Origin of the sequence: Bradyrhizobium sp. UBA2491, assembly GCF_002341725.1 — a bacterium.
GTDB lineage: Bacteria > Pseudomonadota > Alphaproteobacteria > Rhizobiales > Xanthobacteraceae > Bradyrhizobium.
In genome coordinates this window covers 56,662-112,227 of record NZ_DDOP01000041.1, presented here as the reverse complement: position 1 = coordinate 112,227, position 55,566 = coordinate 56,662, and the positions used below count along the sequence as shown (strand labels likewise).

The 55,566-nt window shown below is 63.9% G+C and carries 56 protein-coding genes and 1 pseudogene; 27 read left to right on the top strand and 30 right to left on the bottom strand.

Annotation, left to right across the window (positions count from 1 at the left end):
* Positions 1–113: 113 nt before the first annotated feature.
* Both murI and B2W55_RS13330 read left to right on the top strand, forming a co-directional pair.
* Positions 114–911, top strand: a complete 798-nt coding sequence (gene murI / locus B2W55_RS13335; RefSeq protein ID WP_024582588.1) for a glutamate racemase — start codon at positions 114–116, stop codon at positions 909–911.
* A 59-nt stretch (positions 912–970) separates the two neighbouring features.
* Positions 971–1,747 carry an HpcH/HpaI aldolase family protein gene (locus B2W55_RS13330; RefSeq protein WP_024582589.1) on the top strand — a complete coding sequence of 259 codons (777 nt, stop codon included), beginning with the start codon at positions 971–973 and terminating at the stop codon, positions 1,745–1,747.
* Positions 1,748–1,938: 191 nt separating this feature from the next.
* Here B2W55_RS13330 and B2W55_RS13325 read toward each other — a convergent pair whose 3' ends face one another.
* Positions 1,939–2,394, bottom strand: a complete 456-nt coding sequence (locus B2W55_RS13325) for a very short patch repair endonuclease (RefSeq protein ID WP_080890985.1) — start codon at positions 2,392–2,394, stop codon at positions 1,939–1,941.
* 35 nt (positions 2,395–2,429) lie between these two features.
* On the opposite strand from B2W55_RS13325, the gene B2W55_RS13320 reads away from it, so the two are divergent.
* Both B2W55_RS13320 and B2W55_RS13315 read left to right on the top strand, forming a co-directional pair.
* The gene (locus B2W55_RS13320) at positions 2,430–4,739 is read left to right on the top strand and encodes an ATP-binding protein (RefSeq protein WP_024582590.1); all 2,310 of its coding nucleotides are present in this window, start codon (positions 2,430–2,432) and stop codon (positions 4,737–4,739) included.
* On the top strand, positions 4,736–5,659 hold the full coding sequence (locus B2W55_RS13315; protein WP_024582591.1) for a hypothetical protein: 924 nt from the start codon (positions 4,736–4,738) through the stop codon (positions 5,657–5,659). The genes B2W55_RS13320 and B2W55_RS13315 overlap by 4 nt, the downstream gene beginning before the upstream one ends.
* On the opposite strand, the gene B2W55_RS34245 is transcribed toward B2W55_RS13315, so the two are convergent.
* A complete protein-coding gene (locus B2W55_RS34245; protein ID WP_080890986.1) occupies positions 5,585–6,841 on the bottom strand; it encodes a DNA cytosine methyltransferase in 1,257 nt (418 codons plus the stop codon). The genes B2W55_RS13315 and B2W55_RS34245 overlap by 75 nt on opposite strands.
* Positions 6,842–6,920: 79 nt before the next feature.
* Between B2W55_RS34245 and B2W55_RS13305 the strand changes: the two are divergent.
* The 8 genes and pseudogenes from B2W55_RS13305 to B2W55_RS13270 form a co-directional block, all read left to right on the top strand.
* Positions 6,921–7,355 (top strand): annotated as a pseudogene (locus tag B2W55_RS13305) (aldolase/citrate lyase family protein); the annotation flags it as partial.
* 121 nt (positions 7,356–7,476) lie between these two features.
* Positions 7,477–8,436 (top strand): quinoprotein relay system zinc metallohydrolase 2, encoded by a 960-nt coding sequence (locus B2W55_RS13300; protein ID WP_029879448.1) that lies wholly within the window; start codon positions 7,477–7,479, stop codon positions 8,434–8,436.
* On the top strand, positions 8,433–8,999 hold the full coding sequence (locus B2W55_RS13295; RefSeq protein WP_051404309.1) for a rhodanese-like domain-containing protein: 567 nt from the start codon (positions 8,433–8,435) through the stop codon (positions 8,997–8,999). Before B2W55_RS13300 ends, B2W55_RS13295 begins: the two co-directional genes overlap by 4 nt.
* A 22-nt stretch (positions 9,000–9,021) precedes the next feature.
* Entirely contained in the window at positions 9,022–9,798 is a 777-nt protein-coding gene (locus B2W55_RS13290) for a quinoprotein dehydrogenase-associated SoxYZ-like carrier (RefSeq protein ID WP_160306689.1), read from the top strand.
* A gap of 266 nt (positions 9,799–10,064) precedes the next feature.
* Entirely contained in the window at positions 10,065–10,448 is a 384-nt protein-coding gene (locus B2W55_RS13285; RefSeq protein ID WP_024582595.1) for a cupin domain-containing protein, read from the top strand.
* Between the two features lie 118 nt (positions 10,449–10,566).
* Positions 10,567–11,352 (top strand): hypothetical protein, encoded by a 786-nt coding sequence (locus B2W55_RS13280; RefSeq protein ID WP_024582596.1) that lies wholly within the window; start codon positions 10,567–10,569, stop codon positions 11,350–11,352.
* Between the two features lie 272 nt (positions 11,353–11,624).
* Complete coding sequence (rpsD, locus tag B2W55_RS13275; protein ID WP_024582597.1) at positions 11,625–12,242, top strand: 30S ribosomal protein S4; 618 nt, start codon at positions 11,625–11,627, stop codon at positions 12,240–12,242.
* 92 nt (positions 12,243–12,334) lie between these two features.
* Positions 12,335–13,402 (top strand): threonine aldolase family protein, encoded by a 1,068-nt coding sequence (locus tag B2W55_RS13270; protein ID WP_024582598.1) that lies wholly within the window; start codon positions 12,335–12,337, stop codon positions 13,400–13,402.
* Between the two features lie 113 nt (positions 13,403–13,515).
* Here B2W55_RS13270 and B2W55_RS13265 read toward each other — a convergent pair whose 3' ends face one another.
* From B2W55_RS13265 to grxD, 4 genes are all read right to left on the bottom strand, one after another.
* Positions 13,516–14,769 (bottom strand): serine hydrolase domain-containing protein, encoded by a 1,254-nt coding sequence (locus B2W55_RS13265; RefSeq protein WP_024582599.1) that lies wholly within the window; start codon positions 14,767–14,769, stop codon positions 13,516–13,518.
* A 103-nt stretch (positions 14,770–14,872) separates the two neighbouring features.
* A complete protein-coding gene (locus B2W55_RS13260; protein ID WP_024582600.1) occupies positions 14,873–16,153 on the bottom strand; it encodes a serine hydrolase domain-containing protein in 1,281 nt (426 codons plus the stop codon).
* A 49-nt stretch (positions 16,154–16,202) separates the two neighbouring features.
* Entirely contained in the window at positions 16,203–16,754 is a 552-nt protein-coding gene (locus B2W55_RS13255; protein ID WP_024582601.1) for an O-acetyl-ADP-ribose deacetylase, read from the bottom strand.
* Positions 16,751–17,083: a Grx4 family monothiol glutaredoxin gene (gene grxD / locus B2W55_RS13250; RefSeq protein WP_016843475.1), complete on the bottom strand. Its 333-nt coding sequence runs from the start codon at positions 17,081–17,083 to the stop codon at positions 16,751–16,753. Before grxD ends, B2W55_RS13255 begins: the two co-directional genes overlap by 4 nt.
* Positions 17,084–17,377: 294 nt before the next feature.
* Here grxD and egtB point away from each other — a divergent pair, with 294 nt between their 5' ends.
* Genes egtB through B2W55_RS13235 form a run of 3 tightly spaced genes read left to right on the top strand, consistent with a single transcriptional unit; the run spans position 17,378 to position 20,081 of the window.
* Positions 17,378–18,631: an ergothioneine biosynthesis protein EgtB gene (gene egtB / locus B2W55_RS13245; RefSeq protein ID WP_024582602.1), complete on the top strand. Its 1,254-nt coding sequence runs from the start codon at positions 17,378–17,380 to the stop codon at positions 18,629–18,631.
* 53 nt (positions 18,632–18,684) lie between these two features.
* A complete protein-coding gene (egtD, locus tag B2W55_RS13240) occupies positions 18,685–19,653 on the top strand; it encodes an L-histidine N(alpha)-methyltransferase (protein WP_024582603.1) in 969 nt (322 codons plus the stop codon).
* 32 nt (positions 19,654–19,685) lie between these two features.
* Positions 19,686–20,081: a DUF4345 domain-containing protein gene (locus tag B2W55_RS13235; RefSeq protein WP_024582604.1), complete on the top strand. Its 396-nt coding sequence runs from the start codon at positions 19,686–19,688 to the stop codon at positions 20,079–20,081.
* A 9-nt stretch (positions 20,082–20,090) separates the two neighbouring features.
* Here B2W55_RS13235 and B2W55_RS13230 read toward each other — a convergent pair whose 3' ends face one another.
* Positions 20,091–21,272 carry a low temperature requirement protein A gene (locus B2W55_RS13230; RefSeq protein WP_029879453.1) on the bottom strand — a complete coding sequence of 394 codons (1,182 nt, stop codon included), beginning with the start codon at positions 21,270–21,272 and terminating at the stop codon, positions 20,091–20,093.
* A gap of 31 nt (positions 21,273–21,303) precedes the next feature.
* The gene (locus B2W55_RS13225) at positions 21,304–21,540 is read right to left on the bottom strand and encodes a BolA family protein (protein WP_021077843.1); all 237 of its coding nucleotides are present in this window, start codon (positions 21,538–21,540) and stop codon (positions 21,304–21,306) included.
* Positions 21,541–21,716: 176 nt separating this feature from the next.
* Here B2W55_RS13225 and B2W55_RS13220 point away from each other — a divergent pair, with 176 nt between their 5' ends.
* Positions 21,717–22,076 carry a DUF427 domain-containing protein gene (locus tag B2W55_RS13220; RefSeq protein ID WP_024582606.1) on the top strand — a complete coding sequence of 120 codons (360 nt, stop codon included), beginning with the start codon at positions 21,717–21,719 and terminating at the stop codon, positions 22,074–22,076.
* 120 nt (positions 22,077–22,196) lie between these two features.
* On the opposite strand, the gene B2W55_RS13215 is transcribed toward B2W55_RS13220, so the two are convergent.
* Positions 22,197–22,370, bottom strand: coding sequence for a DUF1328 domain-containing protein (locus tag B2W55_RS13215; protein WP_024582607.1), 174 nt, complete (start codon positions 22,368–22,370; stop codon positions 22,197–22,199).
* 192 nt (positions 22,371–22,562) lie between these two features.
* On the opposite strand from B2W55_RS13215, the gene B2W55_RS13210 reads away from it, so the two are divergent.
* Complete coding sequence (locus B2W55_RS13210; RefSeq protein ID WP_024582608.1) at positions 22,563–23,747, top strand: acyltransferase family protein; 1,185 nt, start codon at positions 22,563–22,565, stop codon at positions 23,745–23,747.
* A gap of 3 nt (positions 23,748–23,750) precedes the next feature.
* Here the strand turns inward: B2W55_RS13210 and B2W55_RS13205 are convergent, their stop codons facing one another.
* A complete protein-coding gene (locus tag B2W55_RS13205; protein WP_024582609.1) occupies positions 23,751–26,831 on the bottom strand; it encodes an efflux RND transporter permease subunit in 3,081 nt (1,026 codons plus the stop codon).
* A gap of 31 nt (positions 26,832–26,862) precedes the next feature.
* Positions 26,863–27,972 (bottom strand): efflux RND transporter periplasmic adaptor subunit, encoded by a 1,110-nt coding sequence (locus B2W55_RS13200; RefSeq protein WP_024582610.1) that lies wholly within the window; start codon positions 27,970–27,972, stop codon positions 26,863–26,865.
* Positions 27,973–28,107: 135 nt separating this feature from the next.
* Between B2W55_RS13200 and soxR the strand changes: the two genes are divergently transcribed.
* Both soxR and B2W55_RS13190 read left to right on the top strand, forming a co-directional pair.
* Positions 28,108–28,575, top strand: coding sequence for a redox-sensitive transcriptional activator SoxR (gene soxR, locus B2W55_RS13195; protein ID WP_024582611.1), 468 nt, complete (start codon positions 28,108–28,110; stop codon positions 28,573–28,575).
* A 109-nt stretch (positions 28,576–28,684) separates the two neighbouring features.
* The gene (locus B2W55_RS13190; protein WP_024582612.1) at positions 28,685–28,945 is read left to right on the top strand and encodes a GlsB/YeaQ/YmgE family stress response membrane protein; all 261 of its coding nucleotides are present in this window, start codon (positions 28,685–28,687) and stop codon (positions 28,943–28,945) included.
* Positions 28,946–29,058: 113 nt separating this feature from the next.
* Here the strand turns inward: B2W55_RS13190 and purL are convergent, their stop codons facing one another.
* Positions 29,059–31,269: a phosphoribosylformylglycinamidine synthase subunit PurL gene (gene purL, locus B2W55_RS13185; protein WP_024582613.1), complete on the bottom strand. Its 2,211-nt coding sequence runs from the start codon at positions 31,267–31,269 to the stop codon at positions 29,059–29,061.
* Between the two features lie 192 nt (positions 31,270–31,461).
* Here purL and B2W55_RS13180 point away from each other — a divergent pair, with 192 nt between their 5' ends.
* On the top strand, positions 31,462–31,953 hold the full coding sequence (locus tag B2W55_RS13180; RefSeq protein WP_024582614.1) for a PaaI family thioesterase: 492 nt from the start codon (positions 31,462–31,464) through the stop codon (positions 31,951–31,953).
* Between the two features lie 324 nt (positions 31,954–32,277).
* Positions 32,278–34,512 carry an alkaline phosphatase family protein gene (locus B2W55_RS13175; RefSeq protein ID WP_024582615.1) on the top strand — a complete coding sequence of 745 codons (2,235 nt, stop codon included), beginning with the start codon at positions 32,278–32,280 and terminating at the stop codon, positions 34,510–34,512.
* A 71-nt stretch (positions 34,513–34,583) separates the two neighbouring features.
* Here B2W55_RS13175 and B2W55_RS13170 read toward each other — a convergent pair whose 3' ends face one another.
* Positions 34,584–35,297: a glutathione S-transferase family protein gene (locus B2W55_RS13170; protein WP_024582616.1), complete on the bottom strand. Its 714-nt coding sequence runs from the start codon at positions 35,295–35,297 to the stop codon at positions 34,584–34,586.
* Positions 35,298–35,405: 108 nt separating this feature from the next.
* On the opposite strand from B2W55_RS13170, the gene B2W55_RS13165 reads away from it, so the two are divergent.
* Together B2W55_RS13165 and B2W55_RS13160 are read left to right on the top strand one after the other, a co-directional pair.
* Positions 35,406–35,780 carry a winged helix-turn-helix transcriptional regulator gene (locus B2W55_RS13165; RefSeq protein WP_024582617.1) on the top strand — a complete coding sequence of 125 codons (375 nt, stop codon included), beginning with the start codon at positions 35,406–35,408 and terminating at the stop codon, positions 35,778–35,780.
* A 126-nt stretch (positions 35,781–35,906) separates the two neighbouring features.
* Positions 35,907–36,878, top strand: coding sequence for a DMT family transporter (locus tag B2W55_RS13160; RefSeq protein ID WP_024582618.1), 972 nt, complete (start codon positions 35,907–35,909; stop codon positions 36,876–36,878).
* Positions 36,879–36,885: 7 nt separating this feature from the next.
* Here B2W55_RS13160 and B2W55_RS13155 read toward each other — a convergent pair whose 3' ends face one another.
* From B2W55_RS13155 to purC, 6 genes are all read right to left on the bottom strand, one after another.
* Positions 36,886–37,623, bottom strand: a complete 738-nt coding sequence (locus tag B2W55_RS13155) for a tetratricopeptide repeat protein (protein ID WP_024582619.1) — start codon at positions 37,621–37,623, stop codon at positions 36,886–36,888.
* A 189-nt stretch (positions 37,624–37,812) separates the two neighbouring features.
* The gene (locus B2W55_RS13150; protein ID WP_024582620.1) at positions 37,813–38,796 is read right to left on the bottom strand and encodes a tripartite tricarboxylate transporter substrate-binding protein; all 984 of its coding nucleotides are present in this window, start codon (positions 38,794–38,796) and stop codon (positions 37,813–37,815) included.
* A gap of 39 nt (positions 38,797–38,835) precedes the next feature.
* Positions 38,836–39,537, bottom strand: coding sequence for a phosphoribosylformylglycinamidine synthase subunit PurQ (gene purQ, locus B2W55_RS13145; protein ID WP_024582621.1), 702 nt, complete (start codon positions 39,535–39,537; stop codon positions 38,836–38,838).
* A 4-nt stretch (positions 39,538–39,541) separates the two neighbouring features.
* Positions 39,542–40,120, bottom strand: a complete 579-nt coding sequence (locus tag B2W55_RS13140) for a hypothetical protein (protein WP_024582622.1) — start codon at positions 40,118–40,120, stop codon at positions 39,542–39,544.
* 14 nt (positions 40,121–40,134) lie between these two features.
* Positions 40,135–40,377: a phosphoribosylformylglycinamidine synthase subunit PurS gene (gene purS, locus B2W55_RS13135; RefSeq protein ID WP_024582623.1), complete on the bottom strand. Its 243-nt coding sequence runs from the start codon at positions 40,375–40,377 to the stop codon at positions 40,135–40,137.
* 15 nt (positions 40,378–40,392) lie between these two features.
* On the bottom strand, positions 40,393–41,160 hold the full coding sequence (gene purC, locus B2W55_RS13130) for a phosphoribosylaminoimidazolesuccinocarboxamide synthase (protein WP_016843454.1): 768 nt from the start codon (positions 41,158–41,160) through the stop codon (positions 40,393–40,395).
* A 348-nt stretch (positions 41,161–41,508) separates the two neighbouring features.
* Between purC and B2W55_RS13125 the strand changes: the two genes are divergently transcribed.
* Positions 41,509–41,832 (top strand): DUF1476 domain-containing protein, encoded by a 324-nt coding sequence (locus B2W55_RS13125; RefSeq protein WP_024582624.1) that lies wholly within the window; start codon positions 41,509–41,511, stop codon positions 41,830–41,832.
* A 14-nt stretch (positions 41,833–41,846) separates the two neighbouring features.
* Here the strand turns inward: B2W55_RS13125 and B2W55_RS13120 are convergent, their stop codons facing one another.
* Positions 41,847–42,278 (bottom strand): hypothetical protein, encoded by a 432-nt coding sequence (locus tag B2W55_RS13120; RefSeq protein WP_244442246.1) that lies wholly within the window; start codon positions 42,276–42,278, stop codon positions 41,847–41,849.
* A gap of 94 nt (positions 42,279–42,372) precedes the next feature.
* Positions 42,373–43,293: a LysR family transcriptional regulator gene (locus tag B2W55_RS13115; protein ID WP_024582626.1), complete on the bottom strand. Its 921-nt coding sequence runs from the start codon at positions 43,291–43,293 to the stop codon at positions 42,373–42,375.
* Between the two features lie 114 nt (positions 43,294–43,407).
* Here B2W55_RS13115 and B2W55_RS13110 point away from each other — a divergent pair, with 114 nt between their 5' ends.
* Together B2W55_RS13110 and purB are read left to right on the top strand one after the other, a co-directional pair.
* Complete coding sequence (locus B2W55_RS13110) at positions 43,408–44,235, top strand: isocitrate lyase/PEP mutase family protein (RefSeq protein WP_024582627.1); 828 nt, start codon at positions 43,408–43,410, stop codon at positions 44,233–44,235.
* A 198-nt stretch (positions 44,236–44,433) separates the two neighbouring features.
* On the top strand, positions 44,434–45,867 hold the full coding sequence (gene purB / locus B2W55_RS13105) for an adenylosuccinate lyase (RefSeq protein WP_371412481.1): 1,434 nt from the start codon (positions 44,434–44,436) through the stop codon (positions 45,865–45,867).
* A gap of 97 nt (positions 45,868–45,964) precedes the next feature.
* Here purB and cynS read toward each other — a convergent pair whose 3' ends face one another.
* From cynS to B2W55_RS13070, 7 genes are all read right to left on the bottom strand, one after another.
* On the bottom strand, positions 45,965–46,453 hold the full coding sequence (cynS, locus tag B2W55_RS13100; RefSeq protein ID WP_024582629.1) for a cyanase: 489 nt from the start codon (positions 46,451–46,453) through the stop codon (positions 45,965–45,967).
* A 19-nt stretch (positions 46,454–46,472) separates the two neighbouring features.
* Positions 46,473–47,384: an ABC transporter ATP-binding protein gene (locus B2W55_RS13095; protein WP_024582630.1), complete on the bottom strand. Its 912-nt coding sequence runs from the start codon at positions 47,382–47,384 to the stop codon at positions 46,473–46,475.
* Between the two features lie 2 nt (positions 47,385–47,386).
* Positions 47,387–48,226, bottom strand: a complete 840-nt coding sequence (gene ntrB, locus B2W55_RS13090; protein WP_024582631.1) for a nitrate ABC transporter permease — start codon at positions 48,224–48,226, stop codon at positions 47,387–47,389.
* A gap of 159 nt (positions 48,227–48,385) precedes the next feature.
* A complete protein-coding gene (locus tag B2W55_RS13085; protein WP_024582632.1) occupies positions 48,386–49,771 on the bottom strand; it encodes a CmpA/NrtA family ABC transporter substrate-binding protein in 1,386 nt (461 codons plus the stop codon).
* Positions 49,772–49,877: 106 nt separating this feature from the next.
* On the bottom strand, positions 49,878–50,756 hold the full coding sequence (locus B2W55_RS13080) for a sulfurtransferase (RefSeq protein WP_024582633.1): 879 nt from the start codon (positions 50,754–50,756) through the stop codon (positions 49,878–49,880).
* A 95-nt stretch (positions 50,757–50,851) separates the two neighbouring features.
* Positions 50,852–51,979, bottom strand: coding sequence for an acyl-CoA dehydrogenase family protein (locus B2W55_RS13075; RefSeq protein ID WP_024582634.1), 1,128 nt, complete (start codon positions 51,977–51,979; stop codon positions 50,852–50,854).
* A 36-nt stretch (positions 51,980–52,015) separates the two neighbouring features.
* The gene (locus B2W55_RS13070; RefSeq protein ID WP_024582635.1) at positions 52,016–52,558 is read right to left on the bottom strand and encodes an OsmC family protein; all 543 of its coding nucleotides are present in this window, start codon (positions 52,556–52,558) and stop codon (positions 52,016–52,018) included.
* 254 nt (positions 52,559–52,812) lie between these two features.
* On the opposite strand from B2W55_RS13070, the gene B2W55_RS13065 reads away from it, so the two are divergent.
* Positions 52,813–53,466 carry a TetR/AcrR family transcriptional regulator gene (locus B2W55_RS13065; RefSeq protein ID WP_024582636.1) on the top strand — a complete coding sequence of 218 codons (654 nt, stop codon included), beginning with the start codon at positions 52,813–52,815 and terminating at the stop codon, positions 53,464–53,466.
* Here B2W55_RS13065 and B2W55_RS13060 read toward each other — a convergent pair.
* A complete protein-coding gene (locus tag B2W55_RS13060) occupies positions 53,463–54,497 on the bottom strand; it encodes a DUF21 domain-containing protein (RefSeq protein ID WP_024582637.1) in 1,035 nt (344 codons plus the stop codon). The genes B2W55_RS13065 and B2W55_RS13060 overlap by 4 nt on opposite strands.
* 90 nt (positions 54,498–54,587) lie before the next feature.
* Positions 54,588–55,406: an aminoglycoside N(3)-acetyltransferase gene (locus B2W55_RS13055; protein WP_024582638.1), complete on the bottom strand. Its 819-nt coding sequence runs from the start codon at positions 55,404–55,406 to the stop codon at positions 54,588–54,590.
* Positions 55,407–55,566: the final 160 nt, after the last annotated feature.

The following is a 55,566-nucleotide window of genomic DNA, read 5'->3' as shown; positions in this document are numbered from 1 at the left end:
GGGATCGATCAAGGCCATATGAAATTCCCGCCTTCACCGCCTTTTGTCGGCCGCAGAGGCCGGATAGCCAATAACAACTGAATGGTAACCCTGCTTCGGATAGACTTTTCACCGTGTCCACTCCCCCGACCATCCTTGTGTTCGATTCCGGCCTCGGCGGCCTCACCGTGCTACGCGAGATCGTCCGCGCCCGGCCCGACGCGCATTACGTCTATGTCGCCGATGACGCGTTCTTCCCCTATGGCCACCACACCGAGGACGAGATCATCGCCCGCGTGGTGCCGCTGGTCGGCGAGCTGATCGAGGCTCACGCGCCCGACCTCGTCGTGATCGCCTGCAACACGGCATCGACCCTGGTGATGTCGCATCTGCGTGATGCCTACCGCCTGCCCTTCGTCGGCACCGTACCGGCGATCAAGCCGGCCTGCGCCTCGTCGAAGACCCGCCGCGTCTCGGTGCTCGGCACGAGGGGCACCGTGAAGCGGGAGTATACCCGCAAGCTGATCTCGGATTTTGCGCAGGGCTGCGAGGTGACGCTGGTCGGCTCCGGCGAGCTCGCCTCGCTGGCGGAAGCCGCCCTCAGCGGCCAGAGCGTGCGCGACCAGGACATCGCGGCCGAGCTCGCGCCCTGTTTCGTCGGCGACGGCCCCGGCGACCCGGCCCGCACCGACACCGTCGTGCTGGCCTGCACGCATTATCCGCTGCTGCTGGAACGCCTGACCGGGCTCGCGCCCTGGCCGGTCCAGTGGATCGATCCGGCCCCGGCGATCGCGCGCCGGGTCGCCGACCTGCTCGGCCCGGTGGGCGCCGCGAGCGACACGGCCGGCGCCGAGATGATCTTCACCTCCAAGCGCCCGCATGCGCTCACCGCGGCACTGACGCCGTTCTTCGGCGGCCGCGTCCCGGCCTGATCCTTTCCGCCGTCACGGCGCGCTGCTAGCCTCTGCTCTCGTTCGAGGGAGGACCGAATTTGACCGCAGCCCCGCTGACGCCGCTCAACCGCCTGCGCAAGCAGTGGCGCGACAAGCGCCCGACCTTCGGCGCGATCGCGACCATTCCGAGCATCCAGACCGTGCAGATCATGGCGCAGTCGCTGGACTGGATCATCGTCGATCTCGAGCACGGCCCGATCGATCTCGGCACCGCGCATGCGATGATCGTGGCAACGTCAGGGACGCCGTGCGTGCCGATGGTGCGGATCGCCGCCAACGAGCCGCACCTCGCCAAGGCACCGATGGACATCGGCGCGCTCGGCATCAATTTTCCGATGATCTGCAACCGCGCCGACGCCGAGAAGGCCGTGCGCAGCGTGCGCTATCCGCCGAACGGCGACCGGCTCTGGGGACCGTTCCATGCGCCGTTCCGCTGGGGCGTCTCGATGAACGACTACATGGCGACCGCCGATGACGACATGATCTGCATGGTCACGATCGAGCATGTCGATGCCGTGAACCGCATCGACGAGATCATGGCGACCCCCGGCATCGACCTTGCGGTGATCGGCCCAGGCGATCTCGCCACCTCGATCAACAAGCGCGGCCTGCCCGACGATCCCCAAGTGGTCGCGCTGATGCAGCGCGCGGAAGAAGGCATCATGAAGAGCGGCGTGCCGATCGGCGGCGTTGCGCGCACCGCCGAGCAAGCCAATGCGATGATCGACCGCGGCTACCTCGCGCTCGCGCTCGGCTTCGACTGGTCGCTGTTCCAGCGCGGCATCGCCGCCGCCTTCGCCGGGATCAAAAAGTGAACGCGCCGATCACAGAATATTCGTGCTAACAAGGCGGTTTTACTGTCTTTGTCTATGCTGACGCCAGAATTACTCATATGATGCATTCAACCTGTACGCGCTCTGTCCGGGAGACACCGCTCACCAACGGCACAATCAAGTGCGGACCTCCCGAACGAGCGATATCGCAGATCGATTCGGGGATTGGGGGCTCAACTAGTGCGTACTTTGAGGCGACTACGAGTTTTAGCTGATCGCTTTCGCGCCGCAGTTCTTGGTATCAGATCACGAATTGCTACTTCTAATTTCGTCGGATCAAGCGCCTCGCACTCCCAAATCTCCTTTACTCGCCACCCTAGTGTTTCAAGCGCTTCGCGCGACGCTCGGTCTTTTCTCTTATTGCGTCGAAACTTCTCACGCCAAAAGTCAGGGCGAGATGCGGGTATTCGGGCTACAGGGCACCCCGTGTGGTGGTGCCAAAAGCACCCGTGGACAAACACGACGGTCCGTCTCCCTACCATAACGATGTCGGGGGTACCCGGCAGGTCCCTCCGATGGAGGCGGAACCTCAGCCCCTCCGCGTGTAACCTTTGGCGAACTAAGACCTCCGGCCTAGAGTTCTTTCCCCTAAATCGGGACATCAACGCTCGCCGCGCCTCATCATCCATGTCCGCCGTCCGCTACCGCATCCGCTGAGTTGAGAATGGATAGAAAATTCAAGATCAGTTCTGCCCTCAAAGATGTCATCGGCCGTGACCTAATTACAAACGATTTTGTTGCGATATTCGAGCTCGTAAAGAATTCATTTGATGCCCATGCACGTCGAGTCGACATCGAATTTGATCAGGACAGGATAATCATCACCGACAACGGCAAAGGAATGTCGCAAGACGACATTACCTCCAAGTGGCTGTTCGTTGCCTACTCAGCAAAGCGCACTGGCGAGGAAGATCAAGACCTTCCGAGAGACTATCGTGATACAATTTCGTTACGACGCGGGTATGCAGGCAATAAGGGAATCGGCCGTTTCTCCTGCGATCGCCTTGGGACTACCCTAGATCTCTACGCCCGGCCGGTTGGTGGCAAGCGCGTCGAATACCTCCATATAGATTGGAGGAACTTCGAGAAGAATGCTAAGCGTGAGTTCGCAAGTATCAATGTTGAACTATCGCGCGTCGTTAGATTTCCCAGCCCGCAGCGAGCACCCGCACCAAAATCAAACGGGACGATGCTAGTTATCAGCGGCCTTCGTGACAGCTGGAACGAAGAAAAGATTGTGCGTCTCCGCGCCTATCTGGCCAAGCTTGTTGATCCGTTCCAATCCACAAAAAGATTGAAGATCGTTACGCACGTCGTGCACGAAGACTGGCCCGACGCAGAGGGAACGGTTGGCAATCAGATAATAGATCTGCTCGACGAGAAAACGTCCCGCATCACCGTAACGATTGAACATGGCAAAATACATTCAAAGCTAACCGATCGCGGAGTCTTAATCTACGAAATCGAGGAGAATAGCCCCTACCCACACCTAGTCGGCAGTATAATCGAAGCACGTCTGTACTTTCTCAACCGCAGCGCAAAGAAGACATTCACCACTAGGATGGGCGTTCAACCGCTGCAGTTTGGAAACGTGTTCCTATTCGCGAACGGCTTTCGAATTTATCCGATCGGAGAACCGACTGACGACACCTTCGGCATCGGACGACGTAAACAACAGGGTGTGTCACGTTATCTTGGCTTGCGTGATGTCATCGGAAAAATTGACGTCACCGCCCCAGCTGGCATGTTCATCGAAGCGTCCAGCCGGGACGCTGGCTTGGTTGATACGCCCGCAAAAGTTGACTTGTATGAAGCGATTATGCGCCATGTGGTCCAAAGGCTCGAACGCTATGTAGTTACGGTAAACTGGGCGGACAGCCTTGATCAGGAGCGAGACGATGCAAGCGGCCTAACGTCTGATACCGCGAGGGCCCGCATCATCCGCGTTGTACGCGCGATGGCTGGCTCTAAGGATATTACCCTTCTAAATTACGATCGCGAGCTTATCGACATTGTGAACGAACGCTCCCTCGACTTCGAAGAGTCCATGGAAGGTCTCGCCCTAGTTGCGCAAGAAGTGGGCGACGAAGCGCTACTGTCGCGGATTGAACGCTCTCGTCAACGGTTCGAGGATCTCAAAGAATCTGAGGCAGAGGCCAAGAAGCAAGCAGCGGAGGAGATGGAGGCTAGGCTAGACGCTGAGCGCCGCGCGGCTGCAGCAGAGAGTCGAGCACGCGATACGGTCGTAAGGCTTGAGCGGGTCGAGAAGCAAGCCCAAATGCTCCTCAATGCGCAGGCTCAGGGTAGCGAAGAACTTCAGCTGCTCCACCATCAAGTAATCATCTATGCGACAGAAGTGCAGGCTTTGGCCCGCCGCAGCATGCGCCGAATCGCTACGGGTTCTGTTCAACCTGAGGCGACGATGGCCGATCTGGAACAGATCGCATTTCAAAATAGTAGGATTCTGGCCGTAACTAGACTTGCGACGCAAGCAAACTTCAAACTTAACGCAGACAGCATCACCGCCGATATACTTCAATATATGAAAGAGTATGCGGAAAAAGTGGCTACGCTCTATGGCGACATAGGCTCATCGAATTTCGATACCGCCGGACTATCGCTCGAATGTACATTCCGCCCGATCGATGTTGCGATCGTTTTGGACAACATCTTTAGCAACGCCAGCAAGTTCGACGCACATCGCGTCAATTTTTCGTGCAGGAAATCCCGTACCGGAGGCGGCATTGAAATCGAAATTGCCGATGACGGCCGGGGCATCGACGAGAAGGTCGTTGATGCGACCAAGCTTTTCGAGAGAGGCTACAGCGGATCCCCACGAGGGTCCGGGCTAGGGCTTTATCACGCCAAACAAGTGATTGAAGATATGGGCGGGAGCATTGGACTAGATCCGGATCGCCCAGTAGGCCGCGCGCAGTTCTTGTTGCGCTTGCCGCGGGAGAAGAAGGCAAAATGAGACTCGAGTTCAGCATTCTTTGGTTTGAAAATCAGCCGCAAGACGTTCGAACGCAAATCGAGGAGATCTCCGATTACGTTCGCGAGGTTGGCTTCGTGCCGAAGATACAAATTGAGGAAAGCGCCGCGCGACTGGCGTATTTGGCTACTCAGCAGCAGTTGTATGATGATTTCGACCTCGTGGTCGTAGACTACGATCTAGGCGACCCGAGCATGAACGGCGATCATGTTGCACAGCAGGTTCGCCGAAGCTTCGGTTTCACAGATATTTTGTTCTATAGTGGTCATAAGACAGTCGATTTGCGCCGTCTGGTCCATGACCGCCACATTGACGGCGTCTATTGCCTAGAGAGGCGGCAGCTTGCCGAGCGGTTGTGCTTGCATATCGATCAGGTCGTGAAGCGCCTATCTCGACTCGAAGCAATGCGGGGACTAGCGATGGGAACCGTGGGCAAGTGCGACGATGAACTTCGCCTCTTACTGACCGAAGCTTACGCTTCCAAGCCAAACGAACAAGAGGCAATGGAGGAAACCATAGACAAATTAGTCGCAGATAGCTCGAAGTTGCAAGCTAGGCGCTACGAGGAATGTAGGACATTCGCTGACAGACTCGACAGTCGCGCAGTAACGAGTTTTCACTTGCAGAAGCTTGCACTCGCTCTCTTGAAGGGCGACAAAAACTGCGTCGACCAGCGTAAAATCTTAGCACGATACGATAACGAGGTGCTCAAACCACGCAACACGCTTGGTCACGCGACCGAAAGCCGAGGCGATCGAGGGTGGCAGGTAACATCTCGCGGAACCCCCGCCATTCAGACGAACGACTTCGCTATGCTCCGCAAGAATCTAACTCTTCACCTGGAGAACATTTGCACTCTGAGACCGCGTCTGAGCGGCAAGGGGGACGAGAAGTCCGGCTAGCATTTCAGCCACGGCTTCGGCCAGCAATGGCGGCACAGCGTTACCGACTTGGGTATAGCGCGGGCACGCGTTTTTCCGCCGCGCGCCGCCGCTCGTGTACGGTCCCTTAAATTTGAACCAGTCGGGAAACGATTGGAGTCTTGCGTGTTCACGAACCGTTAAGATTCTTGGTTCCGCGTAATGAATCATGTCGTCTGGTAGGGTTGTGACGGTAGGCGACGGCAGATTGGGAGACATTGGAGTTGTCGACCGTTTTTTGATTCCTAGTCTTTTGCGATCGGTTGGCGATATCGACCGCCCCAGCGGACAAGTTCTTAGGATACGCGAGAAACGGCCGGCAACGCGCTTGGTATGCTGTGGCAATCGCATATCGGACGGCGCCGTCCGCATCCTGCCTCGAGCCCAGACACCAAATGTGGAGAGTTTGCCTGATCGTTGATAGTCAACGCACTGAAATCCAAGATGCCCGAATTCCGGGTCTGGCCGCAGGGTCCTACCAGAAAGTCGAAGATCTTCTAGCGCTTCTCCGGCTGTGACCGGCCGCTCAAAAGGCAGTCCGCGCGCCGACAAGAAAGACCTTCGAAGGGTACGAAGCCTTACGAACGGATCAACACCACGCAACAATCCCTTCTGTACCGCAACCAGAAAGAAGCGAGGACGCCGCTGCGGAATTCCCCAATCGGACGCAGTTAGAAGCTGAGTCCACGTATCATAGCCGAGCCCCTCAAGTTCCTTGAGCACATACTCCGAAAATGTTGTCTCAGCGTCGTGGGGCATAGAAGTAAATCCACGCACATTCTCGATTAGCACCATCCGCGGCCTTAGAATGGAAACCAATTCGAGATAGCTCTTCACCATCTGGTTTCTCGGATCGTCTTTTCTCCGGCGACCGTTGGTTGAAAAGCCCTGGCAAGGTGGCCCACCCGCAACCAATTCAATAGTCCCTGCGAGGCTTTTCAGGCTTCGACGATGCTTTTTGATCAGGGCGACAATGTCGTGAGGTTCCCGCGGCAACCATTCGGGCCAGTCGACTCCGCTGGCTGCCCGGTCGACCAGATTTTCGCGATATGTTGCAAATGCGTCAGGATGTCCCTCAACAGCGAATTTCAATCGCCAGCCAGCTTTCTGAAATCCCAGTGAGAGGCCACCGCATCCAGCAAAGAGGTCAACGAATGTCTTCATTCTAACCTGAATAAAATCCTATGCAGTCCGACGCGACGTCGGAATGTCCTCAGAAACTTAAGAAATTGCGGTTAAGAAAAGATTCACATCGAACGGCGACCGGCTCTGGGGGCCGTTCCATGCGCCGTTCCGCTGGGGCGTCTCGATGAACGACTACATGGCGACCGCCGATGACGACATGATCTGCATGCTCACGATCGAGCATGTCGATGCCGTGAACCGGATCGACGAGATCATGGCGACGCCGGGCATCGACCTCGCGGTGATCGGTCCCGGCGATCTTGCCACCTCGATCAACAAGCGCGGCCTGCCCGACGACCCCGAAGTGGTCGCGCTGACGCAGCGTGCCGAGGAAGGCATCATGAAGAGCGGCGTGCCGATCGGCGGCGTCGCGCGCACCGCGGACCAGGCCAACGCGATGATCGACCGCGGCTATCTCGCGCTCGCGCTCGGCTTCGACTGGTCGCTGTTCCAGCGCGGCATCGCAGCCGCCTTCGCCGGAATCAGCCGCTAGGCGCAACAGCCGCGTCGCACCTTCACCGCGCCCCTTGAGCTGCGCGATCGTCGGTCTCGGTACGACCAAAGGACCGATCAAGGCCGGCGCCTCCCCGCTATAGTCGCAGCCGGGAGGAATGATGGTTTCCGCTTCGGACAAGGCGCTGTCGCGTCGCGCGGCATTGTTCGGTGGCCTTTGCCTGTGCTGCGCACCCGCACGATCGCGGGCGACGGCTTCGGCCGCCCCGGCGCCGATGGTCGAGGTCGCTCCCGGACTTCATGTGCGCCGCGGCGTGACCGAGGATGCCTCGGCCGGCAATTTCGACGCCATCGCCAACCTTGCCTTCGTGATCGGACGCGACGCCGTCGCCGTGATCGATCCGGGCGGCAGCCTGCATGACGGACGGAGCCTGCGGCTTGCGATCCGCGCACGCACGCAATTGCCGATCCGCTATGTCGTGCTGTCGCATGTCCACCCCGACCATGTTTTCGGCGCCGCCGCCTTCAGGCAAGACGGGACAATCTTTGTCGGCCATTCCGAACTTCCGCAGCAACTCGCCGCCCGCGGCGCGTTCTATCGCAGCGGCCTCGAAAGGCTGCTGGGCGCAACGGAGGCCGGCGACGTCGTGGTGCCGACGATGCTGGTGCGCAGGAGCGAGCCTGTCGAGCTTGATCTCGGTGGCCGCATCCTGCTGCTGACGGCCCATCCTCCCGCGCACACCGTCTCCGATCTCAGCGTGCTCGACAGGCAATCTGGCATCCTGCTGGCGAGCGACCTCCTGTTCGTCGATCGGGTGCCGGCGCTCGACGGCGATCTCAACGGGTGGCTCACGGAACTCGCGGCGATGCACACGTCCGGTACCCGGCACGCCGTTCCGGGGCACGGACCGCCGCTGGTGGAACTGCAAGAGGCAGTCACGCCACTGCAACGCTATTTGGCCCTGCTGCGCGACGAGACGCGCGCCGCGATTGGCCGGGGTCTATCGATCGAGGATGCAGCAAGCTCCGTCGCACAATCCGAACGCGCCCGCTGGCCGATGTTCGACACCTATAATGGCCGCAACGTGATCGAGGCTTATCGGCGGCTGGAGTGGGAATGAGGTGGAAGCATTGCCTGACGATCATCTGCGTCCCGCTGGCGATCATGGTGCACGCGACGGGCGCGCTCGCGCAGGACGATGCGCCACCCGAACCAGAGGGCCTCTGGCAGGGTCCGATGAACGGGCGCGTACCGGCGACCGTTGCCGGCGGCACCGTGATCGCGACGCAGGAGCTTGCCGCGCTGTCGACCGGCGGGTCGACGGTGCTGATCGATGTTTCTCCCGCACCACGGCGTCCCGAACATCTGTCGTCGCCGTGGCTGCCGATGCCGCACCGGACCATCCCGCGCAGCGTCTGGATTCCGGGAGCCGGCGCCGGCGTCATCTCCGCCACGATGATGGGCTATATCCGAGCGCGGCTGGCAGACCTGACGGCAGGCGACCGCGACAGGTCGATCGTGGTCTACTGCCGCGTCGATTGCTGGGCGAGCTGGAACGCCGCCAAGCGGCTGATCGCAGACGGCTATCGGCATGTGGCTTGGTATCCGGACGGCATCGAGGCCTGGCAGGACTCCGGCCTGCCCACCGCCATCACGGAGCCGGAAGGCCCGGCTGTACAATAACCGCTCGACGAGGGACGCGATGATGAAACGGCTTCTGATCTCGATGCTGTTCGCTGTTGCCGGCATCACCCTTGCCGCGGCGGACGACGGCGCCGAACGCGAGGCGCGCTGGAAGAGCATCGCGGGCGATATTTTCGGTGAGCGGCCGATCGAAGACGGCAGCGCGCTCCTGAAGCTGAAGGTGCCCGAACAGGCAATGGATGCGGCCCTGGTGCCGATCAGCGTGGACTTCATCGGCGACCGGCCGATCACCTCGGTGTCGGTCGTCGTCGACAACAACCCGATGCCGCTCGCGGGCCGGTTCCGGCTCGGTCCGGCGTTTGCGCGGCAGGACTTGAAGCTGCGGATACGCGTCAACGAATTCACCCTGATCCACGCGGTCGCCGAGACCGGCGACGGCAGGCTCTACGCGGTGTCGCAATATATCAGGGCCGCCGGCGGCTGCTCCGCGCCGAGCGCCACCGCGTCGGCCGACGTGCTGGCTCGGATCGGCAAGATGCAGTTGCGACGCGAACGCTCGATCGACGCCTCGCTGGTGCCATCGCGTCTCCTCATCAGCCATCCGAACTACAGCGGGATGCAGCAGAACGCGAGCGGCGACTACACCCCGGCACGCTATCTCGAGCGTGTCTCGGTCAGTGTCGGCGGCGTCAGCGTGTTCGACATGGATGGTGGCATCTCGTTGAGCGAAGACCCATCGATCGGCTTCACCTATGTCGCCGGGGGCAACGCCGAGGTCGACGTCAGGGTGCAGGACAGTTCGTCGGCGCAATTCGCGCAGCACTTCGATGCGCTTTAAGCCGGCCGCCGGCGAGTGAGTTCCAGCCACGTCATAGGGAACCGTGACCGCATTGGCATCGCGCCCGAGCTGGACTGGAAAATCGAGCGCCGCAATTGGCTGAACAGCGCGTCAGGCTGCCGTAAGCTCCGTCGCGTCAAATGGCGCGATCCTGTGCGTCTTGGATAAACGGACTAATCCCAATGTCGAAACTGTACATCACACATCGCCTGCTTTTCGCCGCGATTCCGCGCTGCTAGACTTTCCGCGGGTTGGGAGGGACATGCATGTTCAGGAAACTACTACTCGGTCTTGCCGTGATTGCCTTTGCCGGCACAGCCGTCGCGCAGCAAAGCGGCATCAAGCGAACGCCGCTGCAAAAGGTCGATTTCCCGCCGGGCTACAACACGGTCACGGCGATTGCCGAGGTTCCCGCCGGGGGTGCGTCGGGGCGCCACACCCATCCCGGGGCCGAAACCGGCTATGTGCTCGAGGGCGAGCTTGAGCTTCTGATCGACGGCAAGCCGCCGTTGAAGCTGAAGGCGGGCGACTCCTACCAGATCCCGGAAGGTGCGGTGCACGACGCCAGAACGTCCGGCGACAAGCCGCTCAAGGTGCTCGGAATCTACATCGTCAAGGCCGGCGAGCCCCTGGCGAAACCAGCGCCGTGAACCGAACCAATTGGCGTTCGACCACTTGGTTCATGCTAGCTTCAGGTGCGGTGCGCAACGATTTCAGTTCGCCGGACCTCTGATTTTTTGCCTGTTTGCAGGGATATGAACCGAACCGATGCGCGGTAAATTTCGCAGGATTTCATTGCCGCGCCGTCTCGTCGCCGACCTGATGTACGCGTCGGCCGGCGTGCCGTTCGTGTCCCTGACGCGCTCGCTGAACGTCCGTGCCGTGGTCGAGGCCCGCGCCCGCGCCGAGCAGGCTCCAGGCTGGGCCGCAATCTTCGTCAAGGCATTCGCGCTGGTCGCAAAGACCGAGCCGACCCTGCGCACCCTGCACGTCAAATGGCCCTGGCCCTGTCTCTACGAGTTACCGTGCAGCGTCGGTATGGTGGCCATTGCGCGCGTCGAGAAGGGTGAGGATTGTGTGCTGTTCGAACGCGTCCGCGGCGCCGACGAGATGGCGCTCACGGACGTCGATGCGCTGATCCGGCGCGCCAAGACGGCGCCGCTGCACGAAATCCCCTCGTTCCGCAAAACCCTCTGCGTAACGCGCCTGCCGTTTCCGCTGCGCCGCCTGGCATGGGCGATCGGGATGAATTTCGGCCGGCAGCGCGCCAATTTCTGCGGCAGCTTCGGCGTGACCTCGGTCGCCGCCTACGGCCCGGGCGAGTTGCATGCGCTGAGCCCCGGCCCGTTCCTGCTGAGCTACGGCGTGGTCAAGCCGGATCAGACTGTCGATGTGGTGCTGCGCTGGGACCATCTGGTCTGCGATGCCGCCCTGATCGCCCAGACGATGACCCGGCTCGAGCAGGTGCTGGGCGGCGAAATTGCCGCGGAGCTGGACGCGATCCAGCCACCATCCGAGGCGCGGCCGGTCCGGGCGGCCGGAAATCGTCCCTGAGGGGGCCAAAACGGCCGGAATTTGCGCCGATTCGGCCCAAAAAGGCCCGGCGTTTCGTTTGACAGGACCGGACTTTCTCCTTAAGACCACCCTTGCTCGCGGGCCGGTTTCGGCCCGCGATGCGTTTCGCGACCCGTGGTTCTCCCCGAGCTTTCGAGGCGGACCTGTCGGTACGGGCCTTTTGGCCGGTACACAGGAGGGCGCGTCTCCTCAAACCTGAAACTGACAAAACGCCGGTCGCCCTGTTGCGACGGCTACACAAAGAGGACGCGATGACAAAGCGCAGTGAGGCGAAGTACAAGATCGATCGCCGCATGGGCCAGAACATCTGGGGCCGCCCGAAGAGCCCCGTGAACCGCCGCGAGTACGGCCCCGGCCAGCACGGCCAGCGCCGCAAGGGCAAGCTCTCCGACTTCGGCGTGCAGCTCCGCGCCAAGCAGAAGCTCAAGGGCTACTACGCCAACATTTCCGAGCGCCAGTTCCACGGCATCTATGTCGAAGCCAGCCGCCTGAAGGGCGACACCGGCGAGAACCTGATCGGCCTGCTCGAGCGCCGTCTCGACACCGTGGTGTATCGCGCCAAGTTCGTCTCCACGATGTTCGCCGCGCGCCAGTTCATCAACCACGGACACGTCAAGGTGAACGGCCGCAAGGTCAACATCGGCAGCTACAAGCTGAAGGTCGGCGACGTCGTCGAGGTCAAGGAATCCTCCAAGCAGCTCACCCCGGTGCTGGAAGCGAGCCAGCTGCCCGAGCGCGACGTGCCCGACTTCATCGAAGTCGATCACTCCAAGATGACTGCGAAGTACGCGCGCACCCCCGGCCTCTCGGACGTGCCGTTCCCGGTGCAGATGGAGCCCCATCTGATCGTCGAATTCTATTCGCGCTGATCAGTTCAGCATTGCGAGTTCGGAAAGGCCCCGGTTTTGCCGGGGCCTTTTTGTTTGGCTAAAGTCAGGGCATATCGACCGAGAGAGACATCATGCACTACACCCCTGCCCGTCCCGATCCGAAGGCGCCACCTGTCCGCATCAACCTGCTGTCGGACACCCAGACCAGGCCAACGCCGGCGATGCGCGAAGCGATGGCCAGGGCGGAGGTCGGCGACGAGCAGGTCGGCGACGATCCGACCACCAATGAGCTCTGCGCCCGCGTCGCCGATATGCTCGGCAAGGAGGCCGCGGTCTTCATGCCGTCGGGCACGATGTGCAACGTCGCGGCGACGCTGGCCTATTGCCGGCCGGGGGACGAGATCCTGGCGCATGCCACCGCCCATATCATCGCGCGCGAGGGCGGCGCGCATGCGGCGCTCGGCGGCTTCCAGATCACCCAGCTGCCGGGCGACGACGGCCAGTTCACGCCGGATACGTTCCGCACCGCGCTGCATCCGCGCACCCGCTACCAGCCGCCGCAGGTGCTGGTCAGCGTCGAGCAGACCGCCAATATCGGCGGCGGCACGATCTGGAAGAAGGCTGCGCTCGACGAGATCGTGCGGATCGCCCGGGATCACGACCTCGCCACCCATATGGACGGCGCGCGGCTCCTGAACGCGACCGTCGCATCCGGCATCTCGGCGCGCGACATGACCGCTGGCTGGGACTCCGCCTGGATCGACTTCTCGAAGGGCCTGGGCGCGCCGATCGGCGGCGTGATCGCCGGAACCAAAGCTTTCATCGACGACGTCTGGCGCTGGAAGCAGCGGCTCGGCGGCTCGATGCGGCAGTCCGGCATCTGTGCCGCCGCCTGCATCTACGCGCTCGATCACCATGTCGACCGCCTCGCCGACGATCACGCCAATGCGCGGGCGCTGGCGCGCGGGCTGGCGCAGATCAACGGCATCGCGGTGCAGGCGCCGGAAACCAACCTCGTCTTCTTCATGCCCGACGGCGCCGGCGTATCGGGCGCCAGGATGGTCGCCGAGTTGCGCAAGCGCGGCGTGACACTTGCCATGATGGACGGCCGGATCAGGGCATGCACGCATCTCGACGTCACGGCTGCGATGATCGAGGAAGCGATCGGCCACGTCAGGGACATCGTGCGCGCGGCGTAGCTCCCACAGCTTCATCGCGAGGAACGGGAACGGCCAAGCAATCCGTGCTCAGTGAGCGGCGGAATCGACTGCTTCGCTTTCGCTCGCAATGACGGACAGATCGTCTTGCCCGGTCAACGCCCCATCGCCTGATAGATCAGCGTCTTCAATTCCTGCTGGATCCGGCCGCGCTGTGACGGCGTCTGCACCATGAAGATGCCGAATAGATCGTCGGCGGGATCGATGAAGAAGAACGTGCCGCCGACGCCGTCCCAGCGATATTCGCCCAATGGCCAATTCGTGTTCTCCGGCACGGAGGTGCGGACCGCGAGGCCGAGGCCGAAGCCGGAGTTCGGGCCGGGATAATAGTTCTTGTCACGGACGACCCCGGTCTCCGGACCGATATGATCCGACGCCATCAGCGCGATCGTTTCCGGCTTCAGGTAGCGCTTCCCCTGATAGCTGCCGCCGTTCAGCAGCATCTGCGAGAAGCGTGCATAGTCACCGATGGTGCCAACCATGCCACCGCCGCCGGATTCCCATCGCAGCAGCCGGCGCGGGTCGCGGATGTCGGCGACCGGACTGATGGTACGGTCCTTCGGCATCGGCTCCGCAATCAGTGGCCATTTCGCAGGGTCGGTCACGTAGAACGCCGTCTCGTTCATTCCGAGCGGACCGAGCAGCCGTTCCTTCTCGACCTGAAACAGGGAATTGCCGGTGATCACCTCGATGACGCGGCCGAGCACGTCGGTGGAATGGCCGTAATCCCACTGCGTACCGGGTTGCTCGGCGAGCGGCAGCGCCGTGAGCCGCGCGACAAATTCGGCATTGTCGGGATCGTTGTTGAACAGACCGGCATCGGCGTAGTCCTTGTTCACGATCCCGCCGCCGTAATAGCCATAGGGCAATCCGGCCGTGTGGCGCATCAGGTCTTCGATCGTCACGGGACGCTTGAGCGGCTCCTGTGTCATCACCGTCTTGCCGTCCTCGCCACGCCTCTCGACGCCGACCTTCATCTTGGCAAAGGGCGGGACATACTTCGACACCGGATCGCTGAGCGCGAGCTTGCCCTCTTCCACCAGCATCATCGCGATCACGGTGGTGATCGGCTTCGACATCGAGTAGAGGCGGAAGATGGTGTCCGGGCTCATCGACAACTCGGTGGCGATGTCGCGCACCCCGAAGCTCTCGAAGTAGACCGGCTTGCCATGCTGCTGCAGCAGCAGGATCGCGCCGGGAATCTTGCCGGTCGCGACCTCGTTCCTGACATAGTCGGACACCTTGGCGAGGCCTGCCGCCGAGAAGCTGTGCGCCTCGGAACCGGCCTTCGCACCCGTTGCGACCAACGCGAGCACGAGTGCCGCGACGACTGCGCGGCACCCACGCATATAAGAGCATGATCCGCTTCGATTGAATCGGATCATGCTCTTATTCCTTCTTCTTGACGCGTTTTCTTCACGCGAACCGGTATCCACTTCGCTCGAAAACGCTCTAATTCTCCATCGCTTCATAGACGAGCTGTTTCAAGGTCCGCTGAATCCGCTGACGTTCGCTCGGCGTCTGCTCCAGCAGAATGAAGAACATGTCCTGCTTGCGGTCGATGACATAATAGCAGCCGCTGGCGCCATCCCATTTCAGCTCGCCGAGATCGCCGGGCGGCGGCGGCTTGGCATTGCCCGGATCGGTGCGCACCGCGATCCCAAGCCCAAAGCCAAAGCCGTCACCGGGGAAGTAGAAAAAGTCGCGCTGCACGCCGGAGCCCGGGCCGACACGATCCGTCGTCAATTCCTTGAACGTCTCGGGCTTCATGATGGTCTTGCCATCGAAGGTGCCGCCGTTGAGCAGCATCTGCGCGAAGCGCGAATAGTCCGCCATGGTCGAGACCATGCCGCCGGAGGCGGACTCCCATTTCTTGACCTTGGTCGGATCGTTGACCCGGCCGACCCGGAAGTCGCTGTCGTTCGGCATCGGCTCGGCCATCAGCTTCTGCTTCTCCGGATCGGTGACGAAGAAGCCGGTGTCCTTCATGCCGAGCGGGCCGAGCAGCCTTTCCTGCTCGATCGTCGAGAGCTTCTCGCCGGTGGTCACCTCCATCACACGCGCCAGAATGTCGGTGGAATGGCCGTATTGCCAGAGCTCGCCGGGCTGGTTGTGCAGCGGCAGCTTGGCGATCCGCTCGGCGAATTCGGCGAGATCGAAATCGCCACCATAGATGTTGGCTTCCTTGTAGGCCTTGCGGACCAGGCTATCGCCATAGAAACCGTAGGTGATGCCCGACGTATGCGTCATCAGATCGAGGATCGTGATCGGCCGCTTCAGCGGCACCAGCTCGAGCGTCTTGGTACCGTCCTCGGCCTTCTTCTCGACCCCGACCTTCATGTTGGCAAAGGAAGGAATGTATTTCGAGACGGGATCGTCGAGCTTGTATTTGCCCTCCTCCAGCAGCTGCACCGAGGCCACGGCGGTGATCGACTTGGACATCGACGCCAGGCGGAAGATGGTCTTGTCGGTGATCGGCACCTTGCTGACCACGTCCTGCACGCCGATGGCCTCGTGATACACCGGCTTGCCGTGCTGCTGGATCAGGACGATGGCGCCCGGAATCTTGCCGGTCGCGACCTCGTTCTTGAAGAACTCGCCGATCCTGGCGAGCTTGTCGGGATTGAAATGCGCACCCGCCGGAATCTCATAGGTGCCTTCGGCATGTGCCAACGGCGCCGCAAGCATCACTGCGGCGGCCGCGGCCGCGCGCCAAAACCCAAATGAAATCATTCGATCTATCCCTCCCCGGATATCACAGAGAAGTGTAGCGGCGGTATCATCAGGCACAAGGGCTCCCGAAGGCGTCCAGGACCTCCTGATGGAGTGCACCGCTTGGGGCGGAGAAACAGCAGAAGATGATGTGCTCGACGCCGGGGGCGGCGGCCAGCGTGTCGACGACAGTCTTTACGGCGATCTGCGCGGCACGATCTGCTGGAAAACGATAGATCCCGGTCGAGATGGCGGGGAAAGCGACTGAGGCAAGGCCATGCCCTTCGCACAGCTCCATCGAGCGCCGATAGCAGGATGCAAGCAGAGCATCCTCGTCGAGCTTGCCACCATTCCACACCGGGCCGACGGTATGGATCACATGCCTGGCGGGCAACCGATAGCCCTTGGTGATCTTGGCTTGGCCGGTCTTGCAGCCATGAAGCATACGACATTCGGCGACGAGATCGGGCCCGGCGGCGCGATGGATTGCGCCGTCGACGCCACCACCACCGAGCAGCGATGAGTTGGCCGCGTTGACGATGACGTCAACGCGCAGGGTCGTGATGTCGGTAACGATGACTTCGAGCCGCGCTTTGCCGATCTGGCGCGCGGTCAAGGTCAGGCGGCCACGTCGACCGGGATGCCCTTGTCGGCGAACAGCTGCTGCAATTCACCGGCCTGGAACATCTCGCGGATGATGTCGCAACCGCCGACGAACTCGCCCTTCACATAGAGCTGCGGGATCGTCGGCCAGTTCGAATAGACCTTGATGCCGTTGCGCAGCTCGGCCGATTCGAGAACGTTGAGGCCTTTGTAGCCGACACCGATGTGGTCGAGGATCTGCACGACCTGACCGGAAAACCCGCACTGCGGGAATTGCGGCGTGCCCTTCATGAACAGCACGACGTCGTTCGACTTCACTTCGTTGTCGATGAATTGCTCGATGCTCATTTTCGCTTCCTTGCGTAGGCGGCGCTCTCAGGCCCTGACGGGCCGGCCCACCCTTCTAACCCGCGACTACCTATATATGTAGCTCAAACCATTGTGCATCCAAAGCAAAATGGCAGAAATCTGGCATGCGGCCGGGGCCGGACAGCACCCCCTAAAAGCGCCGGGATTATCTGACGGACCCAATATCATCATGGGGGAGGCTTTTTTCCCGTAACGGAGCCCCTATCTAGGACGAACTGTCCGTCTGGAACCAGATTGCCGAAGCAACGTTCTCCCCTCGAATCGGAGACCAATGTGACGAAACCAGCCTCTGCCGCGGCCGCCGTTACTGCCGCCTCGCCGTCACTATCCTCCGAATCCGCCTCGCTCCCCCAGCGTCTGGCGGAAGCCTACCGTGCGGTCCGCGACGAGACCGAGCGCCGGGCGGCGCCGCTCTCCCCGGAGGATCAGCTGATCCAGTCAATGCCGGATGCGAGCCCCGCCAAATGGCACCGCGCCCACACGACCTGGTTCTTCGAGCAGTTTCTGCTGGGCGAGCACGTCAAGGGCTACACCCCGTTCCATCCGGACTACGCCTATCTGTTCAATTCCTATTACGTAACCGCCGGCCCCCGGCACGCCCGCCACCAGCGCGGCCATCTGACCCGCCCGAGCGCCGACGAAGTCACCGCCTACCGCCGCCATGTCGACGCCGGGGTGGTGAAGTTCTTCCAGACTGCCCCATTGGAAAAGCTCGAGGCGCTGGTGCCCTTGGTCGAGGTCGGCCTCAATCACGAGCAGCAGCATCAGGAACTGATGGTCACCGACATCCTGCATGCCTTCGCGCAGAACCCGATCCCGCCGGCCTACGATCCGGCCTGGCGCTTCCCGCCCTCACACCGCGGCGGCGGCCAATGGGTGACGCTCAACGAAGGCATCCACACCGTCGGGCACGCCGACGACAGCTTCCATTTCGACAATGAGAAGCCCGCGCATCGTGCTTTGGTCGGCCCGGTCAAGCTCGCCAAGACCCTCGTCACCAATGCCGACTGGCTCGCCTTCATCAGGGACGGCGGCTATTCCACCGCGACGCTATGGCTGATGGATGGCTTCGGCACCGCGAGCGCCGAGGGCTGGCAGGCACCGGGCCACTGGCGCGAGGTCGACGGCGAATGGAAGATCATGACGCTGGGCGGCCTACAAGCGATCGATCCGGAGGCGCCGGTTTGCCATGTCAGCTATTACGAGGCCGACGCCTTCGCCCGTTGGGCCGGCAAGCATCTGCCGACCGAGATGGAATGGGAGGTCGCGGCCCGCGCCGGCCTGCTCGACGACGCCTATGGCATCGTCTGGCAATGGACCCGCAGTTCGTATTCGCCCTACCCGGGCTACCGCGCGATCGAGGGTGCGCTCGGTGAGTACAACGGCAAGTTCATGGTCAACCAGCTGGTGCTGCGCGGCTCGTCGCTGGCGACACCGGCCGGTCACAGCCGCGTCACCTACCGCAACTTCTTCTATCCGCACCATCGCTGGCAATTCACGGGGTTACGCCTCGCCGACTACGCCTGATTGATTCCAGTTGACATCAAGTGCGCGCCGGTAAGCGCGTTCAGGAGAGTATCATGAATGTGCATGCCGCCGCTTTGGCCAAAGCGTATCCGTCCGACGAAGCGACCTCTGCCTTTGCCGGCGACGTGATCGGCGATCTCGCCCGTCACCCGAAACGGCTGTCGCCGAAGTATTTCTACGACGCCACCGGCTCGGAGCTGTTCGAACAGATCACCGTGCTGCCGGAATATTATCCGACCCGCACCGAGCTCGGCATCCTGCGCGACCGCAGCGGCGAGATCGCAGCGATCATCCCCGAGGGCGCTGCGCTGGTCGAGTTCGGCGCCGGCGCCACCACCAAGGTGCGGCTGCTGCTCGAACACTGCGACTTCGCAGCCTATGTGCCGGTCGACATCTCAGGCGATTTCCTGAAAGCCCAGGCCGACGGCCTGCGCAAGGACTTCCCCGGTCTCGGCATCTATCCGGTCGCCGCCGATTTCACGACGCCGTTCGCGTTGCCCGAGGCGGTCGCCGCCATGCCGAAGGTCGGCTTCTTCCCGGGCTCGACGCTCGGCAATTTCGAGCCGAACGAGGCCGCGGCATTCCTGCGCAGCGCGCGCAAGATACTCGGTCACGGCGCGCAGATGATCATCGGCGTCGACCTCGAAAAGGACGAACGCGTGCTGTACGACGCCTATAACGACGCGGCCGGCGTCACCGCGCGTTTCAACATGAATGTGCTGGTACGCATCAACCGCGAACTCGGCGGCAATTTCGATCTGTCGGGCTTCACCCACCGCTCGATCTACAACCGCGACCGCCATCGCATCGAGATGCACCTGATCAGCCGCAAGGCGCAGACCGTGCGCATTCTCGGCAACACCTTCGCATTCCGTCCCGGCGAGAGCATTCACACCGAGAACAGCTATAAATACAGCCTCGAGCGTTTCACCGCGCTCGCCCGCAATGCGGGCTGGACGGTGCGCGAAAGCTGGACCGACGCCAACACGATGTTCTCGGTGCACGCGCTGGTCGCCGACTAGCCATATTAATCGGCGGGGATGGGACAACGATCATGGGCCGGCGTGCGCTGCAAATCGCCACAGTGGTGCTCGCCCTCATACCGATCCTGACCGGTATCATCACGATGCTCGGCGTGAGCGATCCGCTCTACGCCGCGTCGGGCGTACCGGCGCTGCCGGTGCTTGACAGCAATCTGCGTTTCTTCGGCGGGCTCTGGTTTGGGCTCGGGCTCGGGCTGCTGTGGCTGGTGCCGCGCATCGAGAGCGAGGGTGTGCTGTACCGCGTGGTCTGGGCCGGCATCTTCCTCGGCGGCATCGGCCGCCTGCTGTCGATGATCATGGTCGGCCTGCCGCCATTGCCCTTCGTGGGCTTCACCGCGCTCGAACTGATCGGCGCGCCATTGTTCGTCTATTGGCAGCATCGTGTGGCCGTCGCCGGTCGCGGCTGACGGCCTCCGCTATTCTTCTTCCTCCGCCGACCTCAGCGAGATCGATTCCCAGGCAGCGACCACGATCATGATCGCGGTGGTGACGATCGAAAGCATCAGCGGCGACATCCCGCCGGCGAAGTACGCCGTGACCGCCAGCGCGACGATACCGGCGCCGTGCGAGAGCTGCAGGAAGCCGCGGATCACGTATTTGAACAGGATGGTCCCGACCAGGAACAGCGCGGGACCGCCGACCGAGCTGACGACAGTCTTCAGGTCGGAGTGGCCGGTCGGATGCTTCAGCACCAGCTCGTCGGCGACCGCGGTGAGGATGACGCCGCCGACGATCGGCATGTGCAGATAGGTGTAGGCGATCCGCGCCACGCGGCCGGATTCCTCGGACTTGGAGATCATCTCCGAGCCGGCCTCGGCGCCCTTGTGGAAATAGATCCACCACATCGCGATGCTGCCGACCAGCGCCGAGATGAAGGCGGCGACGTTCTCCGGCGTCCAGGTCAGTTCGGCGAATGTCGCGCCGTCGACCACGATCGCCTCGCCGAGCGCGATGATGACAAAGAGAGAGCAGCGTTCCGCCATGTGGCCGCCCTCGACCGCCCAGGCTTCGATCGAAGATGGGCCAAGCCGTGGCGTCCAGAACCGCGCCGCCGGCGCGACATATTCGATTGTCAGCGCCGCGATCCAGAGCCACATCCGCGTCTCGTGCTCGGCAAAGCCGCCTGATATCCAGAGCACGGCCGAGCAGCTCAGCCAGGTCAGGATCCGGATCGCGTTGTGGCGCACCGCGGTCCGGCGCCGCGGCGTTGCCAGCAGCCAGAACGCCGTGCGGCCGACCTGCATCGCGGCATAGGTCCCCGCGAACCACAGCCCGCGTCCCTCGAAGGCGGTCGGGATCGAGGTCGACAGTAACAGCCCGCCCAGCATCAGCACGAACAGCAGCAGGCGGACCGGCGTCAGCTCGGGATTGAGCCAGTTGGTGACCCAGGTGGTGTAGACCCACACCCACCACACCGCGAGGAACAGCAGCGTGACTTGCACCGCTCCCAGCGGGGTGAAGTGGTGCAGCAACGTATGCGACAGTTGGGTGACGGCGAAGACGAAGACGAGATCGAAGAACAGCTCGGCATTGGTGACGCGGCTGTGCTGGTTCGGCACGATGACGCGAAACATCCTGCCGCGCGGATTGTCCACCATCGCTTTGAGGCCCCCGCCCGCCCGCTGGGACCTAGCCTTCCGGCACGCCGGTTTGCAGGGCGAGCGCGTGCAACACGCCGCCCATCTGGCCCTTCAGCGACTGGTAGACGATCTGGTGCTGCTGGACGCGGGACTTGCCACGGAAGGACTCGGAAACGACAGTGGCCGCATAATGGTCGCCATCGCCGGCCAGATCGCGGATCGTCACCTCGGCATCCGGGATTGCTGCCTTGATCATCGATTCGATATCACGGGCGTCCATCGGCATCCCAGTCCACCTCCGTCGGGTCGTTCGAATCATGGCCGGTTCGGCCGGATAAAACCTAGCGCCTGAGGTCTTCTAGGTCATCCCTGGGCACACTATATTCCCATTCCCAGCGATTTAAACCTGCATCAATCGGTCACAAGCCATCACGCTGAAATGACCAGAAGAGGCGCAGAATCATGAAGCTCCCCGGCCCCGACCATCCGATCACGATCACGCCCAATGCCAAGCGCGTCCGCGTCACCGCCGACGGCGTCGTGATCGCCGAGACGACCCATGCGCTGACCTTGAAGGAAGCGAGCTATCCGGCCGTGCAATATGTCCCCCGGCAGGACGCCAAGATGGAGCTTCTGACCCGTACCGAGCGGACCACGCATTGCCCCTACAAGGGCGACGCGAGCTACTTCAGCATCAACGCCAACGGCAAGACGCTGGACAATGCGATCTGGACCTATGAGGCGCCGTTCCCGGCCATGACCGAAATATCGGGCCATCTGGCATTCTATCCGGACAAGGTGAAGATCGAGGAAGTGGCGTAGCTGTCCTCATTTGCCGCGGCCGGGTCCTGTCAGCCCTCCGCGTAGTTGCTTTCCAGACTGAAAAACGCAAATGCCCGGGCGAGGCCCGGGCATGACGAGATGGTATTCGGCCGGGTCCGGCTACACCCTGAATATCGTGAGCCCGAGGATCAGGAGCACCAGGAAGATCACGACAAAGACGTAGAACAGGAAGCGCGCGATGTCGGCGGAGGCGGCAGAAATGCCGGTGAAGCCCAGCAAGCCCGCGATGATCGACACGACAAGAAAGATCAGCGCCCACTTCAGAATCGTCATCGCCCACTCCTCATCGCCGCGCGCCTTGCGCGGCCGCCCGTGCCCCCGATAACGCCCGCCACCAACCCCAGTTCCAAGACGAAACAGACTGTTGTGATGACCGACCTCGACACCGCGGAATCGGGACGATTGGCCCTTGCTGAATCGAGTTCCCGATTGCAACATCCGGGTGCAGACCCGGCTGGGGGCACCATGAAATCGATCGCTCACGCGGCTCCGGCCGTCGACGTCCAGGCCGCACCGAAGCTCCATAAGCGCAACCTGGCGCTGGACCGTGCGCGCACCTTCCTCACGCTGGTCGTGCTTCTGCACCACGCGGTGATCCCCTACACCCATTTCGGGCATACCGACCCGACATCGTGGATCGGCTTCGATTGCGTGGTGCTCGCCACCGACAGCTTCTTCATGGCGATGTTCTTCTTCCTGTCCGGGCTGTTCGTCTGGCCGGGGCTCGGCCGCAAGCCGTGGCTGATCTTCCTGCGCGATCGGCTGCTGCGGCTCGGCCTGCCGTTCGTGGTCTGCGCCGTCACCGTTATTCCGATCGCCTATTACGCGATCGCCCTGCGCACGACGCCCGAACTGGCCTTTTCCGAGTTCTGGCGCAAGACGATGATGTTCGGGCCATGGCCGAGCGGCCCGATCTGGTTCGTCTGGGTGTTGATGACGTTCGACGTGACGGCGAGCCTGCTGTACCGGGTCTCTCCGCGCCTGCTCGAGCCGATCAACCGTCTGTCGATCATGGGATTCAAACGTCCCTCGAAGTTCTGGCTGTTCCTCGTCGTGGTCAGCGCCGTCGCCTACCTGCCGATGCTGATCCATTACGGCCAGAACTACTGGTTCGAGCTTGGGCCGTTTTCGGTGCAGGCGAGCCGCGTGCTGCTTTACGTGTCCTATTTCTTCATCGGTGCGGGCATCGGCGCGGCAAACCTCGAGGGCGGCGTGCTCAGCGCGCACGGGCGACTGACCGAGCGGCGCTGGTTCTGGACCGGCATCACGCTGATCCCCTACGCGCTGATGTGGGTGATGATCTACATCAAGCGCGAGATCATCGGTAACCCCGATCCGCTGCCGGGCTGGTATCTCGCGGCCTATGGCAGCTTCTACGTGCTGTTCAGCGCCTCGATCCTGTTCGCGATCCTGGCATACTTCCTGCAATCGAAAGCCGTGGGGCCGACATTGCTCGACCGCATGCAGAGCGACGCCTACGGCATGTTCCTGGTGCACTATCCGATCGTGCTGTGGCTGCAATACTGGCTGTTCGACATGGATCTGCCGGCGATCGCCAAGGCTGCGATCGCGTTCTTCGCCACGGTGGCACTGAGCTGGGCGGCAACCGCCGTGCTGCGCAAGCTGCCCGGCGCCAACTACGTGCTGTAGAGATCACGCCGCGATCTCCCCCCTCGCCGCCACGCTCTCGAGCCGTGGCGTGGCCGCGGCGCGATGATCGCGGGCGATCAGGATGTAGAAGGTCGGCAGCACGAACAGCGTGAACAGCGTGCCGATCAGCATCCCCATCACCACGACGATGCCGATCGCGAACCGGCTCGCCGCTCCGGCACCGTCGGCATAGAGTAGCGGTGCCAGGCCCGCGACCATCGCCGCCGTCGTCATCAGCACCGGCCGCATGCGCACCGCGGCCGCCTTCTGGATCGCGGCGACCCGGTCAAGCCCTTCATGGTGCTGGATCTCGTTGGCGAAGCTCACCATCAGGATGCCATGCTTGGAGATCAGCCCGATCAGCGTGACCAGCCCGATCTGGGTATAGATGTTCAGCGTGGTGAAGCCGAAATACAGCGGCAGCAGCGCGCCGCAAACCGCAAGCGGCACCGTCACCATGATGACCAGCGGGTCGCGGAAACTCTCGAACTGCGCCGCCAGCACCAGGAAGATCACGATCAGCGCCATGCCGAAGGTCACAATGAGGCGGTTGCCTTCCTGGACATATTGCCGGCTGTCCGACAGCCAGTCGACCGTCATCCCCGGCGACAGTTTTTGCGCCTGCATGAAGGACACCGCCTGCCCCATGGTCACGCCGGGCTTGAGCACCGCAGAGATCGTCGCCGCATTCATCTGATTGAACTGCGGCAGCCGGTTCGGCTCCGGCTTGACGTTGACCTTGATCACCGTCGACAGCGGGAACATTTGGCCCGAACTGGAACGCACGTTGAAATTGCCAAGGCTCTCCGGCGTGACGCGATCGGCCTGGCGGACCTGCGGGATCACCTCATAGGAGCGCTCGAAGAAATTGAAGCGGTTGACATAGTTCTCACCGACCAGCACCGCGAGCGTATCGGCGATGGTCTGCATGCTGACGCCGGCCTCGGCCGCCTTGGCGTGATCGATCGTGATCCGCGCAGTCGGGCTGTCGAAGGCGAGATCGCTGTCGACGAAGACGAACAGCCCGCTCTTCCAGGCCGCCCCCTTCAGCGTTTCGACCTCCTGATAGATGCTGGCGAAATCGCCGGCCGAACGCACCACCATCTGGAACGGCAGGCCGCCGGTCGCCGCCGGCAACGCGGCCGGCTGGAACGGCGTCACGCTGGCGCCGAGCACACCGTAGGACATGCCGTAGAGCTGGTTCTGGATGTCGTTGGCGGAACGCTTGCGCTTGTCCCAGTCGGTCAGGTTGATGCCCCCGAAGGCCCGGTTCTGTCCGTCATTGCCGTTGAGCACCCAGCTCGACTGGTACTCCGGAAACGAGCGGTACATCTGCTCGATCTGGTCGGTGTAGCGCGTCGTGTAATCGACGCTGGCATATTGCGGCGCCCTCAGCACGGTGAACACGTAGCCCTGGTCTTCCGGCGGCGCGAGCTCGCGCTGGCTGCCAAGGAACAGCACCACGATCGCGGCCAGCACGCTGACGGCAACCACCAGCACGGCGGTACGCATCCTGAGCGTCGCTGCCAACAGCCGGCTGTAGCCGCGCGACAGCTTCGAGAACCGGTGCTCGACGAAGCGGGCAAACCGGCCATGCGAGGTCGCCTCGCCCAACAGCTGCGAGCTCATCATCGGCGACAGGGTCAACGCGACCACGCCCGACACGATCACCGAGCCCGCCAGCGTGAAGGCGAATTCGCGGAACATGCTGCCGGTGAGGCCGCCCATCAGACCGATCGGGGCGTAGACCGCGGCCAGCGTGATCGTCATCGCGATGACAGGGCCGATGATTTCCCGGGCACCGATCAGGGCCGCCTCGGCCGGCTTCAGCCCCTCCTCGATATGCCTATGGATGTTCTCCACCACCACGATGGCGTCGTCGACGACCAGCCCGATCGCCAGCACCATCGCGAGCAGGGTCAGCAAATTGATCGAGAAGCCGAGCGCCAGCATCATCGCGGCGGTGCCGACCAGCGACAGCGGCACCGTGACAACGGGGATCAGCACCGAACGGAACGATCCGAGGAACAGCAGGATCACCACCACGACGATCACGATCGCCTCGACCAGTGCGTGCTGGACCTCCGAGATCGAGGCCTTGACGAAGTGAACGATGTTGAAGACGTCCCTGACTTGCAGGCCGGGCGGTGCCGCCCGGTTGAGATCCTCGATCACCTTGTTGGTGGCCGCGACGATCTCCAGCGGATTGCCGTCGGGCGTCGGCTGCACGCCGATGAATACGGTCGGCGTGCCATTGTCGCGCGCATTGGCATCGTAATTCTCGCCGCCGATTTCCAGCGTGGCGACGTCGCCGAGCCGCACCAGGCCGCCGCTGCCGGCCCCGGTCTTGATCACCATGTTGCGGAAATCGTCGAGATTCCTGAGGTCGGTCCGCGCAGTGATGTTGGTGACGGTGATCTCACCGCGCAGCCGGCCCGGCGCCGCCTGCACGTTGTTGGAACGCAACGCGGCCGCGATATCGCCCGCGGTCAAGCCACGCGCCGCGAGCTTGAACGGATCGATCCAGACCCGCATCGCCAGTGCCGCGCCGCCCAGCGTGTCGGCCGAGGCGACGCCGGGCACCGAGGTCAGCAGCGGCTGGGCGACGCGGGTGGCGAAGTCGGTGATCTCGGCAGGGCTCAGCGTCGCGCTGGTGAAGGCGATGTACTGCACCGCCGATGCACCATCGGTGATCTTGGTGATCACGGGATCGAACACGCCCGCCGGCATCCGGTACTTGACCTGCTGCACCTTGGCCAGCACCTCGGTCATGGCGCGGTCGGCATTGGCGTTGAGCACCAGCTTGGCCTTGATCTGGCTGGTGCCGAGCGTCGAGTTCGACGTCATGTATTCGATGCCGTTGGCGGTCGCGATCGATTGCGCAATCACCGAGGTGACGAAGCCCTGCATGACGTCCTGGGTCGCGCCAGGAAACGACACGTCGACCTGGATGGTGGCGCTCTCCATGCTGGGATATTGCCGGACCGGCAGCGAGACCATCGCGGCGGTGCCGATCAACAGGATCAGCAGGCTGACGACCGTCGCCAGGATCGGCCGGCGGATGAAGATGTCGGTGAAATGCATGATGCTTGCCTTTGGCCGCATGCCGCGCGGGTTAGCGGCCCTTCTCCGGCGTCTCCGCCATCGTCATCTGGACGGCCGCGCCGGGCATGACGCGGAGCTGGCCCGAGGTCACGATATGATCGCCCGGTGACAGCCCCTGCTCGACCACCACGCGCTCGCCGATGCGCTGCCCGGTCTTGACCGCGACGCCGATCGCCTTGTTGTCGCGCACCACCAGGACGCTCTCGCCCGACGCGCTGGTCTGGATCGCGGTCACAGGCACCACGATGGCGTCGGGCTGCGGTGGCAGCACGACGTTGACCATCACGAACAGGCCCGGCCGCAGCAGCCGGTCGGGATTGTCGAACAGGGCTTGCACGAGGACATTGCGGGTGTCCTCGGCGACCTGCGGTTCGATGGCGTTGATCTTGGCCTCGAACACCCGATCGGGGAAAGCGTCGGTACGGACCGTCACCGCGCCTCCCACCTTCAGATTTGACAGGCGCTGCTGCGGAACGGTGAAATTGGCATAGAGTTGGTCGAGCGCGGTCAGCGTGGCGAGCGCATCGCCGGCGTTGACGTATTGGCCGAGGTTGACCTTGCGCAGGCCGATCTGGCCCGCGAACGGCGCGCGGATCGTCATCTGCGCGATCTGCGCATCGAGTTGCTCGACCGAGGCGTCGGCCTGCTTCAGGTCCTCCTGCCGCTGTTGCAGGGTCTCCTGGGTCACGAAGCCGGACGGCGCAAGCCCCTGCGAACGCTTCTCCTGCAATTGCGCGAAACGCCCCTTGGAGACCGCGACCGCACGCGAGGCGCGCAGCGGCGCGTCATAGAGTTGCACCAACGGTGCACCCGCGGTGACGTCGGTGCCGGCATCGAAATTGATCGCGGTGACGCGACCGGCAACCTCGGGGGCCAGAATCACCTGCCGCACCGCCTGCAACGAGCCGATCGCCTCGATCGACCGCGGCAAGGTCTCGGTCCGCACCACCATCGCGGCCACCGGCGTCGGCGGCGATTCAGCGGTCGGTTTCGCGACGGCCCCGCCACCACGCCAGACGGCCAGCGCGCCGGCAGCACAAGCCAACAACAGGACGGTGATGCCGAACGGCTTGGCACGAAGCCCCAGCCAACGGCGCGACGAGAGTGATGCGGACGGCATATCGCTTCCAAGAACGAACCCCGGCGGCACGGCCGGAAGCTTGCCCCTGCAAGCCCGCACCTGTTATAGAACCTCAAGTATGGTTGAGGTCAAGGCTGGCGGCCTGCAAGACTTCTAATCCAGGACTTCAGAAAAATGACGATGGCGCAGGAGCTTTCGGTCGGCGAAGTGGCGCGACGCAGCGGCCTTGCCGTCTCCACCCTTCACTTCTACGAGAGCAAAGGGCTGATCGCGAGCCGGCGGACCGGCGGCAATCAGCGCCGCTACATGCGCGGCGTGCTGCGGCGCATCGCGGTGATCCGGATCGCGCAACGCGCCGGGATCCCGCTCGAGGAGATCAAGCAGACCTTCGCCGCGATCCCGCTCGATCGCGCCCCGACGATGCGTGAATGGGAGCGCGCGATGCGCGCCTGGACCGAGGCGCTGCAACAACGCATCAGTGATCTCACCGACCTCCGTGACAAGCTGTTCAGCTGCATCGGCTGCGGCTGCCTGTCGCTGACTGACTGCCCGCTACGCAATGGCGAGGACAAGCTCGGCACCCAGGGTCCAGGTCCGCGCGTCCTGATCACGGCCGCCGAACGGCGCAAGCGGCAGGGCTGAGACCGGACGATATCACCGACAAGTTGCGCACACCCTGCCATTGGTCACATCCGGCCGGGTGATTCTGGGTTATGCTGGCCGGACTGCTTGACCCCTAGGGAGTCCCGAGATGAACGACCCTCAAGTTGGATGGATCGCCGCTATCATCGTCGGCGGATTGGCCGGCTGGCTCGCCGAGATGATCATGAAGTCCGGTACCGGTATCCTCATGAACATCATCCTCGGCATCGTCGGCGCCGCGCTGGCGAACTGGCTGCTGGGTCTGCTCGGCGTATCGCTCGGTGGTGGATGGCTCAGCTATCTGATCGCCGGATTCATCGGCGCCTGCATCATTATCTTCGCGTGGCGCGCGATCCGCGGCGCGACCTAGCGTCCGGTCGGAAGCGATCAGGCTCGCACACAACGAAATAGCGCGATGAAGGATTCATCGCGCTATTGAGATCGTCGCTTTGCGCCGCAGCGCCTGGCCCTGCCGGATCAGGCTCAGGCCGCGGTGCTGCGCATGTAGTTCGGCAGCCAGTGCTCGAAGGCGCGCGCGAGCGTCTCCACTGCGACCGGCGGCTCGCCGACCACCGCGATGGCGTCGCCGCCGGTGGTGCCGATCCGGGCGCAGGGCACGCCGGCACCCTTCATCTTGGCCAGCACGAGGCCGGCGTCGGCGGCAGGCACGGTAACGATATAGCGGGCCTGATCCTCGCCGTACCAATAGGCATGCGGCACGATCGAGGACGGCGCCGCCAGGAGTTGCGCGCCGATGCCGCTGGCGATCGCCATCTCGGCAAGCGCGATCAGAAGGCCGCCGTCGGAGACGTCATGCACCGCGGTCGCGGTGCCGGCCCGGATCATGCCGCGGACCACGTCGCCATTGCGCTTTTCGGTGGCCAGATCGACCGGCGGCGGAGCACCCTCCTCGCGGCCGCACACGTCGCGCAGATAGACCGACTGGCCGAGCCAGCCTTGGGCGTCGCCAACCAGGAGAATCGCCTCGCCGGCCGCCTTGAATGCCAGGGTCGCCGACTTGGTGAAATCGTCGAGCAGGCCGACACCGCCGATCGAGGGGGTCGGCAGGATGCCGCGGCCGTTGGTCTCGTTGTAGAGCGAGACGTTGCCGGACACGACCGGGAAGTCCAACGCAACGCAGGCTTCCGCGATGCCCTTCAGGCAGCCGACGAACTGGCCCATGATCTCGGGCCGCTCGGGGTTGCCGAAATTGAGATTGTCGGTGATCGCGAGCGGCCGGCCGCCGACCGCGGTGATGTTGCGCCACGCTTCCGCCACCGCCTGCTTGCCGCCCTCGAACGGATCGGCCTCGCAATAGCGCGGCGTGACGTCGACGGTGAGCGCAAGCCCCTTCGGCCCGTCCTCGACCCGGACTACGGCGGCATCGCCACCGGGACGCTGCATGGTGTTACCGAGGATGACGTGGTCGTATTGCTCCCACACCCAGCGCTTCGAGCACAGTTCGGGCGTGCCGATCAGCTTCTCCAGCGCCGCGGCGATGCCGAGCGGCGGCTTGACGTCCTGGCCGCGGATCACAGGCAGTGCGTTCGAGGCGACATGCGGACGGTCATAGACCGGCGCCTCGTCGCCAAGTTCCTTGATCGGCAGGTCGGCCATCACGTCGCCGCCATGCTTGACGACGAAGCGCTTGGTCGGCGTGGTGTAGCCGACGATGGCGAAATCGAGCCCCCATTTGCGGAAGATCGCCTCGGCCTCTTGCTCCTTCTCGGGCTTGAGCACCATCAGCATGCGCTCCTGGCTTTCCGAGAGCATCATCTCGTAGGCGCTCATGCCGGTCTCGCGGGTCGGCACCGCGCTGAGATCAAGCTCGACGCCGAGGTCGCCCTTGGCGCCCATCTCGACCGCCGAGCAGGTCAGGCCCGCCGCGCCCATGTCCTGGATCGCGATCACGCAATCAGCTGCCATGATCTCAAGGCAGGCTTCGAGCAGCAACTTCTCGGCGAAGGGATCGCCGACCTGCACGGTCGGGCGCTTCTCCTCGGAGGCGTCGTCGAATTCGGCCGAGGCCATCGAGGCGCCGTGGATGCCGTCGCGGCCGGTCTTGGAGCCGAGGTAGACGATCGGCATGTTCACGCCCGAGGCCGCCGCGTAGAAGATCTTGTCGGCGTCGGCGAGGCCGACCGCCATCGCGTTGACCAGGATGTTGCCGTCATAGCGGGTGTGGAAGCGCACCTGGCCACCGACCGTCGGCACGCCGAACGAATTGCCATAGCCGCCGACACCCGCGACCACGCCGGAGACCAGGTGCCGGGTCTTGGGATGCTCGGGCGCGCCGAAGCTCAGCGCGTTCAGGCAGGCGATCGGCCGCGCGCCCATGGTGAAGACGTCGCGCAGGATGCCGCCGACGCCTGTCGTCGCGCCCTGGTACGGCTCGATGTAGCTCGGGTGGTTGTGGCTCTCCATCTTGAAGACCACGGCCTGGCCGTCGCCGATATCGATCACGCCGGCATTCTCGCCGGGGCCCTGGATCACCCAGGGGGCCTTGGTCGGCAGTCCGCGCAGATGGATCCGCGACGACTTGTACGAGCAATGCTCGTTCCACATCGCCGAGAAGATGCCGAGTTCGGTGAAGGTCGGAACCCGCCCGATCAGCTTGAGGATGCGCTCGTACTCGTCTGGCTTCAGCCCGTGGGCGGCGACGAGTTCGGGGGTGATCTGGGGCTCGTTCTTCAGGTCGTTCTTGGGCGCGGTCATGGGACCCTTAATAGGTAGATCGAACGGGGGCGAAAAGGCCTTTTACGGGGCATTTCCGGCCTGTCCAGAGCTTTGCGGGGGCCGCGGCCGGCCCGGGAATTGCACTGGGATTTGCACAACGGGGATGGATCGGATTTAAGAACCCGAACCCGACAATTGAAGGCCAATCTCGTGAACGAGCTCGCCGACACCGCACTCAAGACCGCATTCAACCGCCGCCCCGACCTGCACGTCGAGACCGAGGGCGAGTTCGCCGGCTGGCGAACCTGGACCCGGGACAACTTCGAGAGCCATACCGGCCCATTTTACCACCGGATGGACGAAAACGGCCGCATCGCCTGCGCGTTCCGGGTCGGCAAGAAGCATCTCAACGGCTCCGGCAACGTCCATGGCGGCTGCCTCATGACCTTTGCCGATTACTGCCTGTTCGCGCTCGCGAGCCCCGTGCTCCAGGGCCCGGGTGTCACGGTCTCGTTCGGCTCGGAATTCCTCGACGCGGCCCGCGAGGGGGACCTGATCGAGTGCGCCGGCGAGGTCACCCGCGCGGGTGGATCGCTGATCTTCGTGCGAGGCATGCTGACATCGGCGGGGCGACCTCTGTTCGCCTTCTCCGGCACCATCAAGCGGATCAAGCGCAAGGCGCCGGCAGCGACCACGGCATAGCGCGCGCAAGGGCTTCTCCCGCTCCGATTGAATCGGAGCGGAGCTCTCGCTGTTGCCTTTGACGCGTGGCCTTCACGCCAACGTTTCGGTGGACGCGCGTCGTCATCCGGCCGTTACATCCGCACGGATGAATCCAAACCAGAGCGCCAGCGCGTTGTGTTCACGCGCGTTCTTGGTGTGAAGCGATATCAATCCGGTTGTGACGCAACGACGCACTGTCGTTGCCTCGTCGCGCGCACGTCACATGCACGTCAGCCAAGCCTCGGAAGATTGCTGAACGGTTTCCGTTTGTGCGCGTCCGCGCCGCGAGCTTGGGGCATTCTCATGAAATTGAAGACGTTCGTTTCCGCCACGTCGGCGGCGTGGCTGATCGCATCATTGGCATGTGTTGCAACTCCTGCGCGCGCCGGCCAGGACGGCGACAATGGCGATCGCGGTCCCGGCCAGTCGCGCGATCACGATCAGGACCAGGATCAAGACCATGATGTCGATCATCATGGCCGCAAGCCGCGCGTGGTGATGATCTCGCTCGACGGCGCCAAACCGGATTTCATCCAGAAGTTCATCGAGGAAGGCGTGCTGCCGCGTGACGGCGGTCTCGCCCGGCTCAGCCGCCGCGGTGCCGTGGCGTTGCAGAACGTGACGGCATCGCCGTCGCTCACCGCGGTGTCACACATCGCGATCGCGACCGGCTCGACGGCGGTCCACAACGACATCCCCTCCAACACGTTCCAGCCGATCGTCGGGCCGATCTCCAGCAGCATCAGCGGCTTTGCGGCGCCGATCGGCGGCTACAGCGAAAGCCCGCTCGGGCCGTCGGCGCACCCGACGGCACAACCCCTGTGGGTGCAACTGCGCCAGCAGGGCAAGAAGGTGATCACCGCGACCTGGCCCGGCGGCGACGGCGCCGACATCTCCATCAACAAGACCGTGGTGCAGCCGGCCCAGCCGACCCGCGTCACCGACTTCACGGTACCGTTCGGCGCGTTCGGCGGCATCGGCGCTCAGGGCTTCACGCTGTCGCGCAGCGACTTCGCGACCGATCCGGGCATCGTCGCGGCGTTGCAGGCCGCGGGGCACTTCTCGTTCAGCCCGGTGCTGGTGACCTCGGCGCCGATCGAGACGTTCTCGTGCTCGACGTCGGCGACGGCGACCTGCACCAACGCCGCGACGCTCGACGTTAAATATTCGATCCGCGTCGCCGCGATCGACACCACCAACGACCGCAAGGTGAACTACGACACGCTGGTGTTCTTCGACGCCAACCGCGGCATCACCGCGGGACCGTTCCACGCACCGTCGACCGGTCCGGCCTACGTCAAGTTCGGCGGCGAGAACGCGCCGTTCTTCTTCGACGGCAGCGGCGCAAAAGTTGGTGCCGCCTACTTCGTCTCGGCGCTGTCACCCGATCTCTCGGTGGTGCGCTTCGCCCGCTACGGCGCCAACTACATCCCGCGCAACACGCCGGTGCTGGCCGATGTCGACGACATCAACAACAATATCGGTTTCTGGCGCCCACAGGCCGATTTCCGCATTCCTGAGCGCCTGAGCCCCGGCTTCACCGGCTTCCCCGACGTCGAGATCGAGACGATGTTCGAGGACATGGTGAAGACCTTCGTGCGCTACCAGGCCAATATCGGCGAGCGCGCGATCAAGACCCATCCGGACGCCGACCTCGTGATGGTCTATATCGAGCAGCCCGACGGCTCCGAGCACCAGTTCCTGCTCACTGATCCGCGCCAGGGCACCAACCCCACTGACCCGAATTCAATCGGTGCCAACCAGGATCCCGCCAAGGTCAAGCGTTACGCCTCCTACATCCGTTTCGCCTATCAGACTGCCGATAAGGCCGTGAAGCAGATCGCCGACGCGGCGGGCCGCGACAGCAACGTGGTCGTGGTGTCGGATCACGGCTTCGCGCCGTTCCACACCTCGGTCAATCTGACCAACATCCTGCGCAATGCGGGCATCGACACCAGCAAGGTCGGCATCCGCACCTCGGGCCCGGCCGCCGACATCTACGTCAACTTGCAGAACCGCGAGCTCGGCGGCACCGTCGATCTGGCGACCTACCGCGCCCTGGTGGCGCAGATCACCGACGCGGTGAAGAACGCGGTCGACCCCAACGCGCGCTTCAACTACTCGCTCAGGGATCAGCGCATCTTCACCGTGGTCGAGACCCGGCCGCTGCAATGCGACGCCGGCACCGGACAGTGCACCAGCAAGACCGTCGGCCAGGACTATGGCGACGTGTTCGCGCTGATGGCGCCCGGCTACAATTTCGACGGCGTACAAAATCCCGGCGTCGCGCGCCAGGGCGATGCACCGTTCAACGCGGCGACCACCGCGCTGTCGATGCCGAACTTCTACGGCGCCCACGGTCACGACCCCGAACTCCCGGTGATGAGCGCGACCTTCATCGCCGCGGGACCACAGATCCGCCGGGACACGGTGGTGCGCCACATGCGCAACATCGACGTCGCGCCGACCATCATGCGGATGCTGGGCACGACGCCGCATCAGGTCGATGGCGAGGTGCTGAAGGAGATCCTTCGCTAGATCTTTCGGCAAATTCCGTGCGGTGGACGCCAGGCCGGCGTCCACCGCCTCAAGCACAGCCCAGGAAGCCCTCACGCACGCGGCGTGCCGAACCGCTCGATCACCTCGGCAAGCGGAACGTGACCGACGCAGGCGCCCGACCCCGGGCTGTGCTCGCCCGACTCCAGCGCCGTCGCGTAGATCACGGCCGGATCGGCCTCCAATCGTGCGCGAAGCGCGGCCAGTTTCGGCCAGCGATTGCGGTCGGCGACGGCGTGGAATTCGAGCCAGCGTGCGACACCGATCAGCAACCCGTCCGCCAATGCCGGGCGGTCACCGAGCAGGAACGGTGCATCCCCGATCAGTTCCTCGAGTCTGTCGTGCCGCTCGACGACGTTGCCCCGCCCCCACTGCCGAAGCGCGGACTGCATCGACGGGTTCGGCGTTTTCATCTCCAGCGCCGCCCACAGCGGTGAGAACGCCGCGGTGAAGCCGGTGTTCACGAAGGCCATTAGCAGACGCATCCGGTCGGCCTCGGGCGACAACGGCTCAAAGCTGATGCGGCGCTCGGTATCGCGTGCGGCGAGCCAGCTTGCGATCGCCATGTTCTCGGTGAGCACCCCGCCCTGGTCCGTGACCAAGGCCGGCGTCTCATGCCGCGGATTGATCCGCGCGTAGGAGGGGTCGCGCATTTCGCCGAGCATGTCGACGCGGCAAAGGCGGTAGGGCTTGCGCAGCCATTCGAGGGCTGCAACGAGCCCCATGGAGCTTCCGAGCGGGAAGCCATAGATAAGGATAGGTTCCATGATGTGGGTCTCCGGTGAAGTCTGACGATCGCGCTGCGCAGCGGAGCCGGACCCTAGTCGCCACATCCGTGAAGTAAATTACGCACCTTTTTGTAACCACGAGCCGCCATGAAATCTCTCGTCTCCCGCTGCCCGATCGAGGAAGTGATGCAGATCCTGAGCGGCCGCTGGCCGACGCTGCTGATCTATTATCTGAAACAGGGCACCAAGCGCTTCAGCGACCTGCGCCGCGACAACCCGACCATCTCGCACAAGATGCTCACATTGGAGCTTCGCAAGCTGGAGGACGCCGGCATTGTCGAGCGCACCGAATTCGAAGGCTATCCGCTGCGCGTCGAGTATCAGCTTGCGCCGGCCGGCCACCGCCTCGTGCCGCTGATCGACGCGCTCGGCGACTGGTGGGAAGCAACGTCCGATACCGGCGCACAGTCCGGCTCCGCGGATGTCGCGCCGGCCATTTCGAATCCCGTCTCGCGGGATTGAACGACACAGAGCGCTGCAAAACTACGCTGGCCTCGGGTCGGCTCCCGAAGTATCAGTTCCATGCGCGGCAATGCGCGGGGAGCCCATCAAGGTGCCGAAGAGCACAGCCAGAGCATGAGCCGGAACATGCTCAAACAAGCATCCAAGACGGGCAGCGTGACGGCTCCCGCGATCACGCCCTCCACGCCGGCGCCGGGCGCGCGTGGCTGGCGCGACTACGCGCTGCTGCTGGCGCTGGCCTGCTGCTGGAGTTCGACCTATCCCCTGACCAAGATCGGGCTCGGCTCGATTCCGCCGGTGACCTTCATCTCGGCGCGCTCGCTGGTCGCCGCCTTCTTTCTGCTCGTGGTGCTCAGGATCCGCGGCATCCGGATCCCGACCGACATCAAGGCCTGGAAGCTGTTCGCCTTCCAGCAGACCATCAACTCGACGATCCCGTTTCTGGTGATCACCTGGGCGCAGCTCTATGTGCCGGCGTCCAACACCGTGGTGCTGGCCTCGACGACGCCGATCTTCGCCTTCCTGATCACCTGGGCGATCACCCGGCACGAGCCCGCCTCGCTGCTCAAGCTGCTTGGCGCGATCCTCGGCCTTGCGGGCACGATCGCGATCATCGGGCTCGACGCGCTCTCGGGCTTCGGCAAGGAGATCGTGGCCGAGATCGCTATCCTGCTCGCAACCGTCTCGTTCGCCTGCGCCACGATCTTCGGGTTGCGGCTGTCGGACTACGATCCGATGGTGGTGGCCGCCGGCTCGCTGCTGTTCGGCGGCACCGTGCTGTTGCCGGTCGCCCTGATCGTCGACCATCCCTGGACGCTGCACCCGACGCCGCAGGCGCTGGTCGCCACCGTCGTCATGGGGATCTTCTCCAGCGCGTTCGGCTTGATGCTGTTCTACATGTGCCTGACGCGGCTCGGCACGCTCACCACGAACGCGCAAGGTTATCTGCGGATTCCGATCGGCGTCGCATTGTCGGTGATCCTGCTCGGCGAATCCGTGCCGTCAAACCTGGCACTGGGGCTCGTGCTGGTCATGTGCGGCGTCGCCGCCATGACGGTGCCGGCCGACGCGGTCAAGCGCTGGCTGCGAAGGCTCTAGTCCAGGCTCAGGCCGACAATTGCTTCTCGGCGATCGAGAGCCATTCGGCCTGCGCGTCACGCAGATATTTCGGCGCGCGCCGCATCTGGATCAGAAGCTCGTTGAACACGATGCGCGCCTCGGCGGTGCGGCCGACCAGTTGCAACAACAGCCCATAACGGACCCGCGCCTCGGCGCCGGGAAAATACTGCGACACCGCCTGGTATTCTTCCAGCGCCTCGTCGAGCCGACCAAGTTCGGCGAGCGAGCGTGCATAGAGCAGATGGCCCTCGGCGGATTCGAAATCCGGCCAGTGCGCGCGCAAGGCATCGAGCGTCGCCAGCGCCTCGGCCGGCTGCTTGCGACCGAACTGGGCCTGCGCCTTGGCCAGCGCGTAGGCCGGATCGTCGCCCTGCGGCCGCTGCAAGACGTGATCGTAGTGGCTCTCCGCCTCCTCGTAACGGCCGATCGCCTGGCACTCCGCGGCCAGCGCCGCACGGTTGGCGATCGTGTCGGAGGTCGCAAGCTTGTCGGACAATTCGCGATACCGCTTCTCCGGATCGAGCCGGTTGGCGACGCGCTTGCGCGCCTGCGCGGCACCAGGTCCACCCCACCATTCCGGGATCAGCTCGACGACGATGTAGGCGAGTGCGCCGATCAGCGGCACCATCAGGATGATGAAGGCCCAGGGCTGCAAGCGCCCGGTGCGCGAGGCGTGATAGATCAGGGTGATGTCGAGCAGCAAAATGACCAATGCGACGGGCATGCGAATTCCAGCGAACCAGACCAATCATCCAAGTCGCTTCCGTCATAGCGTACCCAACACGCGGCAACAATCCCCGGTTGCTATCCGGGAGATGCTAGCGTGACGAGATGATGAAACGGAAGCGACTATCCCTGCGTTGGTGTCTGCCGGAGCGGACCAGGTTCATGGTCCGCGCGCATCGCAAAGCCGCTACTTCTTGTCGTCCGCGAGCAGCGTGCGGTATTTCGTGACGTCGCGGGTCACGAGCTGCTGCAGCACGTCAGGCGCGAGTTCATCGGCATCGGGCGCGACCGTCGACAGATCGGCGAATCGCTTCTTCACCGCTTCGCTTGCGACCGCGGCACGCGCGGCGGTATTGAGCCTGGCGATGATCTCGGGCGGCGTGCCCTTCGGCGCGAACAGGCCGTTCCAACCCTGCGCCTCGAACTCGGGCAGTCCGGCCTCGGCCGAGGTCGGCAAGTCTGGCAATGACGCGAGCCGCACGGTCGAGCCGACCACGACCGCTTTCACCAGCTTGTCGTCGATCGCCTGCGACACCGAGGCGGCGGCATCGCAGACGCCGTCGATCTGACTGCCGATCGCATCCGTCAGCGCCAGCGCCGCGCCGCGATAGCCGACCAGTTGCACGTCGATCCCGGCGGCATGCACGAAGCTCTTGCAGATGAGGTAATTCGACGAGCCGACGCCGGCATGGCCGAGATTGACCTTGCCCGGATTCTTCCTGGCGTAGTCGATGAAGTCCTTGAGGTCCTTGGCTGGGAAATCCTTGCGCAGCGCCACGATGCCGAACGTCTTCGCTACCACCGCGATCGGCGCGAAGGAGTCCGGCGTGAACGACAGTTTTGGGTAGATCGTGTAGGTCGCGGCATTGATGCCGGCATTGCCGATCGCGATCGTGTAGCCGTCCGGCTCGGCCCGCGCGGCACGGGTCAGCGCGGTCGAACCGCCGGCACCGCCGACATTCTCGATGATGATGCTCTGGCCGAGCGCCGCGCTCATCTGGTCGGCGACCGCGCGCGCGATCACGTCGGAGGTGCCCCCGGCCGTGAATGGCACGATCATCGTGATCGGACGCTTCGGGAAGTCCTGCGCGTGTGCTGCCGTCGCAAGCAGCAACGCGGCGGCGGCCGCGAACCACCGTCCGAATTGTCTATCTTGACGCGCCTTCTTCACGCGAACCGGTCCTCACTTCGTTCGAAAACGCTATGGCGATCACGCCGCCTTCTCGAACTGCTGGACCAGCCCGGCGAACAGGCCGCGGCCATCGGTGCAGCCCATGATTTCTTCGACGTGGTTTTCCGGATGCGGCATCATGCCGAGCACGTTGCCGCGCTCGCTGACGATGCCGGCGATCGAATTCGCGGCGCCGTTGAAGTTGGAGGCTTCATCGACCACGCCGTCGGCCGAGCAATAGCGATAGAGCACCCGCCCCTCGCCCTCGAGCCGCTTCAGCGTCTCCTCGTCCGCCTCGTAATTGCCCTCGCCATGCGCCACCGGCACGCGGATCACCTGGCCGGCATTGTAGCCACGGGTGAATGGCGTGTCGGAGCGCTCGACCTTCATATGCACGTCGCGGCAGACGAATTTCAGCCCGGCATTGCGCATCAAGACGCCCGGCAACAGGCCGGACTCGCAGAGGATCTGGAAGCCGTTGCAGACGCCGAGCACGAGCCCGCCCTTGGCGGCGAAGTCGCGCACCGCGTCCATCACGGGCGCACGCGCCGCGATCGCGCCACAGCGCAGATAGTCGCCATAGGAGAAGCCGCCCGGCACCACCACGAGGTCGGTGCCTTTGGGCAGCGCGGTCTCCGCGTGCCACACCATTGCGGTCTCGTTGCCGGAGGCGAGCTTCAGCGCGCGCGCCATGTCGCGTTCGCGGTTGATGCCGGGAAAGACGAGGACGGCTGATTTCATCGGATCACCTGGTTTTGGGTGCCAGCACGAGCTTAACTGCGGCGGCAAATCTTGCGTAATTGTCGTTGCTGGCCTTCTCGTCACGCGCCGAACTGATCAGGCTGGCCGAGCCTTGCCCGCCAAACATCACGCCGCTGACCTGATACTCGCTGGCGCCGTCGGACGTCACGGTCAGGCGCCGCGCCTTGTACATGCGTGGCCCCGCGCCGCCCTTGTCGCCATCGACGCCAAGCAGCGTGATCTTCTGTCCGGGCGAGCGCTGCTCGAGCGCCTTGATGATCTGGTTCTGGCTGTCGCGGAACTGGTCCAGCGTCATCTGATTTCCGCCGGTGTAGTACCGGTAGCTCACCTTCGAGCCCGCACCACATTGCGGCTGCTCGCAGCGGAACAAATGCGTGTCGGCGCGGCGCTCATAGCGCCAGCCGCTGACCGCAAACGGCGGCCGCTGCGCGGTCGCGGATGGTGCCGGCGCCGGCGACTGGGCCGCGGCACCGCCAATCCCGGCCACCGCCAGCAGAGCAAGCGAGAGCGACCGGGCGAAAGTCCGGTCGCGGCCAGAAAGCGCAGGAGCGGCTGAAATCATCTGGCTCGCCCCGGTTAGCTCAGGACCTCGACCCGATAGTTCTCGATCACGGTGTTCGCCAGCAACTTGTCGGCGGCGGCCTTCAGCGCCGCCTCCGCCTTGGCCTGGTCGGTCGCGGCGAGCTCGATGTCGAACACCTTGCCCTGGCGAACGCTGGCGATGCCATCGACGCCGAGCGACTTCAGCGCGCCCTCGATCGCCTTGCCCTGCGGATCGAGGATGCCCGACTTCAATGTGACAGTGACGCGTGCCTTCACGATTGCCCCTTAAACCTAGCTCTTCACCAGCACCGGGCCGCTGCCGGCCGGACGCTCGTTTTCAATCAGAATGCCGAGCCGCTTTGCCACTTCGGTGTAGGCTTCAAGCAAGCCACCCAAATCGCGGCGGAAACGGTCCTTGTCGAGCTTCTCGTTCGACTTGATGTCCCACAGCCGGCAGGAGTCCGGCGAGATCTCGTCGGCGACGATGATCCGCATCATCTCGTTCTCGAACAGGCGGCCGCACTCCATCTTGAAGTCGACGAGGCGGATGCCGATGCCGAGGAAGAGCCCGGTCAGGAAGTCGTTGACGCGGATGGCCAGCGCCATGATGTCGTCGATCTCCTGCGGCGTGGCCCAGCCGAAGGCGGTGATGTGCTCTTCCGACACCATCGGGTCGTTGAGCTGGTCGTTCTTGTAGTAGAACTCGATGATCGAGCGCGGCAGCTGGGTGCCCTCCTCGATCCCGAGCCGCTGCGACAGCGAGCCGGCGGCGACGTTCCGCACCACCACCTCGAGCGGCACGATCTCGACCTCGCGAATCAGCTGCTCGCGCATGTTGAGGCGGCGGATGAAGTGGGTCGGCACCCCGATGTCGTTGAGGTGCTGAAACAGGTACTCCGAAATCCGGTTGTTGAGGACGCCCTTGCCCTCGATCACCTGGTGTTTCTTGGCATTGAACGCGGTCGCGTCGTCCTTGAAGTGCTGGATCAGGGTTCCCGGCTCGGGGCCTTCGTAAAGCACCTTGGCCTTGCCTTCATAAATACGGCGTCGACGGCTCATTGGGATGTACCGTGTTTTGTTGAAATCCATGAATTTGGGTGCTCCGGATAACTTGGGGTTACGACCCACGACGGAGCTGCCGCGGAGGCCTGGAACCTGACGATCCAACTGGAAACAGAACAAGAACCATGCCTGTCGGCAACCTATCCGATTGGCCCATCCAGCACAATCAATACTGCCCCCTGGCGGGCACTTATACCGCCCGATCGTGAGGCGCCGATTCTGCCAGTTTTGCCTGCGGCTTAACGGCTCGTTGTCTTGCCGATTCCTCCCTCCTATCTAGGCAGGGACCGGGGCTGCCGCAACGAGCGGTGGCCCATCATTCAGCAGGGGATTGGAACTTCAGCCATGAGCGAATTCAACAAGCGCCAGGAAGGTTTCGAGAAGAAGTTCGCCCTCGACGAGGAGCAGAAATTCAAGGCGGAAGCGCGCCGGAACAAGCTGCTCGGCCTGTGGGCCGCCGAGAAGCTCGGCATCACGGGCGACGCCGCCAACGCCTATGCCAAGGAGGTGGTGGCCGCCGACTTCGAGGAAGCCGGCGATGGCGACGTGCTGAAGAAGGTGCTGGGCGACCTCAATGCCAAGGGCCAGGCCGTCACCGAGCGCGACGTCCGCGCCAAGATGGACGAGCTGCTCGCCGTGGCGGCAGCGCAGGTGAAAGCGGGAACCTAAGGTTCCCGCGGCAGCTATTTCATCGTGATCTGCATGCTCATCGAGCCGCTCACGTTGAATCCTTCCTGCTGCTGCTGACCATATTGCCGGCCGAGATTGACGTTGATCGATTCGAGCCGGCAATCCTTCGCGATGACTTCCCGCAGCAGATCGCATTCACGCGCCGCCATCTCGTAGACCAGGCGGCGCGCCCGATCGCGCAGCTTTTGCGCCTCATCGCCGTCGCCGGTCGGCCCCGCCATGAAGAGGTTGACGTTGCTCTGCACCCGCACCGAGCCCTCCTGGCGCACAAGACCGGTGGATTGCTCGAGGATGATACGCTGGCCCGGCGACTGGGCGAACGCTGGCGCGGTCAGGAACAGCAGGCTGATGGCCGCTGTGGAGAGGCGCATAGGCGACGACGACATGGCGGATCCTTGGCAAATGAGGGAACGCGACGCGTTCATAGCGACCTTCAATTGCAACAAGCCGAATCTGCCCCGCAAAAGGCCGGCATGCCGCTTCATCCGACGTTAACGGTGACGAAACGCCCTTACGTCCTCAGCGCTTGCCCGCCGATCTCGCCTTGGTGAAATCGGCGCGGACGATATCGAGCAGACGGCGCGACGCGGCGCTGAGGAAGCCGCCATGCCGCGTCACCGCGACGACCTCGTGAGTTGCGCTGAGATCACCGACATGGATCGTCGCGATGGTGCCGGCGCGCAATTCCTCCGCCGCATTGCTTTCCGACAATAGCGCGATGCCAAGCCCGGCCTCGACCAACCGCTTCTGGGCGGTGAGGCTGTCGACCGGCGTCCAGGCGATCTCGCCGAGCCCGTGGGTCAGGAACAGCGCGAAAACATGCGAGGCCGTGATCTCGCGGCGCCCCGGCACTTCGGGAAACGCGATCCACCGCTCATCCCTGAGTTCGACGAGCCTGCGGATTCGACGGCCGGCCAGCTTGTGCTCCGGCGCGCAGACCACCCGAAGCGGCTCGGCGAACAGCAGCTCGCAATCGAGCTCGCGGGAGCGATCGCGGTCATAGCGCAGCCCGATCGTCGCCTCGCCGCGCCGGATCAGGTCGCTGACCTCGGCGCTGGTCGCGGTGCGCAAGGTCAGCGCGACATCCGGATGCTGGCGGGCGAAGCGCTTCAGCACGGTCGAGAGCCGCGCGCCGGCAAGCGTGCCGGTCACCGCCAGCGCCACCGGACCGGAATTGTTGCGCGAGAGCGCGCGCACCGCGTTCTCGGCATCCTGCGCCGCCGCCACCGCGCGTTCGGCATAAGGCACCATCACCCGGCCGGCATCGCTGAGCCGGGTCTTGCCGGCGATCCGCTCGAACAAGGGCACCCCGAGTTCCTGCTCGAGCAGCGCAATGCGCCGGGAAATCGCCGGCTGCGAGCGGTGCAGCGCCTTCGCAGCCTGCGAGATCGCGCCGCGCCGGTGCACCACCAGGAAGGTGTTGAGCGCGTCGCTGTCCATCGTTTTCCTCATGCAAAAAGCTGATGTAATCCAGAGAAATAACAAATTTGTCTGATGGATGAAACCGCCCTATCGCTCGCTGCCAGTCGATCCCGGAACAGACAGGAGCTCAAAATGCGCACCCAGGCAGACAAGGCGGCACGGTTTCGCGCGCTGCATCAGCGGCCCGGCGCCTTCATCATTCCAAACCCGTGGGACGCCGGAACCGCGAAGCTGCTCGCGGCCATGGGTTTCGAAGCGCTGGCGACCACCAGCCTCGGGGTCGCCAACACGCTCGGCGAGTCCGGCATCAGCCTCGATGCCATCATCGAGAATTGCCGGGTGATATCGGAGGCCACTGATTTGCCCGTCAACGCGGATCTCGAGAATTGCGGCGCCGACGATCCGGCGACCGCGGCAAAGGCGATCGCACGCGCGGCCGAAGCCGGCGTGGTCGGCGGCTCGATCGAGGATTCCACCGGCGATCGCGAGCATCCGATCTACGACTTCTCGCTCGCGGTCGAGCGGGTGCAGGCGGCCGTCGAGGCGGCGCGCGCGCTGCCCTTCCCGTTCACGCTGACGGCGCGGGCGGAAAACTTTCTCTGGGGCCGTAAGGACCTCGACGACACCATCAGGAGGTTGCAGGCCTTCGAGGCCGTCGGCGCCGACGTGCTGTACTCGCCGGGCCTTTACGACATCGGCACCATCAAGACCGTGGTCTCGGCGGTGCAGCGGCCGTTCAACCTGGTGATGGGCTTTGCCGATCCGACCCTGACGGTCGACCAGCTCTCGGCCGCCGGCGTCAAGCGCATCAGTGTTGGCGGCGCGATGCAGCGCCACGCGCTCAACGCCTTCCTGCGCGCCGCCCGCGAGATGAAGGACATGGGGTCGTTCAGCTATGTCCGCGACATGGCCCCGGTAGCCGAAGTCAGGGCGGCGTTCAGCGGGTCCGCTCTCGCCTGATGATTGCGAGCAGCGCGGGCGACCGTCAGCCAGCGCTGCATCCATGGCGGTGCCGCCTCGGGTTGCCTGAGGCGGCGCGGATCACTATCTGCTAAGGTGCCGCCAACACCGCAAGCCCGGGCCGTGGTGCCTGCATTCCCGACGATCCGTGACAGCTCTCGGCTTGCAGCCGGCACCAGGTAATGCCAAGAGAGCGGGATCATGCCCCAAGATCACATTTCCAACGTCCTCGCCGAACGTTATGCCTCGCCCGCCATGCGCGCCATCTGGAGCGGCGAAGGCAAAGTCCGCCTCGAACGCGACTACTGGATCGCCGTCCTGAAGGCCCAGCGCGATCTCGGCATTGCGGTGCCCGATGGCGTGATCGAGAGCTACGAGCGGGTCAAGGACCAGATCGACCTCAAGTCGATCATGCAGCGCGAGCGCATCACCCGCCACGACGTCAAGGCGCGCATCGAGGAATTCTGCGATCTCGCTGGTCATGAGCACCTGCACAAGGGCATGACCAGCCGCGACCTCACTGAGAATGTCGAGCAGTTGCAGGTCTACCGCGCGTTGCAGCTGGTCGAGACCAAGAGTATCGCCGCACTGGTCCGGTTCGCCAGGCGCGCGCAGCAATTGCGCGACATCCCGTTCACCGCGCGCACCCACAACGTCGCCGCGCAGGTCACGACGCTCGGCAAGCGCATCGCGATGTTCGGCGAGGAGATGCTGCTGGCGCATCAGGGCCTGGTCAACGTGCTGCAAACCTATCCGGCGCGCGGCCTGAAGGGCGCGGTCGGCACCCGGCTCGATCAGATCACCCTGTTCAATGGCGACGCCGGCAAGGCGCGCGCGCTCGAGCAGAACATCCTCGTGCATCTCGGCCTGCCGAAGGCGCTCGATGCCGTCGGCCAGGTCTATCCGCGCAGCCTCGACTTCCGCGCGGTCAGCATCATCACCGAGCTCGCCAGTGGTCCCGGCAACTTCGCCAAGACCATCCGCCTGATGGCCGGTCATGAACTCGCAAGCGAAGGTTTTGCCAAGGGCCAGGTCGGCTCCTCGGCGATGCCGCACAAGATGAACAGCCGCTCCTGCGAGCGCATCAACGGCCTGCACGTGATCCTGAAGGGCTATCTCGCGATGGCCGCCGGCCTCGCCGGCGATCAGTGGAACGAGGGCGACGTCTCCTGCTCGGTGGTCCGCCGCGTGATGCTGCCGGATGCCTTCCTCGCCATGGATGGCCTGCTCGAAACCCTGCTCACCGTGCTCGACCAGATGGAAGTGTTCGAGGCCGTGGTCGCGACCGAGCTCAACCGCTATCTGCCCTTCCTGCTCACCACCACGGTGATGATGGAAGCGGTGAAGAAGGGTGCCGGCCGCGAAGGCGCGCATGAGGCGATCAAGGAGCATGCCGTCGCCGCGATCGGCGACCTGCGCACTGGCAAGATCGTGCAGAACGACCTGCTGCACCGCCTCTCCGCCGATCAGCGTCTCGGCCTCAGCGAGGCCGAATTGCAGCTGGTGCTGGAACAGGGTCGCGCCAATTCCGGCGACGCCGGCGCCCAGGTCGATTTCTTCGCCGAGCAGGTCGATGTCCTGGCCAAGGCCAAGCCGGAAGCTGCCAGCTACGCGCCGCGCGCGATTCTGTGATCTCGTACCGCGCGCCCGATGAGCGCGCGGCCTCAATCGACGCGAACGGCGAGTAGCGAGTGAAACCGATTCCACTCGCTTCTCGCCGTTCGTTATCTCACCCTTCCTTGAAGCCGTATTCCGGCACGTTGCCGCTAGCGCCGTAGTATTTGTACGGCAGGAATTTGCCGGACATGGTGATCTTGACCCGATCGCCCTTCGGATTGGCGACACGCTCCATCGCCATGTCGAAGTCGATCGCCGACATGATGCCGTCGCCGAACTCCTCCTCGATCAGCGCCTTCCATGCCGGGCCGTTCACCATCACCATCTCGTAGAAGCGATAGATCAGCGGATCGGTGGGCGGCATCGGTGTGCCGCTGCCGCGCATCGGGGTCTCGTTGAGCATCGCGATCTCGGCCTTCGACAGCCCGAACAATTCGCCGGCATTGGCCGCCTGCGGCTTGGTCAGCTTCATCTGGCCAAGGATCGCGCCCGTGATCAGCACCTCGGAATAGCCGCCGATCTTCTCGCAGATATATTTCCAGGTCCAACCCTTCTCGCGCTTGATGTCGAGCAGCTTCTCGGTGAGGTCTTCGCGTTTCATCAGGTCTCCTCCTCAGGCTTCAGCGCGCAACACTTTGCGCGGGATTGGGTTCGACGACGCGCGGCGGCGAGACGATCACCGGCTCGCCGAGGCCGGGCCGCACCGTCGGCACGTGGCGCGGGTCGTGGCCGGTCACCTCGGCCGCAAAGCTCTTGCTGCGGCTGACCAGGAAATCGACGATATGGTTGCGCAGCGCATAGTAATAGGGATGGCGATGCAGATCGATCCGGCCGCGCTCCCTGGGCAGCGGATTTTCAACGATCTCGGCCAGCACCGCCCCGGGGCCGTTGGTCATCAGGAAAATCTTGTCGGCGAGGAAGATCGCCTCGTCGACGTCATGGGTGATCATGAAGGTGGTCTGCCCGGTCTCCAGGCAGATCCGCCGTACCTCGTCCTGCAACGTGCCGCGGGTCAGCGCGTCGAGCGCCGAGAACGGCTCGTCCATCAGCATGATCTTCGGCGTGATCGACAGCGCCCGCGCGATGCCGACGCGCTGCTTCATGCCGCCGGACAGTTCGGACGGATGCTTGTGCTCGGAGCCGGAGAGCCCGACGAGGTCGATGAACTTCTGCGCGTGGGCCTTGACCCGGGCGCGCTCCCATTTGCGCCATTTCGAGCCCACAGCGTAGGCGACATTGCCGAGCACTGTGCGCCACGGCAGCAGCGCATGGCTCTGGAAGATCACGGCGCGGTCGAGGCTGGTGCCCTCGATGCCCTGGCCGTCGACGATGACCGTGCCTTCGCTCGGCTCGTCGAGGCCGGCGAGGATGTTGAGCACCGTGGTCTTGCCGCAGCCGGAATGGCCGATCACGCAACCGAATTCGCCGCGCGCCATCGACAGCCAGAAATCCTCGAACACCGCCGTGGTGCCACCGCCCGCGGCGGGATAGCGCCGCGCGATGCCCTCGATGGAAATGAACTTGTCGGTCATCGCTACTCCGGAAACGTCACCATGCGCGTGAACCGCGCCAGAACCTGGTCGAGCAGCATGCCGACGAGGCCGATCAGCAGGATCGCGATGATCACATTGGTGATCGACAGATTGTTCCACTCGTTCCAGACGAAGTAGCCGATGCCGGTGCCGCCGACGAGCATCTCGGCAGCGACGATCACGAGCCAGGCAATCCCGATCGAGATCCGCATCCCCGTCAGGATGGTCGGCGCTGCCGCCGGCAGGATCACGGTGAAGGCACGCCTGATGGTGCCGACCTCGAGCGTACGTGCGACGTTGATCCACTCCTTGCGCACGCCGGCAACGCCGAACGCGGTGTTGAGCAGCATCGGCCACACCGAGCAGATGAAGATCACGAAGATCGCCGAGATCGAGGAATCCTTGATGGTGTAGAGCGCCAGCGGCATCCAGGCCAGCGGCGAGATCGGCTTCAGCACCTGGATGAACGGATCGAGCGCCCTGCTGATCAGGGGCGACATCCCGATCATGAAGCCGAGCGGGATCGCGACCAAGACCGCGATCAGATAGCCGAGCCCAACGCGCCCGATCGAGTAACCAAGCTGGATGCCGAGGCCCTTGTCGTTCGGCCCGTTGTCATAGAACGGCCGCTTCAGGTGCTCCCACAGCTTGGCCCCGACATCGAGCGGACCCGGCATCGCGGATTTGCCCTGGGTCGCGGTCAGCCCCATCAGCTTGGCGTATTCCGGACTCATGTTTGCCGCCGCGCCGGAGCCGCGGGTGGCGAGATGCCAGGCGGCGAGGAAGGTCGCGAGCAGCAGGAAGGAGACGATCGCGGCGCGAAGGCGGAGGGACAGCGTCATGCATTAAGCCCCCTCAACCCGTCGTCCCGGCGAAGGCCGGGACCCATACGCGCGGCCCTTCGGTGAGGCACGCGGGGAGACACTGTGCACGAACACCGACAGTCGTGGTTATGGGTCCCGGCCTTCGCCGGGATAACGATAAGGAAATAACCCCTCGCCTCACGACGATTTCCTGATCTTGAAGCTGGCGAGGTAATCATCGGGTGCCGCCGGATCGAAACTCTTGCCCATCACCGAGAATGATTTGTAGGCACTTGCAGGCGGGGTCAGCCCCATCTCGGCCATCACTTTCTTGGTGTCGGTGGCGAGATAGACCTGTTCGGCGACCGCCTTGTAATCGACATCACCCTTGATCTGGCCCCACCGCTTCATCTGGGTCAGCATCCACACAGCGAAGGACTGCCAGGGGAATGGATCGAAATCGACCCGCTTCGGATCGGTCTTCACTCCGCCGAGGCCGTCGGCATAGGTGCCGGTCAGGACCTGCTCCAGCACCGTGACCGGTGCGTTGATGTAGTTGGCCGGCGCAATCGCTTCCGCGATCTGCTTGCGGTTTTCGGCCTTCGCGGCATAGCCGGTGGCGTCGACGATGGCGCGGGTCAGCGCCGCAAAGGAATTCGGCGCAGTCGTGATGAACTCGCGGCTCGCGGCGAAGCTGCAACAGGGATGGCCGTCCCAGATCTCCTTCGACAGGATGTGCAGGAAGCCGGCGCCGTCATAGATCGCACGCTGGCAGATATTGTCCGGCGCAAGGAAGCCATCGATATTGTCGGCACGCAGATTGGCGACCATCTCCGGCGGTGGCACCGAGCGGAGTTGCACGTCGGTATCCGGATCGAGCCCGTGCTCGGCGAGATAATAGCGCAGCAGGTAATTGTGCATCGAATAGTCGAACGGGATGGCGAACTTCATGCCCTTCCAATCCTTGGGGTCACGCCGATCCTTGTGCTTCATCGCCAGCGTGATGCCCTGCCCGTTGATGTTCTCGATCGCGGGCACCGTGAACGGGATGGCATTGGCCCCCAAGCCAAGCGAGATCGCGATCGGCATCGGCGCCAGCATGTGGGCGGCGTCGTATTCCCTGTTGATGGTCTTGTCGCGGATCACGGCCCAGCCGGCGGTCTTCACCACCTCGACGTTCAGTCCTTGCTTGGCATAGAAGCCGAGCGGCGCCGCCATGATGATCGGGGTCGCGCAAGTGATCGGGATGAAGCCGACCTTGAGGTCCTTCTTCTCCGGCGGGCCCGCGTCGGCGAATGCTTCGGTCGCGGTCTTGAGCGGGAAGAATTGCGACAGCGCGGCGAGCGCGGTCGCGGCCCCAACCGATTTCAGGAAGGCGCGGCGCGCAACGTCTTGCGGAAACATCGCCCGCACCACCGCGGAGGCGACGATGCCCTCATAGCGTTTCTCTTCACTCTCGACAGGCTCGCAGCGCAGCGTGCGCGCTGCGTGATCGTGCTCGGCGGCCGAGCGATGCAGCCCGCAGGCGCAGCCCGATCGCGTCAGCGCGTGGTCGGCGTCGAAGGGATCATCGAAAGTAGACATGCTGCGCCCCATTGTCGCACCGAAACGCAGAGAGCTCCGCGATCCGGTTCATTGATCGGTGTCCGGCCGCGTTTTGCGCCGCCGGACACCGACAAACATGCAGGTTCTATGCCGCCTTGCCGGTCACGACGGCCGCGGTCGGCAAGCCTTCGTCGATCGGCAGCGCCGGGTCGCGCGACCACTCGTTCCAGGAGCCGAAGTACATCCGCACGTCCTTCACGCCGGCGTTCTTCAGCGCGAGGAAGGTGTTGGAGGCGCGCGCACCCTTGAAGCAGTAGAGATAGACCGGCGTGGTCTGTGAGATGCCGACGGTGGCGCATTCGGCGAGGATCTCGTCCTTCGACTTGAAGCGCGGACCCTCGCCGGTCGGCTTCATCATGCGGTACCATTCGAGCCACACCGCGCCCGGGATGCGGCCTTTGCGCGGGCAGAAATCCTTCCCATACGGAGACGAGCTTTCGCCGATCCACTCATCGACGTCGCGTACGTCGAGGATCGCGACGCCCGGTTTGTCGAGCGCCGCCAGCATCGCCTTGGCGTCGATCATGATGTCGCCGGCCTCCGGCACGATCGCGAACGCCGCCTTCACCGGCACCGTGACGTCGGTGGTGACTGGCAGATCCACCGCCTTCCAGGCATCGAAGCCGCCATGCAGCACCTTGATCTTGGGATAGCCCAGCATGGTCAGCAGATAATAGCCGCGGCAGGACTGGCCGAAGCCGGAATTCATCGATTGCTCGTAGATCACGGCGGTCTCCTTGCCGGAGAGACCCGCGGCGCCGAACGCATCGGCGAACTTGGTCTTCAGCTCATGGATGCCTTCCGGCGTCGAGGTCGCAAGGAACGTGAAGACGTCATGCACGTTGACGGCGCCCGGCAGGTGGCCCGCGGCATAGGCATCCGGATTCCGGGTGTCGATGATGACACACGGTTCTTTCTTGACGAGCTCGGCAAGTTCGCCGGCGGTGATCAGAACGTCCGTCATGGCAGCCTCTCCTGTTGCGTGGTTGCTAGTCTTGGTGGTCCCGAACTTGTTTGCGCATCATCTCAGCGCCGGTCCGCACTTTTCCGGATCATGCTTCAGCCGTCCGCCAGCATCTTGCGCAGTTGCTTGGTGGCGGGCGTGACGATGGCGACGAAATAGGCTTCGCGCAGCCGGCGCTGGGCGCGGTGGCTCATCAGGTAGCCGCGCGCTCCGCAATGAAGCATCGCGGCATTCGCGACCGCGACGCTGGCGTCCCCGATGCGCAGGCGGAGCGCGACCACGCGGCGCCAGTAGCTGTCGTCTTCATTGTAGGGATCGCGCGCCAGCATCATCGTCTCCTTCTCGAACTCGGCGTAGAGTTCGCGGAATTGCAGCGGCTGCTGCGGCAGATAGCGGTTGACGTGGCCGAGCGGCGCGTGGACCTCGTCCATGATGTTGATGCAGTCCTTCATCAGTCCGAGGCCCATGCCGGCCTGTAGCAGGATGAAGCCGGCGCGGATCTTCTTGACGAAGGCTGCGGCGGGGTCGGCCAGAACCAGTTCGTCCGGCACGAAGGCGTCGCGGAACTGGACGCCGTAGGTGCCGGTGCCGTCCATCGCGAGGAACGGTTTGCACGGCGTCAGCGTGATCGCGGGATCCGAGCAGTCCGCGAGAAACATCACGGTGCCGCCGGGCTTGCTCTGACCGTCCTCGTCCTCGCGCTCGAAGATGGTGCCAAAGTAATGGTCGGGGCCGAGATTCGACACCCAGGGCAGCGCGCCGCGCACGATGTAGCCGCCATCGACCTTGCGTCCCTTGAGCTTCAGCCGTTCGATGCCGAAGAAGCTCTTCATCGGGTTGGACAGCCCGGTGCCGCCGAGCACCCGCCCGCTGGAGAAGCCATCGCCGAACCGCGCGGCGAGCTTCATGTTGGTGGAGTTCGCGGCGTACCAGACCAGCGTGTTCTGGCACCAGGCCATGAAGGCGGTGGCGCCGCAGACCTCGCCGATCGCGGCCATCGCCTGGATCGCGCAGCGCAAATCGGCTGGCCCTTCCTGCGGCACGTGGCTGCTCCAGGCGCCCACGCCGCCGACGCGACGCAGGAATTCGGCCGGGTAGACGGAGCCGGCATCGATTGCAGATGCAAGCGGTGCCAGCTCGTGACGGGCGAGGCGCGCAACCTCGTCCGCAATGGTCGGTGCGGGATCTTGAGCTGCGACCCGCGATAAAGCCAGTGAACCCATGGATGGTCTCCGCACCTTGAATTGCCGGTCGCGCGCCTAAGCGCTGACCTCGAGATTGACGGGTCGGGTGAAGGTGTTGGCGACCGGCGACCACTTCTTCACATGCGCCACCAGCGCATCGATCTCGTGCTGCGGCACGCCCTCGCATTCCATGTCGACCTTGACGCGGACGTCGGTGAAGCCGACCGGCTTCTCGCTGACGTCGCCGGTGCCCCACACCGCGGTGATGTTGAGGTCGCCCTCGAGCTCGAGCTCAAGCTTGTTGACGGTCCAGCCGCGATGCACGGCGTTGGCATGCAGGCCGACCGCGAGACAGGAGCCGAGCGCGGCGAGCGAGGCTTCGGACGGATTGGGCGCGGTGTCGTCGCCGAGCAGCCCGGGCGGCTCGTCGACGATATAGGGCGCGAGGTTGCGGATGTAGTTGGCGTGCCGGAACTTGCCCTCGGCCACCGTCTTGCACTTCAAGGTCTTGATCACCTTCGGGTTGGCCTTGCCGTTGGCAATCAGCTGCTCGAGCCCGCCTTTGTCGATCGGCGCGAGGCAGCCGGTCAGAGCGGTTTTCTGGGCGACAGCGGTCATCAGTTTTCTCCCTGGGAGCGATGGAAATGGTCAGGATACCGAACGGTCTGTTTCCTGCACGAAGCATGCCAGATCCAGCCCAGATCAAAAGGCGAAATCCCGCAGGCGCTTAGGCGACGCTGCCCGCTGATTGATCAGGGGGTTGGTGCTCAATCGCCAAGCAAATGCCGCGGGCTGGCGATTATTTTCAGCGCATGGACCGCGCAATAAGATGCGACTTGATGATTTCGCCGCGCTCCGATTTACTGCCGCGCATGGCCAAATCGCTTGCGAAGAAAAAACCTGCCGCGGCCTTCGCCGCCGGCGACGACGAATCCGCGCGCGGGCGCCTGCTCAATGCGGCGACCCGGCTGTTCTGCAAGAACGGCATCAACGCCACCGGCATCGATGCGATCATCGACGAGGCGGGAACCGCCAAGACCACGCTCTATAAATTGTTCGGCTCGAAGACCAACCTCGTGCATGCCGTGCTGGAGAGCGAAGGCCGGCAGTGGCGCGAATGGTTCATCGGCGCGATCGAGGCCGGCGGCGGCGATCCGCAGACCAAGCTGTCGCGGATCTTCCCTGCCTTGAAGATTTGGTTCGCCGAGGAGCGCTTCTACGGCTGCCCGTTCATCAACGCGGTCGCCGAGCACGACAAGGACGCCAAACAGTTCCGCAACATCGCGCTGAAGCACAAGAAGGTGGTGCTGGCGCATATCGAGAAGCTCGCCGCCGAGATGGGCGCCACCGAGCCCGCCGTGCTGGCGCATCAGCTCGCGCTGTTGATCGACGGCGCGATCGTCGCCGCCATGGTGTCATGCGATCCCGCTGTCGCCGACACCGCGGGCCTTGCCGCCGGCAATTTGTTCGCGCCGGCGAAGGTGAAGAAGGCGAAGCGCGCGGCCGAGCAGCTCGTCGCGGTCTAGGCCGCCGACCGCTTCTCCACGGTCGCGATGCCGCGCAGCAGGCGCCCGAGCAGGTCGGAGCCGGTGATGATGCGCTTCTGCCCGCTCCACACCAGGATCAAATCGTGCTCGATGACGTCATCGCCGGGCGTTTCCGGCACCACCTTCATCAGCCCGATGACGTCGCCGAGCCGCGCCTTGCTGTCGCGCACGATGATCGGCCGGTGCCAATAGGCGGTCGGATCGCTCTCGAGCTGGTTGAACAGCGCATCGCGCAGGAAGTGATGGGCATCGAGCACGAACACCGGCTCGCCGGAGAGATCGGTCACGATCACCCACTTCATCCCCGACGCATCGATCCGGCGCAGGAACGGATCGTCGGGGACGCGGTCGAATCTCGGCAGCACGCAGCGCTGATTGGCAAGCGGCAGGCTCAGGATGCTGGCGGGATCGATCACTTCGCCCTCGTCGCAGACCGAGATGTCGTCGAGGTCGAGGAAGTTCTGCGCACCGACCGCCTCCACCTTGCTGATGTCACCGCCGTCAACGACGTGGCGGGCGATCATCTGCCGGATGTCCTGCTCGCGCAGATAGGTGATGCCTTCCGAGCCGAGCCACCAGTCGAGCACCATCGCCGTCGGCTTCGCCAGTGGAAACAGCACGACGCGATAGAAGTTCAGGAACGGCAGAAACCGCGCGGTCATCGCCAGCGCGTTGCGCGAGAAGTAGGCCTGCGGGAAGATCTCGCCGAGCAAGGTGATGGCGAAGGCCGAGAACAGGAACGCGCCGACGCCGGCGAGCACCGAATCCGACAGCAGCGTCAGCAGCACGTTGGTGGTGACATTGCCCCAGATGATCGTCGCCAGGATCTGGTTCGAGCTCCGGCGAAGCTCGAGCACGCGCGCGGCATTGGCGTTGCCGCTGTCCGCCTCGATCTGAAGCCGCAGCAGGCTGAGGCTGAAAACCGCGAGATTGAGGCCGGCGAACAATGCCGATTGCAGGATGCAGGCGGCGATCCCGATCCAGGTCGCGATGATCTCAAGAGTGGCCACGGATGCCCCTGCTCGCTGTTGCGGCGTTTCGTCGCCATCACAGTCGACCGAGGTGACAGCAGAATGACCGCGCCGTGATCTCTCTGGCCATCATCCGAACGGCGCGCCCTGCTCCACCATGAGACCAGCGGCGGCATCGACGATGTCAGGCATCGACATCAAATGGCAGGTCGCCGATCCGACGCGCCCAGCGCGGACCAGCCCTTGCCGGAGCAGTGCCTGGCCGATCTCCGGAAAGTCATCGGGGTAACCGGCCGCGACCTCGAAGCGAACCCAGCGCCGCTGCCCGTCGACCGTCATGGCGGAGCCTTCCGCGATCCTCGGCAGTGCCGGCCAGGCCTTCAGCTCGGACAAATGCAGCGCCGTGCAGGCGTCGAAGCCGGCTCCGAGCAGCAGAATGCGCGCGGCCGATCGGTGGAGAACTCCCAGCGGTCCATCGTCACCGAACGGCTCGCCGAGCGACTGCCGCGCCGTGATCCGCTCCGCATCGGGACCGAGAGCCGCGAAGGAGCAGGATGGATGCAGGCTGCGCCGCGCACCCGGCCAGCTCCGGAACAATTCGGCGACGGCGCCCATGTCGCGGGTCGGCGTGGTGCGCGGATCGAACGGCGGCTGGCTTGCCCGGATGATCTCGACCCAGTTTTGCGGAACGGCCGGCGCCCGCCAGTTCGCGGGATCGCTGAGCTGCGAGGACTGCGCGGGCATCACCAGCGTGCCGGTGTCGGTGACCGCGTCGAGCAAGGCGCGCACCACCGCCTCCGCGCCGCCCGCGACCCAGCCGAGCGCGCTCATCGCGCAATGCACCAGCAGCGTATCGCCCGGCATCACGCCGAGCAGCCGCAGGTCACCGGCGAGGCTGTGCTGGGTGCGCGGCTCGGCGGTCGCGGTGACGATGGCATGCTCGGTCATCTTGATTGTTCCCGCGATTGTCACAGACACCGGATTTGCGCGATCAGCCGTCGTCGCGACATCGGCATCGGACCATACTGCATCCCGCCGGCACGGCCACGGCATTGACGCCGCGCAGCGATGCAAGGGCGCGCCAATTTGGCGCATCCGCGCGGTTTAC

Bases quoted from the DNA above. Each gene is read 5' to 3' on its own strand.
- B2W55_RS13325 (WP_080890985.1), bottom strand. From the start codon at position 2,394: ATGGATGATGAGGCGCGGCGAGCGTTGATGTCCCGATTTAGGGGAAAG.
- B2W55_RS13320 (WP_024582590.1), top strand. From the start codon at position 2,430: ATGGATAGAAAATTCAAGATCAGTTCTGCCCTCAAAGATGTCATCGGC.
- B2W55_RS13315 (WP_024582591.1), top strand. From the start codon at position 4,736: ATGAGACTCGAGTTCAGCATTCTTTGGTTTGAAAATCAGCCGCAAGAC.
- B2W55_RS34245 (WP_080890986.1), bottom strand. From the start codon at position 6,841: ATGAAGACATTCGTTGACCTCTTTGCTGGATGCGGTGGCCTCTCACTG.
- B2W55_RS13300 (WP_029879448.1), top strand. From the start codon at position 7,477: ATGGTTTCCGCTTCGGACAAGGCGCTGTCGCGTCGCGCGGCATTGTTC.
- B2W55_RS13295 (WP_051404309.1), top strand. From the start codon at position 8,433: ATGAGGTGGAAGCATTGCCTGACGATCATCTGCGTCCCGCTGGCGATC.
- B2W55_RS13290 (WP_160306689.1), top strand. From the start codon at position 9,022: ATGAAACGGCTTCTGATCTCGATGCTGTTCGCTGTTGCCGGCATCACC.
- B2W55_RS13285 (WP_024582595.1), top strand. From the start codon at position 10,065: ATGTTCAGGAAACTACTACTCGGTCTTGCCGTGATTGCCTTTGCCGGC.
- B2W55_RS13280 (WP_024582596.1), top strand. From the start codon at position 10,567: ATGCGCGGTAAATTTCGCAGGATTTCATTGCCGCGCCGTCTCGTCGCC.
- rpsD (WP_024582597.1), top strand. From the start codon at position 11,625: ATGACAAAGCGCAGTGAGGCGAAGTACAAGATCGATCGCCGCATGGGC.
- B2W55_RS13270 (WP_024582598.1), top strand. From the start codon at position 12,335: ATGCACTACACCCCTGCCCGTCCCGATCCGAAGGCGCCACCTGTCCGC.
- B2W55_RS13265 (WP_024582599.1), bottom strand. From the start codon at position 14,769: ATGCGTGGGTGCCGCGCAGTCGTCGCGGCACTCGTGCTCGCGTTGGTC.
- B2W55_RS13260 (WP_024582600.1), bottom strand. From the start codon at position 16,153: ATGATTTCATTTGGGTTTTGGCGCGCGGCCGCGGCCGCCGCAGTGATG.
- grxD (WP_016843475.1), bottom strand. From the start codon at position 17,083: ATGAGCATCGAGCAATTCATCGACAACGAAGTGAAGTCGAACGACGTC.
- egtD (WP_024582603.1), top strand. From the start codon at position 18,685: ATGAATGTGCATGCCGCCGCTTTGGCCAAAGCGTATCCGTCCGACGAA.
- B2W55_RS13235 (WP_024582604.1), top strand. From the start codon at position 19,686: ATGGGCCGGCGTGCGCTGCAAATCGCCACAGTGGTGCTCGCCCTCATA.
- B2W55_RS13230 (WP_029879453.1), bottom strand. From the start codon at position 21,272: ATGGTGGACAATCCGCGCGGCAGGATGTTTCGCGTCATCGTGCCGAAC.
- B2W55_RS13225 (WP_021077843.1), bottom strand. From the start codon at position 21,540: ATGCCGATGGACGCCCGTGATATCGAATCGATGATCAAGGCAGCAATC.
- B2W55_RS13220 (WP_024582606.1), top strand. From the start codon at position 21,717: ATGAAGCTCCCCGGCCCCGACCATCCGATCACGATCACGCCCAATGCC.
- B2W55_RS13215 (WP_024582607.1), bottom strand. From the start codon at position 22,370: ATGACGATTCTGAAGTGGGCGCTGATCTTTCTTGTCGTGTCGATCATC.
- B2W55_RS13210 (WP_024582608.1), top strand. From the start codon at position 22,563: ATGAAATCGATCGCTCACGCGGCTCCGGCCGTCGACGTCCAGGCCGCA.
- B2W55_RS13205 (WP_024582609.1), bottom strand. From the start codon at position 26,831: ATGCATTTCACCGACATCTTCATCCGCCGGCCGATCCTGGCGACGGTC.
- B2W55_RS13200 (WP_024582610.1), bottom strand. From the start codon at position 27,972: ATGCCGTCCGCATCACTCTCGTCGCGCCGTTGGCTGGGGCTTCGTGCC.
- soxR (WP_024582611.1), top strand. From the start codon at position 28,108: ATGACGATGGCGCAGGAGCTTTCGGTCGGCGAAGTGGCGCGACGCAGC.
- B2W55_RS13190 (WP_024582612.1), top strand. From the start codon at position 28,685: ATGAACGACCCTCAAGTTGGATGGATCGCCGCTATCATCGTCGGCGGA.
- B2W55_RS13175 (WP_024582615.1), top strand. From the start codon at position 32,278: ATGAAATTGAAGACGTTCGTTTCCGCCACGTCGGCGGCGTGGCTGATC.
- B2W55_RS13170 (WP_024582616.1), bottom strand. From the start codon at position 35,297: ATGGAACCTATCCTTATCTATGGCTTCCCGCTCGGAAGCTCCATGGGG.
- B2W55_RS13165 (WP_024582617.1), top strand. From the start codon at position 35,406: ATGAAATCTCTCGTCTCCCGCTGCCCGATCGAGGAAGTGATGCAGATC.
- B2W55_RS13160 (WP_024582618.1), top strand. From the start codon at position 35,907: ATGCTCAAACAAGCATCCAAGACGGGCAGCGTGACGGCTCCCGCGATC.
- B2W55_RS13155 (WP_024582619.1), bottom strand. From the start codon at position 37,623: ATGCCCGTCGCATTGGTCATTTTGCTGCTCGACATCACCCTGATCTAT.
- purQ (WP_024582621.1), bottom strand. From the start codon at position 39,537: ATGAAATCAGCCGTCCTCGTCTTTCCCGGCATCAACCGCGAACGCGAC.
- B2W55_RS13140 (WP_024582622.1), bottom strand. From the start codon at position 40,120: ATGATTTCAGCCGCTCCTGCGCTTTCTGGCCGCGACCGGACTTTCGCC.
- purC (WP_016843454.1), bottom strand. From the start codon at position 41,160: ATGAGCCGTCGACGCCGTATTTATGAAGGCAAGGCCAAGGTGCTTTAC.
- B2W55_RS13125 (WP_024582624.1), top strand. From the start codon at position 41,509: ATGAGCGAATTCAACAAGCGCCAGGAAGGTTTCGAGAAGAAGTTCGCC.
- B2W55_RS13120 (WP_244442246.1), bottom strand. From the start codon at position 42,278: ATGAACGCGTCGCGTTCCCTCATTTGCCAAGGATCCGCCATGTCGTCG.
- B2W55_RS13115 (WP_024582626.1), bottom strand. From the start codon at position 43,293: ATGGACAGCGACGCGCTCAACACCTTCCTGGTGGTGCACCGGCGCGGC.
- B2W55_RS13110 (WP_024582627.1), top strand. From the start codon at position 43,408: ATGCGCACCCAGGCAGACAAGGCGGCACGGTTTCGCGCGCTGCATCAG.
- cynS (WP_024582629.1), bottom strand. From the start codon at position 46,453: ATGAAACGCGAAGACCTCACCGAGAAGCTGCTCGACATCAAGCGCGAG.
- B2W55_RS13095 (WP_024582630.1), bottom strand. From the start codon at position 47,384: ATGACCGACAAGTTCATTTCCATCGAGGGCATCGCGCGGCGCTATCCC.
- ntrB (WP_024582631.1), bottom strand. From the start codon at position 48,226: ATGACGCTGTCCCTCCGCCTTCGCGCCGCGATCGTCTCCTTCCTGCTG.
- B2W55_RS13085 (WP_024582632.1), bottom strand. From the start codon at position 49,771: ATGTCTACTTTCGATGATCCCTTCGACGCCGACCACGCGCTGACGCGA.
- B2W55_RS13080 (WP_024582633.1), bottom strand. From the start codon at position 50,756: ATGACGGACGTTCTGATCACCGCCGGCGAACTTGCCGAGCTCGTCAAG.
- B2W55_RS13075 (WP_024582634.1), bottom strand. From the start codon at position 51,979: ATGGGTTCACTGGCTTTATCGCGGGTCGCAGCTCAAGATCCCGCACCG.
- B2W55_RS13070 (WP_024582635.1), bottom strand. From the start codon at position 52,558: ATGACCGCTGTCGCCCAGAAAACCGCTCTGACCGGCTGCCTCGCGCCG.
- B2W55_RS13065 (WP_024582636.1), top strand. From the start codon at position 52,813: ATGGCCAAATCGCTTGCGAAGAAAAAACCTGCCGCGGCCTTCGCCGCC.
- B2W55_RS13055 (WP_024582638.1), bottom strand. From the start codon at position 55,406: ATGACCGAGCATGCCATCGTCACCGCGACCGCCGAGCCGCGCACCCAG.